Below are 57,671 nucleotides of genomic sequence, written 5' to 3' on the forward strand. Positions count from 1 at the left end.
GATTTCGAAAACCCGGTCGACGCCGTTGGCGTCGATGAACGGCGCACCTTCTCCGATGATTATGGCGTCATCCGTTATGTCCAAATCGCCGGTGGCCGCGGCGTCCTCCATCGTTCCGGGGATCGATAGATCGTACAACCCGGCCGGAAGACGAATTGTCTGCGTGCCAGAGCAGACGTTGGAACCGATGACGGCTTCCCGCAGCGAGCAGTCGCCGTCACAAGTTCCATCGTTGGTGTCGTTGAATTTCGTGACGATAAATTCCGAAGCGCAGTACGAGGGATCGCACCCTTGTAAGGCGAGTGCCAGGAAAATGACGGCGAAGATGAAGAAGATGGGTGTACGCTCCTTGATACTCATGATGTTCTCCTCCTGATACGTGCCAGACACCGCGCGATGAGATCGCGTATCGGGCGTAGACGATCGAGTGTTATTTCATATCTGAAACGCAGAGCGCATGATTTTTGTGACAGGACATCATCAGCTTATCACGAGTGCATCGACTTTAACAAACCATTCCTGGATAGTGAAAGTTCGTCCAGGAATGGTTAATCTCGCGTTTGTCCGCACTCCGAAACCGGTCTGGTTTCAGCGTTCGCAGCTCTTCACGATGACGGACGCCTTCGGCGACGCGCCGCCCTCGTTGAACGCCACCACTTCGTAGGTGTAAGGACCGCCGAAGGGCGGCTCATCCACGAAATTCGTCGAGTTCGCCGGCAGCGTCGCCAGGAGCACCCCATCCCGATAAACTTTGTAACCGCTTTCGTTGTTGGCCATATCGATCCATGCCAGGGTCACCTGATACAGCTTGGGATCGCAGATCCAGTCCGCGACGTGCAATTGTGCAGGTGCATCCGGGGGTTCTGGAAGGATCTCGACTTCGATGGTCACGTAGGCTTCTTCCTCCCCTCCAGGTGAAAGCACCAGCAGCACGTAGGTCGTAGTCTGTTCGGGGCAGATCTGTCGTGCGCCCAGCGCGTCGACCGGTTCGCCGTCCAGAAATACTTCGTCGGCGTTTTCCACCTGCCAGTGCAGCTTCGTGCATTCGCCTTCCTCGAGCAGATAGCGGTCGGCGTTGAAGTTGATCGAAGCCGGGATGGGCGCGGGGGTCGGCGTGGGCGTTGGTACTTCTGTCGGGACGGGCGTCGGTGTGATGCCCTCCATTTCGACCGCCCCGCGATCGCAGCCGGCGCCTTGTGGGCGTGAAACGCCGCGTTGATCCTGTGCGGTGCACTTATCGGGATCGCCCGAGTCGATCGCCGGACTGCCCGGACTGAGCAAATGGGTGAGGCTGTTGCCGCCATTGAGGCCCAGAGGCGCCAGCAGCGGATTGGTATCGACCAGATCGCTCGATTCGATGAAGCCGCAGCTGTTCTCGTTTTCGACGTTATAGCCATTCGAACTCGGCGCGATGGGGCCGGTGCAGTTCCCCTCCGCATGGTAGGCAAGGATGCTGCTGCGGATGGTGTATTCTCCGGCGCTGATGTTGTGAATGCCGTCGGCGTTGTTTTGCGCCACCGTAGCGAATTCCAGAACCAAATTGCCGGCGTTGTAAATTCCGGACCCTCCATCGGTATGCGGCGGGACGATCATGTTGGAGCTGATGGTCACATTGCGTAGGAACAAGAGCGCATCGACGTCGTTGTAGGCGCCGCCGCCAAGTCCACCGGTTCCACCGGCGCCCATGGCACTGTTATTGTTGATCCCCGTGCGGTAGAGATGAGTCATGCCCTGGTTGTAAACTGCTCCACCGTGGCGTCCGTTGTTATTTGTGAACCAGACATCATAGAGGATGGAAGTGCCGTTTGGCGTCGTGAACAATCCACCGCCGTCCATGACGCTTACATTTTCTTCGAAGGTGGCGAGGTTGATTTCCAGATCGCCGGAGTTGTAAATCCCCGCTCCGGTTTCGGTGGAGTCGTTGAGGCGGATAGTGGCGTCGTCCAACGCTGCCGTTGCGGCCATGTTGTTCCACAGCCCGCCGCCGTGGCCATTGGCGACGTTTCCTGCCAGCGTGAGATTGGTTGCCTCCAATGTGGCCGTGGCGAAGTTGTGAATTCCCGCGCCGTGGTCGGCGACATTCGAGAATACCTGTGTGTCGTACATGGTCAGGATGCCGGTCTCGTTGAAGATGCCGCCGCCGGCTGATGCGCCACCCCCTCCCGGAGGTACCACGGCCATGTTGTCGTGAATCGACAGGCCGTAGAGGGTTAACGTGCCGTGATTGAGGATGCCTGCTCCCAATTGTTCCTCCCCGTCGATGACCATGATGTGGTCCATCACCACGACTGCCGGACTGAAGATCTCAAAGACTCGATCCGAGTGAAAGCCATGTACGGATGGGGCGCCTGTGCCGATTATGGTCACGTCGTCGGTGATGTCCAGGTCACCGGTGGCGGCAAGATCCTCTCCGGATCCAACGAGCGTTAAGGTGTAGCCATCAGCGGGTAGATGAATGGTTTGGTGTCCCGGGCAGGCGTTGGCGTTGATAATTGCCTCCCGCAGGGAACAGTCGGCGTCGCAAACCCCGTCGTTGGTGTCGTCCGGTTTGGTGACGATGTAGTCCGTCACGCCGCAGAGCGGAGGCGGGGAGCAACCCTGAACGACGAAGGCGAGACATAGAATTCCAAAGAGAACAAAGAACGGTGAAAGTTGTCGTAATCTCATCGAATCCTTCCTTGATAGTTAGTAGGAATGCTGCGAAGCGATCTCGCACGTGTGACCATGGTGCTGCGCGAGATCGAAGCTTCTCGTGACTGTAACGCTGGCATCATTGGATTTGTGACAAGATACCATCAACCATCCCGGTGCGCTACACGGCACGTAGAATGATCACGCGGGTGAGAGATTTCCAATGGGGATCAAGACGTCGTTGATGTGGGTCGGTCCCGCGCGCACAAAAAGGCCGGTGCAACCTGCTGTTGCACCGGCCATCGCCCCCTCAGACCTGCTTATCTTTGAATTTGATTTTCGGCTTGCGCTTTCTCGGCGAAGGAAGCTTCGCCGAGGATGCTTGCGAGACCAGGCGTCCGATCACGGCCGGCACGAACAACAGCGCCAGCAGAACGGCAAGAGCGGTCAAGAACATGCTCCAACTGGCCGGATCGCCCACTTCCGGTACCAATCCGCCCGGATTGTAGGCCGCGGCTTCCGTTGTTGCGTTCGTCTCCGCCAGCGAAACGGTGAGTTGACGCGTCAACCCGTCACGCAGCTCGCCCGGTGAAGTGTAGGTGATGGCGTACTCACTCTGCATCACGCGCGCGTAGCGTTGGTATAGGCGGGTCAACCCGGCCGGGTCATTGGCGTAGGCGTATTCACCCCCGGCGCGATTCGCCAGCTCGATCAAAGCGGGTTCGTCTATGCCGGCCAATGTGGCACTCTGATCTTCCGGATTGCCCAGTCCAATCGTGGATATCGAGAGACCGGAAGGGCCGATGCGTGCGATCACGTTGCCCAGGTCGTTCTGGCTGACGTTGTCCATGCCGTCCGTCAAGACGATGATCGCTTTCCGTCCGGGGATCGGATCCAACACGTCGGTCGCCTCGACCAGGGCGTCGTACATCGCCGTATCTTTATCGGCGACCAGACTGTCGATCGCCGTTTTTAACTGGTCGACGTCCGCGGTGAGTGGCTGTGCGTAGGTGATTTCTGTGTTGAAACTCATCAACCCCGTCTGGTCGCCGGGGCGCATTTGGTCGACGTACGCCTTGGCGGCCTCTTTCGCCGTGTCCAACTTGTTCGCGCTGTACATGCTGCCGCTCACATCCATGACCAGCATCGTGGTGAGCGAATCGATCACCGCCGCGTTGCCCTGCATCTGATCCGGTTGGATCGTCACGCCGTTCTCCTGGATCAGCAGGCGGCTGGGGTCGATGCCCACCGGTTCACCTGCTTCGTCTGTTACGGAGATGTACACGGTGACGGAGGGAAATTGAGACGTGTCGATCTGCGTGATGATCACCAGCGGTTCCGCCTGGTCCTGTGCCCATGCCGGCGAAATCAGCGTTGCCGCCAGCAGGAGCGTCACGATCCCGATCGAAAGGCTTTTTCTTCCAGATGACATCTTCTCACCTCCGCTCGTGATACTTGAGTGACGTGTTGCCCATGCGGATCGTTTGCCCGTTCCCCAGCTGCGTGCGCTCGATCTTCCGGCTGTTGACGTACGTGCCGCTCAGGCTCATGTCTTTCAATGTGAAATGGGATCCTCCGCCGATCAACATCGCATGCTGCGGATCGACGTCCGGATCCGGTAAAGCGATTTCCGATTTGAGCGGGCTGCTGCCGATGATCGCCGTCGGTCCCCCATCGGGGAGGAACTTATCGAGGATGAACGTGTTTCCTTTGAGCTTTCCGCTGGTCACTTCCAACCAGGCTCGTGAAAGCAGAACGACGATCAGGGCGATCAGCGCACCGATGAATGCGCCCAGCAGCACGAGGCCGGTGGCCTTTCCGGAGGTGAGATCTTCTCCCCAGAAGTTGACCGTTTCGAGCAGCGTTCCGCCGATGAAGCCGCCCAGGGCTCCGCCGATTGCGCCTTTCCACATCTGCGAGCCGCCGGTGACTCCTTCCGCTAGGCCGATCAACATGCCGAAGAATCCCCAGCCGATGCCGCGGCCGATTCCGCCGGCGCCGACGATTTGAAAGATCGCTTCAGCGATGGGAAGCCCGATTCCCCCGGCGATCAAGCCAACGATGCCGCCGTACAACCCGGCGCGCAAGGCGCGCAGCGGACTCATCGTAACCAGCTCCTCGGCCGCTCCCAGCGGCACGCCGAGGCAAATCCCGAGGAGCCCCCCGACGACCACGTCGCTGAGATAAATGCTGCGGCTGAACGAGAGCCCCAGTATGTTACTCAGTTGCCAGCCAACGAGGCCGCCGATGGCGCCGAGGACGGCATAATAATATGCTCTCATCCTTCTACTCATTATCTTCATCTCCATCTTCGGCCGGCTGATCTTCCGCCCGACTCATATTGCGCCAATCCACGACGCTTTCTTTGCCGTCGTCGAGGATTTCGCAAAACCCAAAATAGCGATTGGGATCGAGGTGGCCATCCTCCTGGCGAATGAAAAACCCACCGATCGTTGTATGGGGTTCGAGCACCAGGGCGACCTGCCAGGGTTCACTGAAAAAGTGATCGTGGATGAAAAGGTCGTAGTGCGAGAGAAAGATCCCCATTTTCGGGTGGGTGTGGTACCAGCCGACGAGTTGTTTTCCGGGAAAGCGCTCCTCGAGGTCTTCGTTCATGGCCACCAGGGTGTCCTGTGTGAACGTCAGAAAAGCGCTTCCTTGCCGCGTGAAGCGAGCCGGGATTACCCCCTCAATCAGAACGAATTGTTCTTCCGTCCGGGCGTCTACGTGCCAACTGCCCACCAAACCGCCGCCGACTTCGTTCTCGAGGTCGATCCTGCTGTGTTCTGTGAACTGGATGAAAGCCGCCGAGGTGACAAAAACACCAACCAGTGGCTTCGTGCCGTCCTCGAAGTGAGGATGCCAACAGCGCATCACGATCGTCCTCCGGGACACCCGCAGCCTCTAAAGTTTCCTCCTCCTGCAACTCGCGGCCCAGCGCTTTGCTGTCGAGGCGATAGCCCATCGGCCGGCCATCCGGGCCAACCGTGGGCAACTCCAACGATGTCGTCAGTTCGGGGAGTAATTCCTTCACGATGACGTCGTCGGGAACCTCGGCGGTTCGTGTGCCACCAGCCGGTAAGACGAGGGTTACGGGAATGTCTGCCATTTCACTTCCTCCTTGCCAAATTTTTGGTTTCGTTTCTTGCATGCGATCGCAGTGCACACACAAATCGAATCGGTGTCTCTTTACTTCAATTTCACGCGTTTCTCTTTTTTGATCTTCGGCTTCTTCTTGATTTTCGGTTTCTTGTGGATCTTCGCTTTCTTGCCCTGCTTGTCATCGCCCAGTTTCACCCGCTCCGGCCGCAGCAGCTCGCGATTGTCGACGGGGAATGCATTGGGGTGTTTTGCACGGTAGGCCCGGCACCAGCGAGCGGCTTCCGGGTCCCAGGGAAATGGCGGTTTGGTGGGATCGTCGTGGAAATTCTTGTACTGCAGCATTTCGCCCAGCATGATGATCAAACGATCCAGAGAGCGCGCCGCCGTCCACCAGGCCGCATCGATGCACACGCTTCCGTTGATGTGATTGATGTTGGGATGCCATATCGGCGTGAGCCATTTAAGGCCCGGCCAGCGTTGGGGATATTGATTGTGGAGATACACTTCCACCTGGTGATGTTCGCCGAATTTCGGCTCGCCGCGCTTATTAACCGCAACGATACTCTTGCAGCGAAAAGTAACGATGTATCGCTCTGGGGGTACGCCCTTGTGAACGGACTGCGCCTCGAAGCTGATCAGCGACGTGCGTCCCTGCAGTTCGCGCATCCGCTCGTAATCGCCGCGCAAGCGGCGCATGCGGGGACTTTGGTCGAGCGAGACTTTACCCGCGGTGATGTCCGTCGTGACGATCAAACGATCCTCTTCCGGAACTTTCGCATCAGAAAGGGTCTCGTCTTCTTGCAGTTCGCGCCCCAATGCTTTGCTGTCCAGGCGATAGCCCATGGGGCGGCCGTCCGGCCCGACCGTCGGCAGTTCGAGAAGCGCGACCAACTCGGCCAACAAATCTCTTACTGCGACGTCATCCGGAACTTCCGCCGTTCGTGCGCCGCCGCTGGGCAAAACGATCGTTACTGTGATATCTGGCATCGGGTATCCTTTCTGGTATCACCGCGAGAGATCAACTGTTGTGATGGGGCACCTGGCACGTCCCCGTGACGCCCCAGCAATCTGCATGATGCAGCGTGTGGCAAGTTGTGCATTCCACGACCCCACGGGGGTCGTTGGGATCGACATGTTCGAGACAATACGGGCAGCGGTGATCCACTTTCGTAGCCAAGTGGATCGAGGCGCTGATGCTTCTATTCCGCCCGCGACTTTTAACGCCGGCAGATCGAGGCGGCGATTTTCGAACCTTTGCACGCCCACCCATGTGTGTCCGCGCGGATGTCGCCGGCATACTCATCGCCATTGCACGCTTCGAGGCGACTCTGGCGTTTCCGCGTTGATTCCCTCGACGATGCACGGTTCGTCCCATCGTTGGCGCGTAGCTGCTGGCCTGCGACGAGGTCCTGCGGTCTCTGCGCCTCTGGTTCCATGCGCTGACCGCCGGCCAGGCCGCCAATGCCCCAAATGCAAAGCGCTGCAGTCCGTCCCAATCCGGCTCCAGCGAGGTGCGATCGATGAGATTCATGCCCAAAAGACCGCGGCTGAGCCATCCCATGAAGATCAATCCCGTGCACAGCCCGAACAACGCCACCAACCAGCGCAGTGCTGCGCTGCGACGAGGCAGTGAAAAACGAGCGGCCAAGCCGGCTGCCAATCCCATCCCCACGTCACTCGCGATCGTGAGCACGACGGGCTCGATCGCCTTGTTGAGTATGTATACGACGGAGAATCCCAGGCCGGCCGCGATCGATGCGCTGCCGGTCACGGCCACACCGCTGTACAAGGGAGTGCGGGAGGATGAACGAATACCTGACATCATGGCGTGGGTTTGTGCACTCACGGGATCCTCATTCATGCAAACGCACTCGGCCGCGAGCTGCGTTTTCCGCTACAGAATCTGTTGTACGCTCGTCCGTCGAGGGAATGTCCCCGCCGAGTTTGATGGCGGATCGCTCGAAGTGCCGGAAGTGGAGCGTTTCCGGCAGGTCTCCAGTCAACTCATAGAAACGGTATTCCTGCCCGTTGTGGGAGCGGATCACGTGCAGCGGCGGAACGCCCAGCGTAACCAGGGTGCGGTGCAGGAATGGCTCGTCTCCTGTAATCACGTGGGTCATCTCGACGCGCCGGACCAGGCCGCAGCCGGGGCAATGCGCCGCATCGAAGCTGACCTCCGAGATCGGCCGCATCACCTCCTCGATCGTCTCACATTTGCGGCACTCGAGTGCGAGCACCAATTCCTGATCGAGTTCGATGATCGCATCGGGTCCGAGATCGCCGCGTGCGATCTGCAGCAATTCCATGAGAGTCGTGTCTTCGGCGCGCTTGTTCAGCTCCACGATCTCCCCGTATGTCCAATGACTTTCGCAGTCCTCGCGCCGAACGTAGCTGGTGGTGTGCATCGTGTTGGTCATGCCGTTGAAATGCACCACTTTTCCGGGTTCGACGGGAATGTCGTGAATGAGTTTCAAGGCTTCCTGCGCCTGCATGCCACCGATGATCGAGGCGATCGTCGGCGTCGTGGGCACCTTGCCCAGAAGGATGTTGGCGCGAGCCAGGAGCGGGCAGGAATAACGCATGGATATCTCCCTGCGCGCTTGCTCCGTCAGGGTGCATTCAAAACATGCCCCCTCCTCTGGCACAAACACGCGCACCAATCCGAGCAATTCCTGGATCGCGCCGTCCACCCAGGGCTTCCCCAGCCAGTGACAGAAACGATTCACGGCCAGCCGAGCCTCGCGGTTATCGAGGCAGCCGATAATGGCGTCCATGCGGCGGAACACACCCAGGCCGACCTGCGTGCGAACGTCGCCGTTCAAATACTGTATCTGAATGTCGGGATTGAGTTCCCGCAAGCGGGCGGCCGCAATCTCCGCCTTCGGACGGTCGTTGTCGCGCTCGCGGAAAAGCACGGAGCGGGAGAGATTCGCCGCCTCGATGACGTCGAAGTCGAGGATGAACAGATGCCCGACTCCCATCAGGGCGAGATTCTTGGCGACCTCGTTCCCCAGGGCGCCCGCGCCGACGATCATCACTTTCGCTTCTTTGACTTTGTCGCGCTCCCACCAGGAGATGAAGTCAAAGGTGCCCAGTCGATCCTGGCGCAGATTGGGAATCCGCAGCGGTGCGTCCGTGCTGGCGCTGACGCGAATCGGCCGCGGGCTGTCCGTCGAGTCTTCGGAGGAATTGCGTTTATCCGGATCGGGATCCGGGTCCGCGACAGCCTCACTGAGGCGCACGCCGCGCACGCGATGAACGAGGGCCAATTCCGTCGCCTGGGCATAATTGCTGCGGTCGAGCGGCCGCACGAACGAGCCGACTCCTTGCTTGACCTCGATCAAACGCGTTTCAGAAAGCGATTTCAGCGCCTCGCGCAGCGTCGCCCGGCTGACGTTAAGTTGTTTGATCAGGTTGCGCTCCGAAGGGAGCTTGTCCCCGGGTTTCAACTCCCCATCCAATATGGAGGCCGCCAATCGACCGGCCACAACTTGAGCCAAGGTTGGGTGTGTAACGGGGTGGATTTTCATAGTTCCGCCCTTCCAGGATATGACTGGTTATCTGGTCTGACCACCATACCAGAGGAGCATAGTGGAGTCAACCCCCCGCAGAGTACTATTTCATCAAGTGCCGGTTTTCGGGTCAGACTTGCATCTGTTCGATTGGCCGTCAGTCGTGCTACACTGTAGCAGCCTCTTGAATGTGCCTACGGAGGAATTGACCGCCGTCGAACCTGAATACAAGGAATTTCAAAAACAGAGAAGTCGCGGGTTGTGGAGAGAAAACTGCGACATCGCCCGTGGGCGAAGCGACCGAACCTGTAGAACTCGTGGACGATGGTCGCCCGCTGGCGCCCAGTGTGATCGGGCAGGATCCTCCTTTGGGAGAGGAAACCCAGCTCGATGCCGATCTCGAAATATTCTTCGATCAAGCGATGGACGCCGAGGCAACGACGTCCGCCTTTAAATTGATCGGCCCGGGCGGCGAGGCCGTCGTCGGGCAGGTTAGCTGGCCGGACGAGAGTACCTTGCGTTTCGATCCCCGGGATGAACTGCTTCCCGATACGACCTACGAGGCGGTTGTGGGAATCGGCGCGACCAGCGCCGAAGGTGTTCCCCTCGCGGCGGAACGCAGCGTTCTCTTCAGCACCATCACCAGCCTTCAGGTCACGCAGGTATTTCCTGCAGACGGCACGGCCGACGTCGAATCGAGCAGCCTGATCACGGCGATGTTCAACCGCCCCGTGGTTCCGCTGGTGACGTCCGAAGACCAGGCGACGCTGGTGCAGCCGCTGTCGATTTCTCCCCCGGTGGAGGGAGAGGGTGAATGGTTGAACACCTCGATCTACGTCTTCCGCCCGGACGAACCGCTCGTCGGGAACACCACCTATACCGTGTCCGTCGCCGCCGGATTGCGCGACGTCACTGGTTCAGCTGCCAGCCAATTGGCGCAAGCCGTCTCGTGGCAGTTCACCACGCAAGCGCCGACCATCGAGCGCATCGCCATTCCCGATCTGATCACGCGGCCACCGGAATATTACGTCGATGTTCCCCTGAACGCCACGTTTTCCATCCGCTTCCGACAGCCGATGGAACAGGAAAGCACAAATGCTGCCTTCGCCTTGCGATCCAACGACGGCCGTCAGGTGGCTGGCCGTCTCGAATGGGACGAAAAAAGCCTGGAGATGATTTTCACGCCCAATCACTTGCTGGAATTCGGCAAGGAATACAGCCTCAACCTGAGCAGCAGCGCGAAAGCGCTGGAAGGAGGTACATTAAAGGACGGCCTCATCTGGCACTTCTACACCGTATTTTCGCCGGCGATCGTGAGCGTTACACCCGCCAATGGGCAGGTTCAGAACTATTATTCCGACCAATTAACGATCGAATTTGCTTCCCCAATGGATAAGAAGAGTCTGGCGAATCGAGTGCAGGTGACCCCGCGCATTGAAGGTGAGCTCGATTGGAGCTACTTCAATCGCAGGATGACGATTTTCGGGTTTGCGCCTTCCACCTCCTACCAGGTGCGGATTCTCCCCGGCATGGCCGACCCATATGGCAATGTCATCTCTGAGGGCATGACGGTCAATTTCATCACCGCCGCCCGGACGCCTTCCGCTTACCTGCAGACACCGGGCGAGTACACACTTCTTCGGGCGCAGGGCGATCACGAGATCTATCTGCGCTACGTAAATGTCAACACGGTTCAATTCTCCCTGTATCCGCTGGACATTAAAAATCTCCTTGGTTTCAGGGCGGAGAATACCGCGACGATCGATTACCGCCCGTTCCCTGGCAGCCTAGAGAATTCCTGGTCGGCAACGCTGACTGGCCCGCGCGACGAATTCAATCTCGAGAAGATCGAGCTGCGGGACGCCGAAGGTCAGCCGTTGTCCCCTGGGATGTATTTCCTGGGGATGACCACTGCAGATGTTACGTACACATCGCAATGGCTCGACGCCCGCATCCTGATCGTCGCCACCGAGAACATGACCGTAAAAACCACCCTGTCCGATGCGCTGCTCTGGCTTACGGATCTCGAGAGCGGGGAACCGGTCGAAAATGTTCAGGTTACAGCGTATGAGTATGAGGAAACCTATGGGCCCATCGGTGGTGCGAAAACCGATGAAGACGGCCTGGCTACGATCGAACTCCCGGTTCCTGAGGAACGCTACGTCGAACGTTTCTATGTCGCACAGGGACAGGGGCACTTCGCCTTCGGGCAAAACTACATGGGTATCGATGTCTACCCAGGCGATTACGGCATCTACACCAATTATTATCTAAAACCCGACCAACCATCCGTCTACATCTATACCGATCGTCCGCTCTACCGCCCGGGACATACCGTTTACTTCAAGGGCATCGTGCGCATGAACGACGACCTCGACTACAGTCTTCCCTCGGAAAAGCAAGTTGAGGTCACGATCAGCAACTACGACGAGACGATCTACGAGGCCACTCTCCCCATTTCGTCTTTTGGCAGCTTCAACGGTGACTTGACCCTGGACAGCGAAGCCGCATTGGGCTACTACACGATTCGCGCTAGTTTCGTTGGAGAAGAGGACACGATCGGGTCCCGGTCGTTCAGCGTCGCTGAGTACCACAAACCGGAATTCGAGGTTGCGGTCACGACGACTGCGAGCGACATCCTCGATGGCGATACCATCGAGGCTACGGTCCAGGCCGATTTCTATTCCGGTGGTGCGGTTGCGAATTCGCAGGTCGATTGGGTTTTGTATGCCGAAGACTACATCTTTCGAGCATCCGGAGAGTACAGCCGCTATCAATTCTACACTTACGAAAACGATGTGTATTATCTGTACTACGAGCCGTACAGTTCGGGTGAAATCATCGCCCAGGGCGAGGCCGTCACTGATGAAAATGGAGGACTGCAGGTTACGATTCCGGTCGATCTGAGCGAGATGGGCTCCAGCCAGCGCCTGACGCTCGAGGCTACGGTGACGGACTTGACCGGCAACGCCGTCAGCAGCCGCACGCAGCTCCTCGCGCACTGGACCGAATTCTACGTCGGCGCCAAAGCGCAGCAGTACGTTGGACTGGCGGATGAAGAGCAGACGTTCGATCTCGTCGTCCTGGATTGGTACGAAGAACCCGTCGCCAATCAAACGCTGACGGCGGAAATCGTCGAACGCCACTGGAACAGCGTCCAGGAGATCGACGAATTTGGCCGCTCCGTCTGGACGTCATCGGTGGAAGAGGTTCCCGTGACGGGATCGATCGAGACGAGTACGGATGAAGAAGGACGCGCCACAGTGAGCTTCGTGCCGCCCAAGGGAGGCGTGTACCGCTTGAAAGTCAGCGGCAAAGACAGCCGGGGCACGCCGGCGACCACCTCCGCATATTTGTGGGTCTCGGGCAGCGACTACGTCCCCTGGCGCCGCACGAACGACCACGGCTTGCGGCTGGTCAGCGACCGCGACAGCTACGAACCGGGTGACACGGCCGAAATCCTGATCACCTCTCCTTTCCAGGGTACGGTTTATGCCCTGGTCAGCGTCGAGCGCGGGCACGTGCGCAGCGCAGAGGTCGTCGAGCTGAAGAATAACAGCAGCATCTATTCCTTCCCCGTCACCGCCGACATGGCCCCGAACGTATATCTGTCCGTCGTGCTGATCAAGGGTGTGGATGACACGACCCCGGCTCCGGACTACCGCATGGGACTCATCGAGATCAACGTCGATACCCGCGAACAGGCGCTGAACATCGAAGTCACACCGGACACCACAGAAGCCGGACCCGGCGACAGCGTGACCTACACGGTATCGGCGACCGATTATGCCGGACGGCCCGTACAAGCGGAGCTGTCTTTCTCGCTCGTGGATCTGGCATTGCTGGCGCTCACTGATCCCAATGCGCCTCCGATGATCGACTATTTCTACGATACGCGCGCCCTGACCGTGCTCACTGCCATGCCGCTTACGATGAGCATCGAATCGTTCAACGCAGAGATCGTCGAACACGCCAAGGGCGGCGGTGGCGGTGGGGGCGACCTGGGGGTCATCGAGGTGCGGGAAGATTTTCCGGACACGGCTTTCTGGGATGCGCAGGTCGTCACCGACGCCAACGGCGATGCCAGCGTCACGGTCACGCTGCCCGACACCCTCACCACGTGGCGCATGGACGCACGTGCGGTCACGAAAGACACCCTCGTGGGGGAAAACACGAACGACATCGTCAGCACGAAGCCGCTGCTCGTGCGCCCTCAAACCCCTCGCTTTTTTGTCGCGGGCGACGAAGTGGTGCTCGGCACGGCGGTGCACAACAACACCGGACGGCCCATCGCCGCAGCAGTGTCTCTCGAAGCCGAGGGACTGCAAATCGAGTCGAATCCCGAGCTCAGTTTCTACATCCGCGGCGGTGAACAGGTATACGCGCAATGGCAGGTGCGTATCGATGATGAAGCGGATCGAGTGGACATGGTCTTTTCCGCCAGCAGTGTGAATTACGCTGACGCGAGCCGGCCTCCGTTGGGAACTCTGGACGGAAAGGGAATCCCCGTGTATCGATACGAAGTCCCCGAGACCGTGGGGACCGGAGGCCAATTGACGGAAGCCGACTCTCGCACGGAGGCCATCAGCTTACCCATCTTCCCGGGCTACGACATCACGGAAGGCAGCCTGACCGTCCGTCTGACGCCGTCGCTCGCTGCCAGTTTCACGGACGGGTTGACCTACCTGGAACACTTCCCCTACGAGTGTACGGAGCAAACCGTCTCACGATTTTTGCCCAACGTGATCACCATGCGGACTCTCAAGGAGTTCGGCATTCGCGATGCGGAACTCGAGGCCAACCTGGACGAGCAAGTCAACACCGCCCTGCAGCGGCTGTACAATCAGCAGCGCGCCGACGGTGGTTGGGGATGGTGGCCCTTGAGTGACAGCAACCCGCTGTCCACGGCTTACGTCGTCCAGGGACTGATCGAAGCCGAGGCCAGTGGATACGAAATCAGCACGCAGGTGCTTGAAGACGCAATCCTGTACCTTCAAGAACAACTCCAACCGGTCGAGAGCTTCGAGGCGACGTATCAACTCAACCGCCAGGCGTACCTGCTGTACGTCCTGGCGAGCGCCGATCGCGCCGCAGTGAGCCAGACGGTTAAATTGTACGAAGCGCGGCAGTCGATGGATATTTACGCGCGTGCCTACCTGGCGCAGACGTTGTACATGATCGACGCTGAAGATCCACGTCTGGATACCATGATCTCGGATTTCGTGAATCTTGCAGCGCTGTCGGCGACCGGATCCCATTGGAATGAAGCGCAAAAGGATTACTGGAACTGGAATACCGACACGCGCACGACGGCCATCGTTCTCGACACCTTGCTGCGTCTCGACCCGGACAATGCCCTGAATTCAGGGACGGTACGCTGGCTGATGGCCTCCCGCACCCAGGGCCGCTGGCGTGGGACGCAGGAAACGGTTTGGGCGCTGCTGGCCCTCAACCGTTGGGCCAAAATCAGCGGAGATCTCGAGCCCGATTATCTCTTCGAGGCGGCGTTGAACGGGGAAAGCCTCGGCGGAGGAGCGGCCAACGTGGAGACCATGCGAACGACGACGGAATTTCAGGTTCCGGTCGCCGACTTGTTCACCGATAAGGTCAACCGCTTGACGATCGCTCGCAACGACGGACCGGGCAATCTGTATTACACGTCCCACTTGATGTTGTCCATGCCCGTCGAGGAGGTCCAATCGTTCAGCCAGGGCGTAACGGTTACTCGCAGGTACTATCACCCCGACGATCGCAACACGCCGATCACGTCCATCCCGCAGGGCGAGAATTTTCTGGTTCGCCTGACGATCATCGTTCCGGACAGCCTGCACTACGCCATCGTCGAAGATCCCTTGCCGGCAGGGCTGGAGGCGATCTCGCAATCACTCAATACCAGCCCGCAGCAAAGCGCGCCGGCGCGTTACGATTTCGAAGATCTGCTGAATTCAGGATGGGGTTGGTGGTACTTCGATCACGTCGAACTGCGGGATGAAAAAGTCGTGATCTCTGCGGATTATCTACCGGCCGGCGTGTATGAGTATGTCTATCTCGTGCGAGCCTCCATGCCGGGGATCTATCACGTCATCCCGCCGACCGCACAGGAATTCTACTTCCCGGAGGTCTACGGGCGCGGCGAAGGCACGCTGTTCGAAGTGACTCAATAGGCAGCCGTTGACACAGGGAGACGTCCAAAATGGACGTCTCCCTTTTTTATCTGGAAAGATTGAATACCCGGCAGGCCGGCGGAGGACCATCCGGGAATCGGTTCATCCCTCCGCAGGTTGCACTTCGAAGTGGATCGTTTCGGAGAAGATCGATTCGCCCTCCGGTGTGATCCCCTCTGTCCGAAGTTCGTGCGTGCCAACTACGAGCGGCCACCAGACTTGATACGGCGGTCCGTCGAAGGATTTCAGTGAAATGCCATCAAGCCGGATCGTGACTCGATCCAGCGTTCGATCGCTGCCGACTGCGATGAGAATGCGTTGCGATTCCGCGGGCTGGCTCGGGGAAAGGCGGTAGATCGTATTCGCATCCGGAGATCGAAAATATATCTGCCCGCTTTCGTGCTCTTCTCCGGAGTTCACGACTTCAATACCGCAGATCAAGTCGTCCAGCAGCCATAAATTCTGGGATCTCGCCCAGGAATGGGCTTCCTCGGGCAAATCCAGCACGATCCGCACCACTTTACGATCCACAGGTGTCGTCTCGTCGGCCAGGCACATCGACTGGCGGTCGAGTGTGACCCTTTGATACAGATCGTCCTCCGTCGAGGGTTCCGTTCCGCGAATGAACCATTCGAATCGCCGGTAGGGGCAGGCTTCGCTGGGCAGCAGGCCGGAGAGTGCGCAGACTTCTTCGCGCAGTACGCCCTCCGGCCGGACGAACGCTTCCTCAGGCACGCCGCTGGTGACCGTGCGCATGAATTGATGCCAGATCGGTGCTGCGCCGCTCAACCCGGTGACGTTGAACATGGGCTTGCTGTCGGCGTTTCCCACCCATACGCCGACCGCGAGGTCCGGCAGATAACCGATGGTCCAATTGTCGCGGAAATCCGTGGTCGTTCCCGTCTTTACGGCCGCGGGCCTTCCGATCTGCAGCAGGCTGTTGTGCCCAAAGCCGATGGATCGCGCATCGTCGTCGCTGAGGATGTCCGTGATCAACCAGGCGACCCGCGGATCGAGGACCTGGCGTGCCTCGGCCGGATCCGGTGTGTAGTGGCTGTGTCCTTGCGCGTCCTCGATCCCGAGGATGGCAACCGGGGCGACGAATTGGCCGGCGTTGGCAAAAGCGGCGTAGGCTGCAGTGAGTTCCAGCAGCCGCACCTCGCCTCCGCCCAGCGCCAGGGAGAGATCGTATCCATCCGGATCGCCAAAAGTCGTGATGCCGAGATTCTTGGCCAGATCGAGCGCGCGATCTACGCCCACTTCATCCAAAACGCGGACCGCAGGAATGTTCAACGACGACGCCAACGCCTGGCGCAGGGAAACCGGACCATGTTCCAGATGGTCGAAATTGACCGGTGCGTATGCGTAGCCGTCATGGGTGACGAATGCCGTATACACGTCCAAGATCATCGATGCCGCGGTCAGCGGGTCCTGCCGGGTCGGGTTCAGGGCCGCGGCGTAAACCAGTGGCTTAAAGGCCGAACCCGGCTGGCGAGGCGAAACGGCCATGTTGATGGCGCCGAAAGTTGCAGGATCGAAATAGTCCGGGCTGCCGACCATGGCCAGTATCTCGCCAGTCTGTGGGTCCAGGGCGACGAGTGCCGCGTTGCCGATTCCCGCGCCGGGCGAGGCGATGTCTGCCTGGTTTAACCCGGCCAATTGGTTTGCGATGATACGTTCGGCGTGGTGCTGCCAATCGAGATCGAGACTCGTACGAACCGTGAGCCCACCCGCGCTGTACAGCGTGTCCTCCGCCACTAGATCTCCAAGTCTGTCGCGGATCATGAGCACGAAATGAGGCGCTTCGATCGGGTAGGGGCTGGACACAAATACGAGTTGCTCGCGGGCGGCTGAAGTGCGCAAATCCGTGGAGATGTATTCCTGCTTCTCCATCAACTCGAGCACCACCTGTTGGCGCTCCTTCGCTTTGTCCAGGTCCGTCAGCGGGTTGTAGAGTGAGGGCGCCTGCGGCAATCCTGCCAGGAGTGCGCTCTCGGCCAGGTCCAATTCGCGCACGGGTTTTCCAAAGTAGGTTTGGGCAGCCGCTTCGACGCCGTACGACATGGCGCCGTAGTACATGTGATTGAGATACAAGGCAAGGATTTCATCCTTATCCAGATCGTGCGCCAGCTGCCAGGCCAGGATGCTCTCGCGCAGTTTACGCCGCAGCGTGCGTTGTTGCCGTTCCCCCTTTTCGAGCAGCAGATTGCGCGCAACCTGTTGGGTGATCGTGCTTCCACCGGAGAGAGTCTCGCCCCCGCGCAGGTTGATCCACAAGGCGCGCAGGATGCCGCGCAGATCGACGCCGGGATTCTCGTAAAAGGTGCTGTCTTCCGTGGCGATCGTTGCGTTGATGAGATCGTCTGGGATGTCTTCAATGGCGACGACGGTGTGCCGGCCGCCTTCGTCTGCCAGCAGATCGTAGAGCAGGCGTCCGTAGCGATCGGTGATCCGAATGCTGGGAAGCTGTGGCGCCTGCGGAATTCGATCCACCGACGGAAGATCGAGGAACAACCATATCGCAACCAGCACGGCACAGACCAGAGCGAACGCGAAGAAATATCGAAAACGCAGGATGCGTTTAATCGTTTTCATGTGACATAGCTCAACGGCAATCGCTTTCCATCCATCCCCTCGATCTCAGCGGATCCGGCAGGTTCGATTATTCCCGCTTTTCATAGGATGATGCATCTTGGGATTCGAGAGTGGCTGCGATCATGCGATCGACCTTTCCCATGGGATAATCCTGCAAACGATGAATCGGCGCCCACACGATCTCCGTATGCTCGAGAGCTTGCGGTTCTCCGCTGCGCAATCGGCAGATGTAGGCCGAGACAGTGAGGCGAAAATGGGTGTATGCATGTTCGAAGCTTCCCAGGAATCGGCCGGCTTCCACGGTGACACCGAGCTCCTCCTGCCACTCGCGCCGCAGGCACTGCGCCAGCGTCTCACCGGGCTCCTTCGTGCCGCCGGGAAATTCCCACAGCCCTGCAAGTAGCCCGTCCCGGGGTCTGCGCCCGATCAATACGCTGTCTTCACGCAGCAGCACTCCCGCAGCCACTTCGCGATGGGGAAGCGGCGACCTGGCTGAACGGACAGGACGGACGGCCTGCGTTCCGTTGGCATAACTCCCGCATCGGGTCCGGATGGGACAATCGGGGCAGGAAGGTGACTTCGGCGTGCAGATCGATGCGCCCAAATCCATCAACGCCTGATTGAACTCCGAGGCCCGCCCTTCGGGAAAACGTTCCAATGCCCACCCGCGAATTCGGCGTTCGCCCTGCGGTGTGCGCGGATCGAGTTCGAGATCCATCAATCGGGAGAACACCCTGCGCAGGTTGCCGTCCAGGGCGAGGACATCCCGGTTGAAAGCCAGTGCGGCAATCGCCGCAGCAATGTAAGGTCCGATTCCCGGTAATCGTCTCAGCTCGTCGACGTTTTCCGGCAGCTTCCCGTTGAAATTCGCCACCACGTATTGTGCGGCCTGATGCAGATTGTGTACTCTGCGATAATACCCCAGACCTTCCCAGAGAGACAGGAGCTTATCGAGATCGGCTTTTGCAAGAGAATCGATCGTGGGAAGTTGTTCCATCCAGCGCCGGTAGTAGGACAGCACGGTTTGGACCCGCGTTTGCTGCAGCATGACTTCCGAGACCCAAACCGCATACGGATCGTTGGTTTGCCGCCAGGGCAGATCACGAGCGTTCTTCGCATACCATGCGAGCAGGGCTTTTGCGATGGGTGATACCATGTCGAAATTCTAATGGAGTGCGAAGGTATAATTCAAGGTTGGAAGGGATTGCCGGCGGTTGTGATACCGTGGGTAGAACATCGTGAATTGTGGGAGTGGATGATGCCGACATACAACACTGCGCTCGAGACGTACGTCCGGAAGACGTTCGCTGTCGAAGACGAAATTCTGAAATACATCCGCGAGCAGACCCCATTAAAAGGACTGCCGGCGATTTCTGTTAAACCTGAGGAGGGCCGCTTTCTTCAATTTCTCGTCGCAGCCAGCGGCGCTCGTGCTGCACTGGAGGTGGGTACTTTGGGCGGCTACAGCGGCACGTGGATCGCGAGAGGGCTGCCGCCAGATGGACACCTGATTACGTTGGAGCGTGAGGCCCATCATGCCGCAGTGGCCGAGGAACATTTTCGGCTCGCCGGTTTGGCACAGCGGACGAAAGTGCTTGTAGGTGACGCTCATGAGTCGCTGCGCTCGCTCGATGCGGAAGGGCCATTCGACTTCGTGTTCATCGATGCTGAAAAGGATGGATATCCAGCGTACTTGGAATGGGCGCTCGCGCATACGAAACCCGGGAGCGTGATCGCGGCGCATAATGTCTTTCGTCACGGCGCGATCGTCGACGCAAATGATCAATCCCCCACGACGAAAATAATGCGTGAGTTTAACCGACGCCTTGCGGAGAATCCGCAGCTCATTTCACATGTGTTTCCTGCCGGGGATGGTTTGGCGGTTGCAGTGGTTCGAGCTTGATCCGTTGATTAATGCTTGCCGTTGTTAATGGCGTCGTAGATGACGTTCGCCAATGTCTCCGAGCGGACGGGCTTCTGCATCCAGGTTACTTTATTGTAGTCGAGTAATTCTTTGGTGCCGGTTCCGAGGGGGTATCCGGTCATAAAGATTATCTTGGTATCGATGCTTCGATTTTCCAATTCTCGATACAAGGCTACGCCACCCATTTCGGGCAGCACCAGATCGCTCAATATCAGGTCGATGTTTCCGTTTTCACGTTCGATGATTTCCAACGCCTGGCGGCCGTCGCGCGCCGTATAAACACGGTAATTTAAGGTCTCCAGGATTTCGAAGACGGCGTTCAGGGTTGCTTCGTCGTCTTCCACAACCAATATCTGTTCTTGATCCCCGCTTGCTGAAAACGTTCCGGGCATCGTCGCAGTTTCCTCAACGGGGACTTCCAGCGCCGGGAAGTAAATGACGAACGTCGTGCCGAGACCGACGCGGCTTTCGACGTCGATGTAGCCGCCGTGCTGTTTGACGATCCCGTAAACCTGAGCCAAGCCCAGACCGCTGCCGGCTCCCGGCTCTTTGGTGGTAAAAAAGGGCTCGAATATGTGCTGCGTGATTTCCGGCGGCATTCCCACGCCGCTGTCGGCGACCTTCAACTGGATCCAGATTCCCGGCGCCATGTCACGATACGGCCCAGACTTTCCATCTTCGACGCGGATGTGGGAAAGTTCGAAACACAACTCCCCGCCGTGCGGCATTGCATCTTGTGCATTGAAGGCCAGGTTCATGATGATTTGTTGGATGCGGGTTGGATCGGCGTTGATCACGCAGTTATTGTCCTGACAGTCCAGTCTGAGCTGTATGTTCTCTCGCAGGGTTCTCGAAAGTAGTTTTTCGGTTTCTTTGAGGAAAGAGATCAGATCCATCGGTGCTTGATCCATTACGGTTCGACGGCTGAAATCCAGAATCTGGCGAGTGAGCGTGGCTGCTCGCCCGGCTTGCTGGAAAATCGTCGTCATGCGCTCGCGGTTTTTTTCCTCGAGATCGGGCGTTTGAAGCACCATCTCGCTGTAGAGGATGATGGCGCCGATGATGTTGTTGAAATCGTGGGCGATCCCTGCCGCAAGCTGCCCGACCGCAGCCAGGCGTTCTTGAAGCTGGACACGGCGTTGGGTTTCGCGTTCGTCGGTGATGTCCCGCGTGACCAGCACCCAGCCGCTCGATTTGGTTTCGCCTCCCATTGGTTGGGCAACCACTTCGAAAAACCTGGGAGCGGGCTCGGTCAGCTTGATTTCGTGGCAGGCTTTGCCGCGCGGAGGGGGCAGTAAAAATGACTCGAGCGATCGATTCCCCAGAAGTGTGAGTTCGTCGCCTACGCCTACGCCGGACAATGCTGCCAGATGTTCCTCGGCCTTGGCGTTGGCGAGCACGACGCGGCCTTGTGCGTTTAACGCCAGGACACCGTCGCCGATGCTTTGCAGCGTTACCAGCAATCTCTCACGCTCGGACAGCAGTGCATCCTCCGCAGTCTTGCGTTCGGTGATGTCCCGCGAGACCGAGACGATTTCGTTCGGCCCACCGCCATCTCGGCCTGCGGCGTAAATCGTGCGGCTGGAGGTTTCCACCCACACATAGTCGCCATCTTTTCGGCGCAGGCGGTAGGTAGTGGTGTGCGTCCTGGGTTCACACAATATGCGCACGTGCGCTCTCAGTACGACTTCGCGATCGTCGGGGTGAATGTAATCAAAAATCGATTGATGCAGCAATTCATCCGGTTCGTATCCCAACGTCGCAAAGCTTGCGGGCGATACGTAAAGGAAGATGCCGTGGGGATCGTGACGCGTGATGACGTCCGTGGAGTTTTTTGCCAGCAGCCGATAACGTTCCTCGCTCTCGATGAGTTTGGCCTCGGCCAACTTTCGTTCGCTGATGTCGCGGATCGTCATCAAGCGGCCTTCGATTTGATCCGTATTGTTGGTTAATGCGGAAATGCGCACGTCGTACGTCCGTTCGTCGTTGCCATGGAAGAGAATGACTTCGTTGTTGATTTCCGCCTTCAAGGGCAGGCTGACCAGGGTTTCACGCAGTCCGGGCCAAAGACGATCGAGGCTGACGTCGATCTTCGTTTTCGGATCGTGATCCAACAATCTTTTAGAGGCCTCGTTTGAATAAACGATGTTACCCTGGCAATCAAAAACGATGATTCCTTCCGGCAGGACTTCGATAATCGCGTCTTGCGCCATGGGAAGGATTGAACTTGAATGCAGGTACCGCAGCGCGAAGGCGGCCGTAGGAAGCATGACGCTGATGACGAACGCCGTTGGATCGTAATCGGGCAGTTGGAGAACACCCATGAGCTTGAGTATGATCGCACCGCCGACGGCGAGCATGGCCAGAAGCAGGAGAAAAATCTGCCCTCGTTGTGAGTACTCGGCAAGGGGAAGCATGCGCACCAGAAGGATCATGCTGGTCAGGAGCAGCACGAAGGAATAGACGATGTGCGCCCAGTATCCCCAACCTCCGGTCATCGCCAGCACGGGAGTTGCAGCGCTTTCGTCGATGGCAACTTTGGACCAAAAGAAGTGAAAGGCCGGATTGGTGAGAAGCAGCAGCAGGAAGAAGGCGGGAGGAACGGCCAGCGCCATCAGCAGCTTTCGAGAAAGCCAGCGGTCGTTGTTGGAGTAATTCACGATGACCAAAAAATAAGCCGTCGGGAGGGCAATACAGCCGATCATACGGATGTTTTCCCAAAACAGCTTCGTCGACACAGTGACGCTTGTGGGCTGCATTGCGGCGCCGATCAGCCAGAGCGCACAGGAAATGAACAGTGCGGCGATGAAGTACTTGGCTCTCGCAAGAAAGGTGTTCCGCAAAACGAAGAAGGACATGGCTGCAGAAGACGCCGCCGCGAAGAGCAATAATAGTGTCAATGCTGGTATCTGCAAGTTCAAACCCACCATGTTGGAGCTCTTGAGCCGCAGTCAACCACGGCTCGGGAGAGCATCCGCTAGAGTTCTTACCCCTTGGTGTCTGAGACGGCAAGAGACTGCAAGTTGTTTCAAAATGTGTGCCCTACCGGGAGGGCACACGCAATACAGTACATCAATATTATTGCATTCCGAGATTCTTATACCTTACGGCTGACCTACAACTTGGGTGGAATTTTTCGAGTGGCTTCTTATATGTTTCTTATGCTATCATCCCCACGCGGTAGATATAATGAGGTTATGACGTGCGCCGTCAATGGCGTACGAATAAGGAAGGTTCACATGATGCGTTTTGATCGCTTTACCGAGCGCGCTCAAGATGCCGCTCAACGCGCTGCAGAAATCATCCAGCGCTATGGTCACAACCAGATCGATACGGAGCACATTCTCCTGGCGCTCATCGAGCAGCCACAGGGTGTGATTACGCAGATTTTGGAAAAGCTCAACGTCGATATCGGCTCTCTGAGCGACCGTATCGACAATCAACTGCGCAGCACGCCGAAGGCAAACATATACGGCGGTGGTGCGGGCCAGATTTTTATTACACCGCGCGTCAAGCGTGTGGTCGATATGGCCAATCAGGAGGCAAGCCGCCTGGAGGACGAATACATTTCCACCGAGCACCTGTTCCTGGCCATCCTCTCCGAACGCAATACGACGATCTCCCGCCTGCTTGCTGAGGAGGGGATCACCAAAGATCGCGTTTACAACGCAATCAAGGAAATCCGCGGCGGACAACGAGTCACCGATCGCAAAGCGGAATCGCGCTACCGCACGCTCGAAAAATACTCTCGCGACTTGACCCAGTTGGCCAAGGAGGGAAAGCTCGATCCGGTCATCGGACGGGATCAAGAAATCCTGCGGGTGATCCAGATCCTTTCCCGGCGCACCAAAAACAACCCGGTTCTCATCGGTGAAGCGGGCGTCGGCAAAACGGCCATCGTCGAGGGGCTGGCACAAAAAATCGCCGACAACGACGTCCCCGAAATCCTCGGCGGCCGGCAGGTGGTGTCTTTGGACCTGGGCGCGATGATCGCCGGATCACGCTTCCGTGGAGAATTTGAGGAGCGTCTTAAGGCGGCTATCGAAGAGATCCAGCGCGCGGAAGGCGACATCATTCTCATGATCGACGAGCTGCACACCGTCGTTGGCGCGGGGGCCGCACAGGGTGCGATGGATGCCTCCAACATGTTGAAACCCGCTTTGGCTCGCGGTGAACTGCAGTGCATCGGCGCGACGACGCTCGATGAATACCACAAACATATCGAAAAGGATGCTGCGTTGGAAAGACGCTTCGCACCCGTGTACGTCGAGGAGCCGTCGGTCGAAGAGACGATCGAAATGCTGCAGGGACTGCGCGACCGCTACGAAGCGCACCACAAAGTACATTTCTCCAATGAGGCCCTCATTGCTGCCGCCCGGCTATCGCAGCGCTACGTCACAGACCGCCATCTCCCGGACAAGGCGATCGACCTGATCGATGAGGCCGCTGCGAAACTGCGCGTGGCGCTGTACTCGCTTCCCGACGATTTGAAAGAAATGAAAGCCGAGATCGATCGACTCCTCGCCGAAGAAGAACATGCGGGCGTCGAGCGGGATTACGAGCGTGCGGCGGAGAAAAAGGCGGAACGCATCCGTGTGGAGACTGATTTTCACGAGAAGCGTGACAATTGGGAAGCCGAACACCAGCTCGACGAAGTGGTCGACGCGAAGGACATCGCCGAAGTCGTGCATATGTGGACGGGAATTCCCGTGAGTCAGATGATGGAAACCGAGGCGGAGAAATTGCTGCACATGGAAGAACGTATCCACGAGAGAATCGTCGGTCAGGATGAGGCCATTCAAGCCTTGGCGGACGCCATTCGTCGTGCACGTGCAGGCTTGAAGGATCCAAGACGGCCGATCGGCTCGTTCATATTCCTCGGTTCCTCGGGCGTTGGAAAAACTGAAATGGCGAAGGCGTTGGCGGAATTCATGTTCGACAACGAGGATGCGCTGGTGCGGGTAGACATGAGTGAGTACCGCGAACAGCACACCGCTTCGCGTCTCTTCGGGGCTCCTCCGGGTTACATCGGTTACGAGGAAGGCGGCCAACTTACGGAGGCCGTACGTCACCGCCCGTACCGCGTCATCCTCTTCGACGAAATCGAGAAGGCGCATCCTGAGGTGTGGAATTCGTTGCTTCAAATCCTCGACGATGGGCGCTTGACGGATGGCCAGGGACGCACGGTCGATTTCCGCAACACGGTTCTGATCATGACCTCCAACCTCGGAACCGAATTCGTCACCCATGCGGGGACGCTGGGTTTCCACGGCCAAGGTGGCTTGGACGATCAGCGCAAGTCGGAGGAAAAGATCGAAAAGGCACTGAAGGACACGTTCCGGCCGGAGTTCCTCAACCGCATAGATGAAATCATCATCTTCTCTCCGCTGTCATCCGAGCAGATGTTGTCCATCGTCGATCTGCAAATGGAGCAAATTCAGGAACGACTGGCCGAATACGGCTTGAACGTTCAATTAAGCGACCAAGCCCGAACGTGGCTGTCCGAGGAAGGCTACGATCCCGCTTTCGGAGCCCGCCCGCTGCGTAGAGCGCTGCAGAAGCACATCGAAAGTCCGCTTTCGGTCAAGATTCTCCAGGGCGAGTTCGAGGAGGGCGATACGGTGATCGTCGATCACGACGATAAAGAGGGCATCGTGTTTCAAAGGTTCGACAAGGGTTCGCCAATCGAAATCAAGGACGAGGTATCGGCCTGAGTCTGTTTTACTGAATCGAAGCGCGGCCAGTCATGGCTTGGCAACGCCGATCCCAGGATCTACGTGACCTGTGGAGGATGCTTTTCCCCCGGGTATCAGACGCCTGAAACCCGCCGGATAACGTTCAGCCGGTCCCTGTTGCCTGACGCAGCAGATCGGCCGCGCTCTCCAGATTCGATTCCGTAACTCCCCCCAGCATCAACGCCAGTTCGGGAATGTTCTCGGGTTCTTTTAGCGCGCGCGCCATCGTAATCGTCCTTCCTCCCTCGACGCGCTTCTCCACTTTGTAATGCTGGTTTCCGTAGGCGGCCAATTGGGGGAGATGGGTGACGCAGAGAACTTGATGCTCCAGCGCTAATCCACGTAGTTTCTGGCCGACGATGGCGCCCACTCGCCCGCCGATGCCTTGATCGATCTCGTCGAAGATCAAGGTGGGTGTGCGATCCGCATTGGCCAACACGCTTTTCAATCCCAGCATCAGGCGCGAGGTCTCGCCGCCCGACGCGATCTTCACCAGTGGTTTGAGTCCTTCGCCGGGATTTGGGGCGATGAGAAATTCCACCTGATCGAGGCCGGTGGCGTCGAATGCGACGTTTCGATCGCCGACAGGTGCACCCTGGGGATCGTCTTGCCACGTCTGATCGACGGCGAATTGTGCGCCCTGCATGCGCAGATCGGTCAATTCGGCTTCGATAGCCTGCGATAGTTCATCCGCTGCCTGACGGCGGGTGCGCGAGAGGTCTTCTCCGATCTCGGCGATGCGCTTGAGCCATTTTTCATTTTCGATAGCGAGTTCGTGGATGCGTTCTTCGGCATGGGTTATCGTTTCGAGTTCCTGGCGAGCTTCTTCGGCGCGATCGAGAATCTCTTCTATCGTCCCGCCATATTTCCGCTGCAGCGAGTGGATCAGTCCCAGACGTTCCTCGACTTCATCCAGGCGTGTCGGGTTGAATTCGATCCCCTCCTGGTAGCGCCGTAATCGACGTGCGAGATCGCTGCATTGTTCGATCAGTGTCTGCGCGTCGACCTGCGCAGCCTGCATGCTTTCGTCAACCTTCGCCAAACCTTCGATCGCATGCGCCGTTTTCCCCAACAGCTCGGATACCGTCTCGACGCCGACGGGTGCGTCATCCAGCAGCGCGAGCGCTTTCTCCACGAAAGAGGCAAGTTGTTCCGCATTTGCAAGGCGGATGCGTTCCGCGAGCAGCGTTTCGTCCTCTCCGATCTGCAATACGGCGGAATCGATTTCGTTGATCTGGAAGTTGAGTAGGTCCGCTCTCCGGGCAGCATCCTGCTCACGCCGCCGTAAATCGGAGAACTCCTTTTGAACGCTTTGAAACTGCCGATACGCCTCGTGAAATGTTGCCTGCAGTCCTTCGACGTGTGCAAAACGATCGAGGAGATGAAGGTGCTCGCGTACGCGCAGCAGGCTGAGGTGCTCGGATTGTCCATGCACGTCGACCAACAATTCGCCCAATTCGCGCAGCAATCCCAAATTTACGGTGCGGCCGTTGATGCGGCAGATATTGCGGCCCTGGGCTCGGATTTCACGCCCGATCGTGACGTGATCGGGATCATCGAGCAGCTCTTCTCGTTCCAGAATTGCATGCACTTCCTGGCGAATTGCGGGTTCTAGGGAAAAATCCCCTTCCAGTAAGGCGTGCTCGGCGCCGCTGCGGACCATCGTGCTGTCCGCACGTCCTCCCAGCAGCATTTCTACGGCATCGATGATAATGGATTTGCCGGCGCCGGTCTCACCGGTGAATACGATGAATCCTGAAGCCAGCTTGAGCTTCAATTCATCGATAATTGCAAAATTCTGAATTCGAAGTTCAGTCAGCATGGGACGATTAAAGACGGATCCCTTTCAAACGATAGTAAGTTGCTGAGATCATAAGCACACCATGTACGACGGGCCAGATGAAAGATGGGATCATACCGCCGAGTAGGGCTGTGTTGATTCCGCTCGAAGCGAAGTTCAGACCCAGATTGGAGAGTGCGAAGTAGCCTAAATATGCGGCGACTCCGACGCCGCCGCCGATAGCGGCAGCGAGCGGCAAGCGCTGGCTTCGTCTGCGGCGGGTGAACCAACGCACAACTTCCGCGATTCCACCGCCCACGACCGGCGCTACAAATATGCCCCAAAAACTCAAGTAGTTTAAGATGGCGGCTGCGATCGATACGGCAACGGCGGCCACCCCGAACGCGACGGGCAGATCGTGCCGTCGTGCTGTTTCAAAAATCTTCTGCTGTCCTTGAATGCACGATCGGCAGCGGTAACCGACAGGTGTCTGCACGGCACAAGATGCGCAAATCGGTTGATTGCAGCGATTGCAGCGCAGCCTGGTTTCCCGGTTCGGATGGTTGACGCATACCATTACCTGGCCACTCATTATGCGGCTCCTGCGGATGGGTTCCTGTTCATGTGCATCGTCAGATTGCGGTAGAAATAATCCGCGTCTTCGAAACGCACGAAGTAGATTGAGTGTTCGCTTGCGCACACCTCGACTTGATCGCCGTCCTGCAGCGGAATCGGCGCTTGACCGTCGATACTGAGTGCACCTTGATGATCCATGTGGATCTCGACGCGCACCCAGGAACCTTCCGACAAAACGACGGCTCGGTCGACGGACAGATGTGGCGCTACAGGAACGATCAGTACGTTGCGAAGCTCCGGGGGCAAGATGGGCCCGCCTGCCGCAAGTGCATAGGCCGTGGAACCGGTTGGGGTAGCGATGATCACACCGTCGGCGACGTAGGTCGTAAGATGATGGCCGTCGATTTCGGTGTTAAGAATCACCGGTCGGGTCATTTCACCTCTACCGATGAAGGCCTCGTTGAGCAATTCCCAGGAACCCTGCGTCTCGCCTGCGCGCACGTGGCTGGCACGCAGCATCATGCGCTCTTCCAGGCGATACTCTCCCGCCAGAACCCGGTCCACAGCCGGCTTCCAATTATCGTGAGGGGCTTCCGTGAGGAAACCCAGGTGTCCAAGTTTGATTCCCAAAATGGGCACGTGAGGAGCCGCACAGAGGTGACTGGCGCGCAGCATCGTCCCATCACCGCCGACGGCAACAAGTAGGTCGACGCCGCCTTTCAAGACAACGTTGCGCATTTCTTCATCGTAGAGACCGGCGGAGGTCGTCGTTACGTCGCGGGCTGCGAGGTATGCGGAGATTTCGTCCGCCAGTTCTCCCGCCGCTTCAACGGTCGGATGCGAGGCGATGGCAACGCGTTGCGGAATAAATGCATCTAGAGTCATCGTTTGTATTATAGCTGAGGGTTCTTGGTTTCGTTTTAGTCCAAACCCTGGTCGCAGATTTCCCGGTGGCCGCAGGCGCGGCATCGTCTGGGCGAATCGTGTGAACGATCCGGAATACGTTGTTCGCAGCGCCGGATTTCAGCGAGGATGTCGAGCAGCTTGTTTTCCATTTCTTCATTGAAGTCGATGGCGAATGATTTGTCTGCATACTTTACGATTCCATATTGCGGGCGCCGGCCGTAGATTGCATCGACCAGATGGCAGTACGCTGCCAATTGGTAGGCGTGTCCTGGGTAGGGTTGCAGGGGCGCTCTTCCGGACTTCAATTCGACGGGAATGATTCCCTCATGCTCCCGGATGAGATAGTCGGGTTTACCGGAAAGCCCGGTTACAGGATCGTAGAGCGCGTTTGGCGTAGGATCGAGCTTCGTTGTATCCAGGTAGATGACTTTGCCGTGCGGAAGACCGACGAGGGCATACTGCCGGCTTGCGATGCGCAGGATGAACAGACCCATCACGAACAATATCAAAATAACGATCGGCATCTTTCACTCAAGTGCCAACGAGGCGAGATAGGCAACCCCGCTGACGAACGCCGCAGTTAGAAAGACATAGCCCAGCGTGCGCAGGCATCCCGTCAGAATGACCGCGCGACCATGGCGGCCATGGATTTGATTCCCCATGGCCTGGCGCCTTTGGGTTTCCTCCGACTGAATTCCCTGCTGGGTGTACCACCAAGCCCGTTGGCAGTATACGAATTCCACGATTTCCGAGGCGCGTATGTTTCGTTCGGCCACGCCCTATTCAGCCCCGAGCTTCTTTTCTACGGATTCGAGTGCCATCTTCAGTTCATATTGTCGAAAACTCGTAGTCAGGTCGCCTCGCGTGCGTTCGGTTACGCCTCGCACCATGTCCGTTGTCCGGCGTAAATTGTCCGTGATGGCGTCGGGGAAGTCGATCGTTACGAGCAGGCTGTAAATTTCGTCCATGTAATCAAGCAGTCGTTCCGCTTCGGCGAATTTGTCGTGGCGAAGAATGTCGAGAATGCGGCGGCGTAGTTCTCCCGCTGCTTCACCCAGCCCGCTTAGATAGGCTGCATAATCCACATCCAATTTCTTCGGAGAGGGCAAGGGATCGTCAGCGAGCAGCGCCTGGACGATGCTGGCTTCCACAAATTCCCGCAGCGCGCTGCGCGTGTATCCTGCGTGGAAAAGATCGGGGTATTCTGCCAGAGTCTCTTTCAACATCGCGATGAGATCGGTCGCTCCTTGCAGTTGTTCCTGGCAAACGTCGAGTTCATCACGGTGCGCAGCGCGGATGGCTCGCGAACAATGGCGTATGATTTTACGCGTTTGTTGCAGGGCACGATCTCGCGCCGCATTCTTAATTTCGAGGTACTCGCGAATCTCTTCGCCGATGGCTTCGAGTTTATCCATAAGAATCACTCTTCGTCCGTAGGGTTTGAGTCGGGCGAATCCGGGGGTACGCCCTTAAATAGCTGGTCTGCCAGGGAAGTGCCTTCTGGGAGCTCGATTTCGCCATGCTCCGCTTCGAAGCGGGCCATGTGTTCCGTTAACGCGCGTAGGAGCAGTTTGGTGTTGAAGGCCGTCATCACGACGCGGGCGAGAACGTTGGCCTGCGCGACCTGGGGCAGGATTTGCGCGTAATCGATGATGAATTCGGAACGTGAATGGCTGATCAGGGCGAAATTGGAATACGTGGCCTGAAGCTGTTGGGGTAGATTGACTCGGATGCGGCCGGGTACTTTGGGTTTTCCTGCGCTCTTGGACATAGACAAACTCCAGAGGGAAAGGTTGCCCTCAGCAGTATAGGATTGGGCTGAGGGCATCTCGTGGATTTAACCTTAGAAGGGGATCTCGTCTTCGGATTGTGGCGCCATGCCTTGATCCGCATCAAAACCACCTTCGTCCCCGCGCCCTCCCAGGAAGCGGATGGTTTGAGCCGTGACTTCGAAGGATGCGCGTGGCTGGCCGTCGTTGCCGGTCCAAATACGCGGGTTGCCATTTTCGTCGGGGTTGAGGCGGCCTTCGACCAGGACGCTGCGGCCTTTGCGCAGATATTGGTTTACCGTCTCTGCCTGCCGTCCCCAGACCGTCACGCGGAACCAGGCGGTTTCTTTCTGCTGCTCGCCGTCGCGTGACCAGGTGCGGTTGGTGGCTACGCTGAGATTGCACACCGCCTGACCGCTGGGTGTGTAGCGCATCTCAGGATCGCGGCCAAGATTGCCGACAAGAATGATGGTGTGGAACATGGGATTTCTCCTCTCCGATGGGGGTTTAGGTATCGTTCCGGCCCGGGTGGCCGTGCGCATCTTTCAGTTACCCACCGGCTATAGAACAATTGTACTATGAAAGAAATGCTTGTCAACATCGAAACACCTTCGAGCTCTTTCGCATCTGACCCACAAACGCGAATTAAAAGAGAGTGACGTGCGCATCTCGTCCGGCTCGTCCCATCTCCCGGGTTTAAAGATCGCTAAACGGCCCGGACCAAATTGGCACCGGATCCTTCCCTTGACACATTCTTAAGTTACGTTTATATTTCAAACTCCTTAACTATTAAGGGAGGTTAAGCATAATGGATGATGATGCGCTCATGAATCAATTGCGTGATTGGATGGAAATCTTCATGCGCAACTCGATGCGCAATTTCATCCGTTATGCAAAGGAAAACGGGCTTTCAATGTCCCAATGTGGCGCATTGATCCATCTCCATCACATGGGCAGCGCCGGGGTCACCGATCTGGGCGATCACATCGGTGTGAGCAGCGCTGCGGCGAGCCAGATGCTGGATCGGCTGGTGCAGCAGGATTTGATCCAGCGCACCGAGGATCCGGCTGATCGTCGTGTCAAGCAAATTGTGCTGACGGATAAAGGTCAGCGGATAATGGAAGAGGCCATCTGTGCCCGCGTGAGTTGGTTGGATGATATATTCGATCTGCTTTCACCCGGTGAAAGAAAACAGATCACGACGGCGTTGGATACCTTGATCGAAAAGGCCACCCAACTGCGCTCTCCCAACGAATCCGAACACTGAAGGTTATATCGAGGAGCAAGCTTACATGCTGCGATTGCGGAAATACCTGAAACCCTACGCCTTTTTCATCGTCTTATCCATCTTGCTGTTGTTCGTTCAGGCAAATGCGAATCTTGCGCTGCCTGATTATCTCTCGAAGATCGTTAACAACGGAATCCAGCAGAACGGCGTCGAAAACGCCGTGCCGATCGCCGTTCGTCAGAGCGAAATGGAACGGCTTCAAATCTTCATGAGCGATGATGAATCCTCACGCGTGTTGGACGATTATCTTCTCGTGAAGCCTGGCACGCCGCAAGCGGAGCAGTACATTCAAGATTATCCCATTCTGGCGACGGAGCCGGTTTACGTGCGCAAAGATATCGCTCGGCAGGAGATCGATGCTCTGAATCCCATCATGGGAAAGTCCTGGTTGGCCGTTTCCGGCATCGAACGAATGATCGCCAACCCGTCCCAGGCACCGTCGATGAATCTGGGATTCAATTTCGATCTCTCCAAGATACCGGCAGGGATGGATGTTTTCGACTTTCTGAAAAGCTTGCCGGCCGCTCAACTGACCACGGTAAGAGACAGAATAGACGAAATTGCCACGAACCTCGGGGCCAGCATGACCACCCAGATGGCCGTCGAGGCCGTTCGCACGGAATACGAGGCACTCGGTGTGGACACCGGCCAACTGCAGACCAATTACATCCTGCGCACGGGCGGCCTGATGCTCTTGGTATCGATCGTCGGCGGCTTGTGTACCATCGCCGTCGGCTACATGGCCGCCAAAACGGCTGCAGGAGCGGCACGCGACGTTCGTAAAGATGTGTTCAAAAAAGTGGAGAATTTCACCAGCGCGGAATTCGACAAGTTTTCAACAGCTTCGTTGATTACTCGTTCGACCAACGACGTGACCCAGATACAGAGGGTTATTTTCATGATCATGCGCCTGGTCATTTATGCCCCGATTCTCGGCGTCGGCGCCATCATCCGTGCCGTCGACAAGAGTGCGCAGATGTGGTGGATCATCGCTGTGATCGTCGGCGCATTGCTCAGCGTCATCCTGGTGGCTTTCACCATGGCGCTGCCGAAGTTCAAGATTATGCAGAGTCTGATCGACCGCCTCAACCTGGTGATGCGCGAGCATTTATCGGGAATGATGGTCATTCGCGCCTTCAACAAGCAGGATGACGAAGCGGCACGTTTTGACGACGCCAACCGTAAATTGACCGATACCAGTCTGTTCATCGCTCGCGTGATGGTCACGATGATGCCCGTGATGATGCTGCTGATGAACGGCTTATCGTTGGGCATCATCTGGGTCGGGGCGCATCAGGTCGCGGAGGCAAACATGCAGGTTGGTGACATGATGGCCTTCCTGCAGTACGCCATGCAGATTGTCTTCTCCTTCATGATGATGTCGATGATGTTCATCTTCTTGCCCAGGGCGGCGGTCTCCGGCGATCGCATCGCCGACGTGCTAGAAACCGAGATCGCCATCAAGGATCCGGAGCAGCCGAAGCAATTCCGGCCTGATTTCCATGGCGAGATCGAATTCCGCAACGTCTATTTCCGCTACCCGGGCGCGATGGACGACGTGCTGCACGATATCAGCTTCACCGCCTACCCCGGCGAGACCACGGCTTTCATCGGTTCGACGGGCTGCGGCAAATCGACGGTGATCAACCTCATCCCGCGTTTCTACGACGTGACCGGAGGAAGCATCTCCCTGGACGGGATCGATGTTCGCGATGTGCGGCAGCATGACCTGCGCGACAAGATTGGCTACGTTCCACAAAAAGGCATGCTGTTCTCGGGGACCATCGAAAGCAATTTGCGGTACGCCGATCAAGATGCCAGCGATGAAACCCTGCAGAAAGCCGTCGACATCGCCCAGGCCAGCGATTTTATCTTTGCCGACGATGATGGCTTCGAGGCACAGGTTGCCCAGGGAGGCACCAACGTTTCCGGCGGGCAGCGTCAGCGCCTGGCGATCGCCCGCGCACTGGTGAAGATGCCTCCGATCTATATCTTCGACGATAGTTTCTCGGCGCTGGATTTTAAAACCGATTCAAAGCTGCGCATGGCGCTCGAGGAAAACACCGGCGATTCAACGATTCTGATCGTCACGCAGCGTGTGGCGACGGTGAAGAGCGCCGACCAAATCGTCGTGCTCGAGGAAGGCAAGGTGGTGGGAAAAGGCAGGCATCAGGAATTGATGCAGACCTGCGAAACGTATCAGGAAATCGCCCGCTCGCAGTTGAGCGAGGAGGAGTTGGCATGAATTCTCGTGACGGTAATTCATCATCGCAGCCTAGACCTCGCGGGCTGATGCGCGGTCGCGGACCAATGGGCCACGGCGGGCCGATGGCCATGCTGAAAGGGGACCGAGCGCGGGATTTCAAGGGCACGATGCGCAAGTTGATCGCATACCTTGGTTCCTACAAGACCGCCATCGTGATCGTGATGCTCTTCGCGGTGGCTTCAACGATTTTCGCCATCGTCGGACCCAAGATTTTGGGTCAGGCAACGACGAAGTTGTTCGAGGGCGTCATCGGGATCGTTACGGGGACGGGCAGCGGAGTCGATTTCGGTTACATCGGCCGGATCATCTTGATCACGCTGGCGCTGTATCTGGCTTCTACGTTGTTCTCGTTCATCCAGGGTTGGATCATGGCCTCGATTTCTACGGACATCACCTACCGCTTCCGTAGGGATATTGCAGACAAGATCAACCGTATGCCTTTTGAATACTTCGACAGAACCAGCCAGGGTGAAGTGCTTTCACGCATTACCAACGACGTGGATACGGTCAATCAGACGTTGAGTCAAAGCCTTTCGCAGATCGTCACATCGGTCGTCACGGTGATCGGCGTTTTGGTCATGATGATCTCGATCAGTTGGAAGATGACGCTTATCGCCTTGCTGATCATCCCACTCTCGGCGGGAATCGTCGTCCTGGTGGTCAGTCAATCCCAAAAATACTTCATGCAGCAGCAGGACTATCTCGGCCACGTCAACGGCCACGTCGAAGAAATGTTTGGCGGACACCTGGTGATGAAGGCCTTCAACGGGGAAGCCGAAAGCATCGAACGTTTTGATGGATTGAACGACACGCTGTACAGCTCGGCATGGAAATCCCAGTTCTTCACCGGCCTGATCATGCCGATCATGAACGTCGTCAGCAACCTCGCATACGTAGGTATCGCCATTCTTGGAGGTTACCTGGCGATCCAGCAAACGATCACCGTGGGCGACATCCAGGCTTTCATCCAATACGTGCGCTCCTTCACGCAACCCATTCAGCAGATCGCCAACATTTCCAACATCCTCCAGCAAACCGCTGCGGCGGCGGAGCGTGTCTTTGAATTCCTCGATGAGGAAGAGGAAATTCCGGACGTCGAAAACCCCGTGCAGCCCGATGAGATCGAGGGCCACGTCGAATTTCAGCACGTTCGCTTCGGCTACACGGCGGACGAAGTCGTGATCAAGGATTTTTCCGCCGACGTCCAACCCGGGCAGAAGATCGCCATCGTAGGACCGACGGGCGCCGGAAAGACGACCATGGTCAAATTGCTGATGCGATTTTACGACGTTGATGAGGGCGCCATTCTGATCGATGAGCACAACATCAAGGATTTCCGGCGCGCGGATTTGCGCTGCTTGTTCGGTATGGTGCTGCAGGATACCTGGTTGTACAACAACACCGTCATGGAGAACATCCGCTATGGAAAGCCGAGCGCCAGCGACGAGGAAGTGATCGCCGCGGCGAAAGCCGCACACGTCGATCACTTCGTGCGCACGCTGCCTGAAGGTTACAATCTTGTGCTCAACGAAGAAGTTTCCAACATTTCTCAGGGGCAGAAACAGCTGCTCACGATTGCGCGTGCGATAACGCTCGATCCGCGCATGTTGATTTTGGATGAGGCGACCAGTTCGGTCGACACCCGCACGGAGGTGTTGATCCAGAAAGCGATGGACAACCTGATGCGCAACCGCACCAGCTTCATCATCGCCCATCGTCTTTCCACGATTCGCAACGCTGATCTGATCCTGGTGATGAACGAGGGAGACATCGTCGAACAGGGCAAACATGAAGAACTGCTGGCGCGAAACGGTTTCTACGCCGAGTTGTATAACAGTCAATTCGAATATGCCGAAGTCGCTTGACCGCGCCGGGTAATCCTCAGGCGCTGTCACGTCCGATGTGCTCAGGCTCCGAGGTGGAGCGGCGTGAAACCTGTGTCCGCGCCGCCTCCCGAAACAGGCTCGATGCCAACAAGTCGTTGCTCGCCTATCTCCTTGCTATTCTGCCTGTGTTAAAGTAGACTTATTACATCCGTAAACTCCTTTTAGGGGAGGATATTGCCATGATTACTGTCCGTCAATTGCTCGAATCCAAGGGGTTTGACGTCTGGTCCGTGCCGCCTGAGGCGTCGATTTTCACGGCGCTTAAGTTGATGGCCGAAAAAGACGTCGGCGCACTCCTGGTGATGGAAAACCGGAAACTCGTCGGCATTTTCTCCGAGCGCGATTACGCCCGTGAAGTGGCCGCCGGCGGGAGTGCTTCGATGGAGAAGCTCGTCCGTGACATCATGACCCGGAACGTTTATTCCCTCTCACCCGCCGACAACATCCAGGCCGCAATGTCTCTCATGACCGAAGAGCGAATCCGCCATTTGCCCGTCGTCGAAACGGGCGAGGTGGTCGGCGTGATCTCGATCGGCGACGTGGTCAAGAGCACGATCGAGCAGCAAGAGTTCATGATCGCTCAATTGGAAAATTACATAACTGGCACACGTTGAACTCTGAACTGAGCGAGGTTCAATCCTAAAGAGCGTGGGTGGAACATTCCATCCGATTCAGAATCGGTCGGGGCCGAAGACGCCGCTCTTTCCGGCAATGCGCATCACGCGGCGCCAGCTTTCACCTTCGCGCGGATTAATTTCATGTTGGTGCAGGTAATTGCTCTTGGCGATGAACGAATCGAGGTCTCTTTTTAGCTCCGTCCATATCGATTTCTGCAGCGCAACCAGAAGATCTCTCGCGGGGTCTTCGTTGATCTCCCGAAGTGCGATGCGAAAATGCGGCAGACAAAGACCTTCGGACGCTTCGAACGCCTTCTCCAGCTTTCGATCGCTGATGTACTTGCCCAGCGTTTCGATATAGCGCTGCTCGCATTCCACCATATAACTGCAGACCGCACACGCTCCGCTGGGGGCCAGATGATTTTCCAGGGCCGACTGGCTGCGAGCGGTGAAATTCTGCAGCCAACCCCCATTTCCATTTGGCGAGTCTGCCATAAAAGCGTTGACCACTTCCTCGAGACCGACGGTGTACAGCATGGCGATCTCCAGCGATCCACCGATGTATTCGGTCGCCCTGGCGCTGTGCAGCGCGCATAACCCTCTCCGCTCCCGGAATGCCTGTTGGGTTTCGGGGTTGAGGAGCATCTCGGAGAAGATGGAATCGAGATACCGATCCGATTTCTGCACCAGCAGATTGCACACGGGGCAGCCCGGGTGCTCGAGCACGTCGATCAGATCGTAGTAACTGAAAGGTTTCGAGTCTTTTCGATCGCTTCGACCGATTTTCAGGTCAATCTTCGGCAGCACTTGTTTGATTTTCGAATCCACGGTTCAACCTCACCCATATGTTTTGCTTGCAGATCACAGCACACGAGACACGAGCAAAGAACCGCTTCCGCTCGTAGTCCTTCAACTAGATCAATCATATGGCACAGTTCTTTACCGCGACCTTGCAGTTTCTCTACTGTTCTGCGAAGTGATTTTATGGTCCCTTTTGGAAATCTCCCCTTGGCGATGCGGTTGGCTGTGGACATCAATTTAAGTCAAGCGCGAGTTCCGTCCCGGGTTGGACCCGAAACAAGCTGCAACTTATTCCGTCAATCAGCGTATCTACAGAAGAAGGAGGTGCCCTGAATGGACACGACGCTCCTGCGTCCGATATGGGCGCGCATCTTTCGGCGCGCCTGGTTTTTGAATCTCGTCTTGTTCTTGATCCTGGCCGGCATCCGCTGTTGGGGCTTGTTCGGGCCAACTGAGACACGCATGCTCGTCATGCTGAATTTCCTGTTGATGTGGTGCTTTCCGTTCGTCTTCTACTCCAGATCCGGACGCAGGGCTGTGGGTTTGAATCGCATACAAGATTTCCGCTGGCTTTATCGGGGGATGTTTTTTGCCGCGCTGGCGTCGCTGATTATCTTTTTCATCGGCTATGAATTGTATGGCCTTGGAGCCGATAATTGGTATATCAGCCTTCGAGATTCGTTTGACATCGATGCTGCGTCAAAGCAACTTCCACGTGTACAGCTATTTCTGCTGTACACGGTCCCCGCAATCGTTTTTAGCCCCGTCGGGGAGGAGTTCTTTTTCCGCGGAATGATCCATGCCGCCGTTGAGAAGCGGCTGGGAGGAAGAGCGGCGACAGTGGTTAATGCGGCTGCTTTCAGCAGCGTACATCTTTTGCATCATGGTATCCGCCAGGCGTCTACAGGCTTGCCGTTCACCTGGGTCTCGGGGGCGTTGTGGTTTATGATGATGATGGGATTGAGCTGGTTTCTGACGCAATGCCGTACGCAGGGTGGTTCGATATGGCCTGCCGTTGCGGCCCACGCCGCGTTCAATCTGGTCACGAACGTGACGATTTTCTGGGTGCTGCTCTAGACCGGCTTCCACAGAGGGGAACAAAATAATAGCGATAGGCGTTTGAAGATAGAGAGGAGTAAACGGATATGTCTCGGACTGCAGCGATGAAATTTGCTCTCGTATTCCTCGTCCTGTCAGCAGGATGTAGTGTGATATCTCCTGACACAGCCTCGGATACCGCGGTGTCCTTCACGATCACCGTCGATGCAGGCATGTTTTCTGTGCAGCGTCCAGTGCGCTTTGTTTTCTGGAACGCAGCGCAATTGGAAATCGCGCAGCGAAATGCCAGTTGTTCGATCTCCTACAATGCTGAGACGGAAACGGAAGAGGTTCACTGTCCTACGGGTGTGGTCTATGAACCGGTCACACCGATCGAGTTTGCGCTATCGCGGGATGAAATTGGCGATCGTGTAGAGCTTACTCCGGGTAATATTTTGGTGGGGGAACGCTACCGGCTTCAAATCGCCGGACTGAGCAGCGATAACTGCAATACGACCGCTGCCAGCATCGATGACGTTGCCCGGAAGGCGACGGTCGTCGTTGAGGACCTCATGTGGATGACGACCGAGATGGCTTGCCAGGAGCCGCCCGGACAGTGAAAGGCGCGGGCAGCACAACATTGGAACGGATCGAAACGACGGCGGCCAGGTTCCCGGCTGCCGTCCTGTAATTTTCTGAGTGTCGGATCAATTCATTCCGCGAGCGTCTCTCATTAAGGCCGTCTCTCGATACTCACGGGGTGTGCTTCCCGACCATTTCTTGAAGGCCTTTCTGAACACACTGGGTTCGGAGAAACCGAGCAGATAGGTGATATCTTCGACCGTGTAATTCTCACACAAGTACTTTTTCGCCAACCGCACGCGCGTGTCTTCGAGAAGTTCTCGAAAGACAACCCCTTCGCTTTTCAAGTGATTCTGCAGCGTGCGTACGCTCATCGACATTTCGTCGGCGATGCTGCCCAACTTGAGATCCTTGCTGTCCAACCGGGCGAGGATGTGTTTGGTCACGGCTCGGGTCGTTTTATCGATCCCTTCGATTTCCGCGAGATATTCCCGCGCGTAGTTTTCGAACTGCTCCAGCAGGTTTCGATTGGGCTGCAGCAGGGGTGTGTTTCCTACACGGGTATCGAATGTGATGGAAGTCTGCCTCTGACCAAACAGAACCGGGGAGCGGAAAATCCTTTCGTATTCGCTGATCGATGCGGGTTGTGAGTAGTCGAAGCAAACCTCCAGGGGATCGATCTGCTTGCCCGTAAGGCTCCTGCCCATGCGCACAGTACTTGAGAGTGTGGATTCGTAACAGTGCCGCGAGAGAGCGGGTGCGTATTTCGGTGTCGAAAGGATCACCTTTACCTTTCCCCAGCCGAGCTGTGCCTTCATTTGGATCAGATTTCCCACGATCTTCGAGTACCGCGCCGATTTTTCTGCGGCTTCGCTGAGTGTTTGGCAGTTCATCATCATGTACCCGAGAATCGACCAACTGCCGGGTTCGGCAAACTCCCCCATGTGCAATCCAAAACAGGGATCCTGGGTGGTGCTTGCGGCCTCTTCCTGGATGGCGATATAGGTTTCAACCGGGATGTGGCTATCCGGATCATGTAGAAAGCTGGGATCTACTCCTGCGGACTGAAAGATCCCGTCGATGTCCGCGTCGAGATGTTTTAAATAGCGGAGCAGCTGCGAGAGCACCGATACAGAAACGGCAATCGGGGGTCTGTTCTTTCTCTTCATCTCGTTCCTACGATACCATGAATGAAAACGCTGTCAATTTGCACGAAACGGGTCTTGCCTTGCGCAAGAGGCCACGAATCGTGCAGGAATGGTCATTGTTGGGCGCTTCTCCAGGTACTACAATTCCTACAGTGGCCGCATGACGAACAGACGGGCTTGCTCTTTCTAGGTTGGTTCATATACAGGAGAATCTCATGGGCAATGAAAATATCGATTCGCTGGGGGCATCGGATTCCGCCTCCCTCTCGCACAAAAGGTTGTACATCCTGGGGGGCGCCGCCTGCCTCGCCATTGCCCTGATGTACCTGGCCGCGGCCGCCGTTTACGTACCTGCCATGCGCCAGGAACCGGCGCCGAGCACCGTTCTGGAGTGGTTCGATTTGCTGCAAACCTATCGTCTCGTTGGGCTGTTCTACCTGGGTCTCGCCGACGTTCCCATCGTGATCCTTTTCGGATTGGTGTCCTTCGCGCTGCATGCCGCGTTGAAGGATGTGGACGACGTGTGGTCGACGATCGCCGTCCCATTTGCTTTTGTTGGCATGGCTGTGTATCTGGCCACGAACGTGTCCTTCTCGATGCTTTCACTCAGCGGCGAGTATGCTGCTGCGGCGAGCGAGGCGCAGCGAACTGCGGCTCTCGGAGCCGGCCAGGCGCTGCTCAGCGTCACCCATGGAACGGGCGGGGTCGCCGGGTTGGCCCTGATTTGGTCGGCCGGTTTGATATTCTCGATTCTCATGCTTCGCGGTCGAAAGCTGAACGTACCGGCGGCATGGATCGGAATCATCGCCTTTGCGCTGCTCGTGCCGAGTTTCTTGTTCTCGGGATACACGTATGGCGCCTCGTCCGGGATCGGCGAAGCCCTGGCGTTGATCACCAGCATCGGCGGTGGAATGCTTTCGCTGGTGTGGTACGTCCTCACCGGCCTGGGACTGATACGGCTGGGCCGCGTACAAAGGTAGAGAGGGAGCGCAGGATGACGAATTCAAAGGATGTCGATCGTTCCAGCGCCTTAGAAACCGTCGCCTCCGTGACGGGCGTTCTCGCGGGTTTGACGGGTTTCGAACACGGTTTGCTGGAGACGCTGCAGGGCAACTTTTCGATGAGCCGTGGCGTGATCGAAGCCATCGGCCCGGCGCAGCGCTTTTGGGCGTACGGTACGGAGCCCGCGTACACACTCGTTCCCAATTTTCTGCTCACTGGGGTACTGGCGATGAGCCTGGGGTTGATCATCATGATCTGGTCGGCCGGATTTATCGAGCGGAAAAGAGGCGCATGGATCCTGGCGCTGCTCAGCGTCGGGCTGTTTCTGGTCGGAGGTGGGTTTGCCCCGCTCGTGCTGGCAGTGATCCCGGTTATCGCAGCAACCCAAATCGGCAGACCGTTATCGTGGTGGCGGTCTCATCCGTCTTCACGGGCGTTGGACGCCCTGGCGCGGTTGTGGAAATGGGTGTTCATACTGTTTGTGTTCCTGTGTCTCCTGGCGATGATCGTCGCCATTTTTGGGATCCCATTGGTATGGATTTTCGATGCAGACGCCACGCTCGAGATTCTGAGTACGAAGGGAAACGTCACCTTTTTCGGACTCGGCCCGCTGTGCTTGATCGGCGCATTTGCCCACGACAGTAGAACTCGTTGATGTTTGGTAGACTGGGGTCGCAGTTTTTATCGAAAACCCGTAAAGTGGGGTAGCTATGAAATACAGACACATCAGCGTACCGAAACGAGGCGGACCCGAGGTCCTGCAGGTCGTCGAGAACGATCTGCGCTCGCCGGCGGCCGGTGAGGTGCGCGTCAAGGTGCTCGCTGCGCCCGTGAGTTTGCCGGACGTCGAAGCGCGCTATGGACGTACGCCGTTTCCTCCGAAGCTGCCCTTCGTACCCGGCTATGCCATCGTCGGTGACGTGGACGCGACGGGTGAAGGGGTCACCGCTGCCGGAATCGGGGAGCGTGTTGCGGCCTTGACGGCATACGGCGGCTACAGCGAGTACGTGTATCTCTCTGAAGCTGTTTTGATTCCCGTACCGGCCGCGATCGATCCGGTGAAAGCCGCTCCGCTCATCTTGAACTACATCGTCGCCTACCAGACCATGCACCGCAGCGCGAACATAAGTGCCGGCGACAAGGCGCTCATCATCGGTGCCAGCGGCGGGATCGGGACGGCGTTCTTGCAACTTGGTGAACTCGCCGGGCTCGAGATGTACGGCCTTGCTTCGAAAGGCAAGCATCAAATTCTCGTTGAATACGGCGCGGTTCCGATCGATTACCGTACGCAGGATTTCGTCGAGGTGATCCGCAAGGAGGTGCCCGAAGGTCTCGATGCGGTTTTCGATGGCATCGGCGGCGACTACATCCGGCGAGGGTTTTCACTGTTGCGGCGCGGCGGCGTTTTCGTCGGCTTTGCCAACCCGATCAGTCTTTCGCGCACGTTCCGCTATCTGGCCTGGGCCGCTCTTTACACGCTGCTGCCGAATGGAAAGCGTGTCAAGTACTATGGAACAGGCAGCTCTCGTCTCAACAGGCGCCCATTCCTGGAAGATTGGGCAGTGCTCTTTAAGCTGTTGGAAGAAGGCAAGATCGATCCGATCATCATGAAGACGTATCCGCTGCTGGAAGCAGCGCAGGCGAATGCGCTGTTGGAAAGCGGACAGGTCGTGGGGAACATCGTTCTCGTGGCGCCGGAATTGCTATTGAAAACATGATTTCATTAAGTGTCTAATTCACTGGTATCATAAGATAGCCATTCACATGATTCGGATATGAGATTCTTTATTAGATAGCAACTGATTTCCATGTCCAGATTTTATGATTGAGGGAGTAAAGCAATGGTAACCCGAGTGGTTGTTAAATCTTTCCTTTGTATCCTTATGGGGACTCTTGCGTTAGTTGCCTGCAATTCCCCACAATCAGATCTCGGCAGTAAGGAAGACAGTCTACTCGAATTGGCTACACCGACTACCTTTTCTTACAACACGCAGGGCGATGATGAGGCGGGAGATGAGCAATCCGACGATGAGGATGAGTCCTGCCCTGCGGTGGGATTCCGCATTTCTGCAGACCACGTATTTACTTTCAGTCCCGAAGGAGCGGAGGATCAGATTCAAGTGGATGGCAACACATTGCCGGGGGTGAGTTGTTATTTTGGATTGAGAGAATCGGAAGATCAGCCGGGAAAATGCAGGATTGTATATACCAACGATGGGTATTACCAAACGGATGCTGACAAATGTAATCTCACCGGACAAAGCCAGGCGCTGATCGAATTGGCGGCGGGATGCGAGGGGGAAAACTACGTGCTCGAAATCTCGGATATCCCCGATCCGGATGCCGGTATCGGGGGAGTGCTCGATTGTCCGACGGTCCAGAAAACCTTCCCTAACGTCACTTTCTACCCGCCCACACTTACGGACGTGACGTTTCCAACGTCGGATACATCATATCTCGCATCGGAAAATGGACCCAGCCCATTGGGTTTCGAGTATGTGAAGAAATGGGATATCGAGGTTGTCACCAAGGCGCCGTGCGAGGAGATAAAATTACTGCAAAAGTATGCCGAAGCTACCAAAAAACGTATGGAACTCTATGAAGAGCTTGCAGGTGAAGCAACGAGTGCAAAGGATCTCGATCAGCGTGTTCAAGATGCGATGGACGAATACTTTCAGAACGAGGTCGACGCCGGAACCATCGAGAGTGTTGAGGCTCCGGAATCCGCTGGGCATTATGACCCTTGTGTAGAGAAAAAAGTCCACGTCAATTATTTCTGTAATGGCACAAAGATAAAGCCCCCGTTATGTGGGTGGTTGGACGAAGGCTTCAACACCCACGAGCAGACACATCAAGACGACTCTGCCGCACAGGATATGGATACCTTCACGTATTGTAACGAGGAAAGCCCAGCAGAAGCTAAAATTGCCTCCCGGTGGGAGGTGAACGCCTACGGGAAGCAGCTCGAGGTGTATAACCAACTACTCGAAATATTCAGGGATCTTTTCCCCGAGTGTTTTGAATAACGCTGATAACAACCGTGTACGAATAGTATGCCAGAAGGTCGATACGGCATTCTCTCAACCGCAACTGAATATCACTTCAGTTGCGGTTTGATTTCCATTCATCTGCGCCTGAGTGCCGCAGCGATCGTCTGAAAAATCTCGACCTTCGAGACCATGTGTGAGAACAGTCTGCGGAGAATCTATATCAAGTGGCCGACAACCTCGCAGCCAGTTGCCGGTGTGCCACTTCGACGCATGTCACGGTAACGAGGATGGCCGCACCAAAGAAGAAATTCAAGTTGCGACCGCCGGCGCATTTTCGTTGGCGTAGGACACTCCTGCCACCCACATCGTGGGAAAGGTAATCCCATTCAGAAGCTGGACAATCAAGGTGAAAGATGGAGATGTGGATACCGCGAAGAGGAACATGCGCAAGGAGGTCAGTACCATCGACAAAATCAACAGCCGATACGATCCGAGTCGATTGACGAGTCGATTGCTGAAGAACACGATCGGAATTTCCGAGATCGTGCCCACCGTCAGGGCAAGTCCCATGGTAGATTCAGACGCACCCAGTTCACTCATGTAGGGAAAGAAGAAGTTATTCAGCGCGGCGAGCGACAATCCTCCTGCAAAGGCCACAATCAAAAACAGAACCCAGTGTGGATTGGTAAGCAGCACACGGTCTCTTTCCCCAACGGGAACGTTGTCCTCTATTGGTCCATACATTAATTTCCGGCTGATGAAAAAATTCAAGAAGAACAAGCCGGCGAAGCCCCAGAAGGCGAACTTCAATCCATAACTTTCGACGACTGTTCCTGACAGAGCTGCGGCCAATCCATAGCCAATCGAACCGCCGACACGAACTCGACCGTAGAGTTCTTTTTGGTCGCCCAGCATGTAGATCGTAGCACTGTCCACGAAAGGCGAGATCGGGGCGAAGAACGTGTTGAGCAGAATGGCGATAATCAGAATCGGCGCGAATGTCGTTGCCAGTGGATATACGACCAGCATCGCGATCCCCAGCAGGATTGCCAGACTCATGATCAAGTGGTGCCGGCGCGTCGCATCGGCGAGTGCGGACCACAGTGGAGCGACAAAAAACGTAACCAGTGGCGTGATGCCCGTCAGTATGCCGATTTGTGCACCGCTGAATCCCAGTCTCTGGTAATAAAGTACGATGAACGGCGATACAAACGCCGTGGACGCAAAGAGTATGAAATTAAAGCCAAACGGCCAGATTTTCTTCATCTTCTTTCAGACGTTCGAGTGGAGTTCGAATAACTCACGAGTTATTCAAAATACGGAGGTGCGGCTTTGGATTGGCCGCACCTCGATTGATCCGGGGCCAACATCATACATCAACGCGTGGGATATAGACGTATGATGCGTTTATGTCGGTCTGCACGAGTGTCACAATCAAACCGTCTGTCTGATCGTGCTACGTGCGCTTTAACGCGAGGAGTTTATTCGCGTCTGCGGGAAGATACCCTGCCAGCCCCACGGCTGCCGCCGCCCGTGATGATCATCGCACCGATGGCAAAGCCCAAGTTGTACCAACCGCCATTGTTGTACACTTCGTACATGTTCACTTTTTCGTTGAAGAGTGAAATCACGAAGGTCACCGGGGCGATGATACCCTGCCACAAGCCCTGCCAAAATCCGGCCACCTCTCCCTCCGGATTTGGTTCGTCTTCCATCACGTTCGGCCCGGGCGCGCAAGCGGCAAGCGCCAGCAGGATCACGACCGCCAGTATTACCAAGAGATGTTTATTCATCTTTCCCTCCTCCTTGATGATAGGATCTTTTCAAGAGTGCGCAGGCTGACCTTTTCCTTACATCATTGTAAATGTGAATCCACCTTTCAGTACACCGATTCGGACATTTGTTTATCCATCAGTCGTTCTGCAGCAGAAGCGGAGCGCCGCGTCCGAGTCGGAAAAACGTACGCCCGAGTTGAACGTACCAGATTACATACCCGGGGAGACATAGGAACAAGAAGTACGTCCCGACGATGGGCACGAAGAAGAGGCATACGGCCAGATTGGTGAGGATGCCGACGTAGGCCGTCGCTTTGCTGAATATCTTGCCGTGCAGCATCAACAGCGAACTGATGAGCAGCGACGCTCCGCCCAGGAAGGTGTTGGCGAGATAGGCCGTGCCGTCGAACTGCGCCAGCAAGGCCTCCCCGGCGGCCAGGTACTGGCTTTTCGCTGCTTCGGTCGCCGCTGCTGCATAACCGTCACTCAGCGTGATGAGCTCCGCCATGGGTCTGGCGGGAACGATGAATACGGCCGCCAGCAGCCCCATAACCAAAGCGATCAAGGCGTAGGATTCGTTGACTTGTTTCAACGAAGCGTACAGGGCCAGAAAGAGCAGGACGCCGATGATGTTGCTGAGGAAGAGCAAGAAATCGAGCGACATCAATCCTCCCAGGCGGTCATTTTGGAGCGTCGTATAGATTTCGCGCACCGGAGTTGATCCGGGAGTGTAGGGCCAGGTGACGAAGGCGATGCCTCCCAGGACGATCAGGAGTTCCAGGATGATGGTGGTGGCTCCGCCGACTTTATAAAGATCCTTCCAGTGGGAATCTGTGGAACCGGCACTTGTGGTTTTCATGGGTGATTATCCTTTTCTATTTTCAGGTGATCGCGAATCGATTTATTTCATGCGGGCAGTGACGGTCCTGCCGGTGTGCTTTTCCCCAGTTGGAAGATCCTGCGTGCGATCATGATGTTCCACACGAACAGCAGCACGGCCGAGAAGGCCGAAACGTACATGCCCACGACGGGCAGAAACAAGCCGAGGTCGAAGACGCTGGAGACGATGCGCACGTACGCCGTTGCCCGGCTGAAGATCTGGCTGCGCAGCATGACGATGGAGAGGATCAGGCCCGTGATCGACCCCAGCAGGTAACTGACCATGTAACTGGTTCCGTGAAATATCGCCAGGAGCCCTTCTCCTGCCGATAGATACATGACGCGCTGCGCTTCAGTGGTGGCCGCCGCGAATTGATGGCTAAGGTGCAGCATTTCGAGGGCGGGCCTGGCCGAGAAAAGCGCCGCAGACCCCGCAATGGTCAGCGCGAGATACAAGGCCATCAAAGCAGGATCGGTGCGCCGCAGGGCGGCGTACAGGGCGAGCGAGAGAGGTATGGCGAGAGCGCCGTAGACGATAAAAAGCACTTCGAAGGACAACAGACCCAGCAGCGCATTGTCTTGAAACAACTCGAACCAACCCAGCGCTGTGCTCGGTGGTGGGACTATGCTGAAGATTGCGATCTGTATCGGGACGATCGAGATCATCAGCAGAACGGAAATCCCCGCGATCTTGTAGAGTGATTTCCATTGTGAGATACGGTTTTCTTGATTTGTTTTGGTCATGATTTCTCCTTATCGTGTTTGTGGTTCAAGGACAGGATCACGAATCCGCGCCCGTGCAGGAAACGCAGCAATCCGATGACGCCGGATTGATCGGTGCGAACTTCGAATTTTGTGTTAGGCCCTTCCAGGCATCCGGTTTTCATCTGCAGCGGACTCGCGGGGCCGATCTCTTCCGGATCGATCCGGCCGCGAAGCAGGATGGTATACGTCTGCATGTCTTTCATGAGCGATCCTCCTGCGAGACCAGACACCTTGTCTTCGTCCACCTCATCGATCCTGCGTCTTCATTCTAGAGGCGCGCATTCATAAAGTCAGCGGATGAAAGTTGTATTTATTTTTCAATGCATGGGGAAAGCGGGTTACTCGAAAGTGTAATCGGTGGGCCAGGGATTGCGAAATATGGAGCGTTTTATCAGAACAGACCCAACTGGCGCGCCCGGGCGAGCGCCTGCGTGCGGCTGTTTACCCCCAGTTTTCCGTAGATGTTGCTGGTATGTTTTTTCACCGTGTGCAACGTGATCGCCAGGCGTTCGGCGATTTCCTGGTTGGATAGACCTTCGCCGATCAACGCCAGAACTTCCATTTCACGCTCGCTCAGCGGGTCGACCAACACGGATTGTGCGGCTGTGGGTTTGTCCGCAGCTTCAACGCCTCGACTCTCCGGGAAGGCGGCCACGATACGTTCGACGTACGCCGCGCTGGCGTTTCCTGTTTCGCCCCGTGCCAGCAGGGTCCTCAACATCTCCATGAGCGGCGTTCCCTCATCGATGAAGATGCTGATAAAATCTTCCGGCTCGGCTAACTCCAGGGCCCGACTCGTATCGGCGGTGCTTTTTTCAATATCGCCGGCAGCTGCGTGCATCTGGCTGCGCAGCAGAAGCAGCTCCAATCCGAGAAGCAAGTATCGACGCCGCATCGATTCTTCGACGATGCGGTCCGCCAACGCGATTCCGGTCTTCAAGTTTGCCATTTCCTGCTTGGTCCTCGCCCGGTAGAGCAGGATACGAAATGCACTGGTGTAAAGCGCCCCTGTGGGCGGCGTGACGATCCGGGCGGGTTCCTGCTCGGGATAGCTGAATCCGTCCTGAAAAGAAAAGCCCAGGGGCGCCAGGATGGCTTCCGCATTGGCGAGGCGATTGCGGGCCAGGTGGATGCGAATCTCCTGAGCCAACGCTTCCTCCCGCACCACCGTCGGCGCTTCCGCGCGCATCAACCCCGAGACGCTTTGGATCTGTTGATCGGCGGCTTCCAGGTCGCCTTCAAGTTGATGCAGGCGGGACAGCACGACACCGTAATAGACCTTGGCATCGCTGTAGCCGCTCAGCTCGCTCACGCGGATGGCGCGTTGGAAATATTCGAACGCTTTTTCCAATTGGTGCCATTGGTAATGCACCACACCGAGTTCACCGTACACGGCGGTGCTGATGGGGGGCAGTGACCCCGAACGATCCATGCGTTCGATTCCACGAGAGACGATCTCGAAGGTGAAATGCAGTTGGCCGTGCTGGATGGCCATCAGGGCTAGCCCGGAAATGCCCAGAAGTTCGTAAACCGAATTGCCCACCGTTTCGCCGTATTGGATGATTCGCTGGAAGGCTTTCAGGGCATTGTCGTAATCGTCGAGCTGTTGGTAGGCACCGGCCAGTCCCAAATCGATCATACTGCGCACGCGTCCGTCGTCCTGGAGCACGAGCGCCAGCGCCCGGTTTGCCAATTGCAGACTCTCAGCCGGCTTTCCCTGTGCATTGAGCAGCATGATCTGCAGCGCGAGCCACTTTGCCTGGAGAATGGGATCATCGTCCCCAAAATTACCTTCGGACTGCAGTTCGTTTAATCGACTCAGGTACGGCGCTGCCAGGGAATACGCACCGCGTTGAATGTACATCCAGGCGAAAGCCAGGTTGGCTTCCGCGCTTTGTGCGCACCAGGCTTGGGGAATCGCCTGCAGCCAGCCGTCCACCGTTTTGATGTGCCATTTCATGAGCATGTCCATGGCGTGATTTTCGATCAGGCGTACCGCAACAGCATAATCGCTGGCAGCCAGTGCGTGTTCGATGGCCTCGCTCGGCATGTCCATCCGGGCGTACCATCGACTGGCGCGTTGATGAAGCCCGGCTACGGATTCCTGATCGAAGTCCTGCAGACGATCGTGCAGCAGATCGGCAAACAGGGCGTGGTAGCGGTACCAGTGCCGCCGGTCATCCAGCGGGATCAGGAACAGATTGGCGCTGAACAGGTCTTCCAGTAACGCGCGGCTGTCCTTGCGTCCTGTGACCGCATCACACAAATCCCCGGTCAGACGTTCCAGAACCGACGTCTCTACCAAAAAGCGCTGGATTTCTGGTGGTTGCCGGCTGAGCACTTCCTCGGTCAGGTAACTCAAGATAAAGCGCTGACTTCCGCTAAGATTAGCGATGAATTCAGATGGGTTCTCTCTGTCACGGATCGACAAACCGGCGAGATGCAAGCCGGCAATCCATCCTTCGGTACGATCGACCAGCTTGCGGATGTCGCTTGTTGAGAGGGAAAGTTCCATTGATTGGTTGAGGAACTGATCCGCTTCCTTCTCCGAAAAGCGCAGATCGCCGGCGCGAATCTCGCTAAGTTTGTCGTTTGCGCGCAGCCGGGCCAGCGGCAAGGATGGATCTTCCCGGGTGATCAAAACCAAGTGAAACGCCGGAGGAAGGTTCGAAATCAAATCTTCCAAAACATGCAGGATGTATGCATCCTGGATCACCTGGAAATCGTCCAGCACCAGCAGAAACCGATTCTCGACGCGGAGGATGTCACCGATCAGGGTCGTGCTGAAGATTTCGACGGGCGGCAGCTGACCTGCACGCAGCACGCCCTCGATCTCGCCCCCGATGTCGGCGTCGATTTCTTGCAGCGCAGCGATCAGGTACGTGAAGAAGCGGCCGGGATCGTCGTCCGCCGCATCGAGGGAAAGCCAGGCCGTAGGCCAACGATCCAGTGAATCGACCCACTCACTGACACAGACTGTCTTACCAAATCCTGCCGGTGCGGAAACGAGAATAACCTGATGGCCGGACTCCAGCCCGTTATCCAGGTGAGCCATCAAGGATGCGCGTTGAACCCGTTTCTTGGGCAGTGCGGGGCGCTTCAATTTCGTCGTCAACAGATCAGACATAACACGCGCTTTGTTTTCATTTTCCTGGGCCTTTGATTCCTGTCTCAAGGCGCTTGCGTTTAGCGACTCTCCCGTGCCAGCCGGAAAAGACCGCGGCTGACCAAGACCCACCAGATCAACCAGATCAGTCCACCGACAGGCAGGAGCATCTCCGGCAGCGATGTCTCAAAGACGAGGCTGAGACGGGAAACGAGGGTGATCACAAATCCGAGTATGCCCACATAAGCTGTTGCCTTATTGAAAATCCCGCTGCGCAGGATGACGACTGATATGAGCATGCTGGCGGCGGCGATAAAGAAGTACCCCATCGTGTCGATCGTGGCCCGTACGGGAGCCGCCAGCGCCTGTCCTACTGCCAGTAACTGGTCCTTTTGTATTTGTGACGTTGCTGCCGCGTATTCCTCGCTGAGTTTGAGCATCGTGGATCCCATATCGGCGCGCGAGGCGACGAATACGGTGATGCCCAGTAGGGCGAAGAACGCGGCAATCAACCCGATCGACTCGTTCCCTCGCCTCAGCGCCATGTAGAGCGCCAGGAACATGACACCGAGCAGGGCGATGGAAACCACGTCGAACACGTTCAGCGCCAGCAAACCGATCAGCTTATTGTCCGCGAACAAAGTGAACCATTGCAGCGAACTTGTCGGGTAAGGATCACCGGCCAGAATTACGCCGATGATCTCGATCACGTATGTGGCCAGCGCAATCAGCGGGGCAATCGCACCGGCCCGGTAGAGTGGTTTCCATTGTTTTTCTGTGAAAATGTTGTTTTCAGGGTTTTTTTGTGGCACGTTTTGATTCTCCATTTTGGTTTGATTGAACTACAGTACTGATAAGTAATGTACGTATAAGTATGGTGTAGAAGTTTGAACTTATCAAGAGCAGCCAGGGGTGTTTACGCTGATAATTTGAGCATTGGGGAATGTAGGAATCGAATCAGTAGCCTATAGAGTTACAGAGATCACGATTACCATCGGCTTAGCGGGAGGCATCTCTATCGACACGCGTACGCAGCCCGATCCACACGCATACCACGATACCGGCGGCGACCGCAATCATCCCGGAGGGTCCGATCGTGACTTCCATGGGTCCCGAGACGCAGGGTGACACGAGCCCAAAGTTATGGGCGATGATCCCTCCTCCGAACATACCCAGGATAAAGTAGGCTGCGTCTCCATTTCCTTCCCCCGTGAGGATGAGCTGCCGTGTCGGGCAGCCTCCCGCCAGCGCAGACGCAATTCCAACCAGGACCATGCCTAAGAAGTTCCAGAGATGTTGGTTTTGAACAACGGGTTGATTGGAGAAACCAACGTGAATCTGGCCCAGGAAAATATTCGTCACCGTGGCCGCGACGAGTAGACTGAGTGCCCCGCTGAGGAGATGTGTGTTTCGCATGAGTGCAACGTCCCGAAGCGATCCCATGATGCAAAAACGTGTGCGTTGGCCTAAAAAACCGATCAACAATCCCACGCCCAGGGAGAACCAGATGGCGGCGTGCATCGAGCCTGTACCCACGTAACTGGAGAAAATAGGACCATCCTCGGCGAAGCGCGGCCGGAAGATCAACAATAGCAGCATGCCGACCATGGTGATTGGAACGAGCCAGCTGAAATAGGCAGGCAGTTGCCTGGTGCGGCCCGGTGTGTATCCAGCCTTGAGCAGCTGCACGCCAATTATGACTCCAAGACCGAAACCGGCTATTCCCACGAGCGCATTCAAATCCCCGCCCGCCAAACGGAGCAGGGTTCTCAACGGACAGCCTTGAAAGACCAATGCGCCGATGGCCGCGAATGTGCCCAGAATCAATGGTATGAGCGAAAGTGTGGTTGCCCGGTTGCGATGCTCAGAAAAGAGTCTGGCGGTAAGAAAAGCACCCAACACGATACCCATGATCTCGGGACGGATGTACTGTACTGCCCCTTCGCGGTGAAAACCCAGCGCACCGCCGATGTCGCGTAAAAAACCTGCGATGCAAATCCCCATGTTGGGAGGATTGCCGGCGTAGACTAAAAGCGCGGCCAAACCACCGATAGTAGCCCCGGCAAAGACGATTCCGGGTCGAGAGGCAAAGAAAGTGGATATTTTATTTCGCATCGATCGGGCCTTTTTTATTAGGCATCGTTATATATCGTAAAAACCCTCGGTTTCGATTTGGGCGGATTGAACTAAGGCCTCAGATCGTTTTCGATCGGGTCGTGAGATGCGTACGCAGACTCCGCAATCTGAACTCAGGCGGCGAGGCACGGGAATTAATTGGGAGCTGATCCCGGCTCTTTGCAGAATTTTCTCGATCTTTATTGCGTAACTGGTCGAATAGACCAATATTACTGTGTGAGTCTTGCTCACAGTTGTTCCTTTGTAGCGTTGTGTTTTCTACTGAAATGGAGCATTTTATTTTTATGACTCAGCTGTCGGACGGCTGAAATCGCGGCACGGACATCTTCGCGGGTGTTCATAGCTCCCAGGCTGAAACGAACGGTGCCGGTCGGGAAGGTGCCCAGCGTTTTATGTGCTGCAGGCGCGCAGTGTAAACCCACGCGGCAGAGGATGCCGAACTCTTCGTCCAGACGCAATCCAATTTCAGAAGGCGCTTGATCGTCAATATTGAAGGAGATTGTTGGCGTTTGGAATGCCGCATTCAAGCTCCCGTAAACCGTAACGCCGGGGATATCGAGCAGGCCGTCCAGTAATCGCTGGGTTAACTTCGTCTCGTGCGAACGGATCGAATCCAGACCTTTTTGCAAAATCCAGTGAATGCCGGCATTCAATCCCGCTATGCCTACGCCGTTGGGTGTACCACTTTCACCTAGATCGGGCAAAAAGTCAGGATGTTCTTCCAATTCGGAGCGGCTGCCGGTTCCCCCTCGTTTGAGCGGCACGAAGCGCTTTAGGTCCACGCGCGGGCCAACGATTAAGCCACCCGTTCCCATAGGCCCGTAGAGTGATTTATGCCCCGTAAACGCCAGCAGGTCGATTTGATCTGCCTGCATGTCGATGGGAAATGCGCCTGCGGATTGAGCGGTATCCACCAGCAAGAGCAGGCCGTATTGGCGAGCGATTTCGCCAATTTCCGCAACGGGCAATATCGTGCCGACGACATTGGAGGCATGATTAACCGCCAACATGATGGTGTTGGGTCGTATCGCTGCGGCAACATCTACAAGGGGAAGATAACCTTCCGCAGAACACTTAACGACGGTCAACTCGAGTCCGTTTTGTTCCATCGCCCGCAAAGGACGCATCATAGAATTGTGTTCCATACTGGTCGTAACTACGTGATCGCCCGGTCGCAGGTATCCGTAGATTGCCAAATTGAGAGCTTCAGTGACGTTGGATCCGAAAATGACACCCAGTGGATCGGGAGCGTTGAATAATCTTGCGACACTCTCACGTGTTTCATATACAATGCGAGCCGCATCCACAGCCATGCGATGCCCGGAACGGCCGGGGTTTGCTCCCGTCTCCGTCAAGAAATGCGCCATGGCAGCGCCCACTGAGATTGGCTTGGGCCATGACGTTGCCGCATTGTCCAGATAGATGAGCTGCTCATTGATATGCATATGCTTCCGCCTACTTGAACCCGTCTTTCCGTTTCAATAACACAATCTCGGGTTTCATCATGTTGGTAATGGTCAGATAAGATGCATCATGCGAGAGATATAACGATACGAACATGGGCGTCTCGGCTACGTCTACCAAAACCCAATTCATGCCACCGTCGGTAGTTTGAAACTCGACGACTTTGCTTTGTGAATTTCCAGTAACATGCAGCAGTACCAGGCCATGCTGGTTGTCCAGAAAACGCAGCCCTGCCGATGCGGTTTCGACCTCGGATATCTGTGCATCTCCGATTGGCAAAATTCGTTCTTGCCAGGTTTCACCACCATCCACAGTGACGAACAATCGTCCAGTGGTATCGAGAACAGCGCCTTCATTCGGTGCTTGCAGCGAAATTGCCATTATCTCGGACATATCTTCCGGCAAGCTCACCGATTGCCAGTTGCCACCGCCATCGATTGTAATTCCCAGGTTGTCCGTCGACGCTATCCAACCTGTGCTGGCATCGAGGAAACTTAGGAACTTGCAATAGTTGCCGAAATCGTTGACGGATTCCCAGGTCTGTCCGCCATCGACGCTTCGGGCTACGGGGCCCAGACTGCACTGCCAATCCACAAGAGGACTTACTACATCGAGTCCGAAGAGACATTCAACACTGCTGTCGGACATGATCCAGGATTGGCCGCCGTCCAATGTGACGTGTGCTTTTCCTTCATCCGATGGACCACCAGTTATGCCAATATCGGAATTCAAGTACGCCGCGACTCGTATCGCGTGGTCGATGGCGTCTTTACGCAGAAACTCCCAGGAATCCGATAGAAGTACGTATTCCTGATCCATCGTTGGGTCGGTAATGTCTGATGGGCCATCGAACGTGGAACAACTGTTCATCGCAACGATCGAAAAGCCGATCAGGAAGGCGCGACACAGGATATGCTTCATCATGGCTTTTACGTGCTCACCTTCTTTCCGACGTCATTCGGTATTGTGGCGAAGCACAGCGATCTTCCCCGAGACTGACAGGATCGTCAGATATTTCCCGTCTCTCGTCAGATACGTGGAGCCGAGAGTGGCAGGCACGATTTCTTCCTGCCAGGCCTGACCACCATCTGAAGTCGTCAGCGCTATGACTTTGCTGTCTCCGCCTCCGAAGATGTTGACGATCACGATTCCGTTGTCGGCGTCCATGAAACGAATGGCGCCAAAAGTTGTGGAATCATTCGCCTCAAGTTTCATTTCACCGTATTTACCAAGAGGCAATGAGATCTTGTTCCAACTCTGCCCACCATTGGCGGTGAGGTACAAATCTCCGCCCTTGTACAAGAGATATCCATCCGTGCTCGTTCTGAGTGAGATGGTGACGATATTGTAGACATACATATCCTCTGGTAGTGGGAATTCCGTCCAGGTTTCACCCGCGTCGGTACTCAGTTGTGAGTTCGGTGTTTGCTTTGGCGAGAGATACCAGACTGTATTCGCGTCGACCGCACTCACTCGACAGAATGGTATTCCGGCGCCGTCAGCATCGCCTTCCCAGGTAAGGCCACTGTCTTCAGTCAGGCGAATCACCGAGGCGTTGCATTGCCAGATCGTGTTGACATCAACGATGTCCAGACCGAACAGTCAACCCGAACTCGTGTCGGAGGCCACCCAGGTCTGACCACCATCATTGGTGATGTGAAGTTTACCTGTTGAATCGGCACCACCGGTAAATCCCAGTTTGTCATCATAGAACGCCGCCATTCTTACGTTTTGTTCAACGCGATCCAACTCAAGCACGATCTCCCACGGTTCGACTGGTTCTGGCGTTGAAGTTTTCGTTGGAACGGCCGCTGGAACTTCGGTGGTCGGCGATCCGCTTTTCAACGCGCAAGCTGATAGAAATGAGGAAGCTATAAAAAGTAGTGTGTAAAATTTCTTCATCCTTTGTTCTCCTTTTTTTGTCATTCCGTAAGCGGGGCTACGTCCTTGCGTCTCACCAGAAGTAAATTCAAACCCAGATCCCGGATGCGGGATAAAATTCCGTGAAGCGCAGCTTGATCGGGGATGTCGCCGTATAAAGTGGTCACGATCTTCCCCTCACGTTCCTCGACGCTGATCTGCATGTCCTCAAACCAGGAAGACCATTTATGATCCAGCCGTCCCTGGACTTCAATTTCATACGTCGTCAGAGAATCCGTGCATTTTTTCGGTTTGTTTTGCATCCTCGGCCTCTTGGGAGTACAAAAACCGGTTGCTTGAATGGACTTACTCTATCAAGCAACCGGGATGGTTGTCGTCACCCAAGTGGGTGATTGCAGGTACCAAATTCGTCGACTATTCGAGAATTCCCAACTCGCGTGCGCGAGCGACGGCTTGTGTGCGTCGTGAGACGTCAAGCTTGCGAAAAATGTGGGTGATGTGCGTTTTAACGGTGTTCACAGAGATATAGAGTTTTTCCGAGATTTCCGGGTTTGAGATTCCCGTTGCGATCAATTTCAGAATTTCCAGTTCCCGCGGTCTCAAAGGTTCGATCAGTTGATCCTGGGCCGATTTCTGTTTCTGCTGCGCATTCTCGCCCAATCTCCACTTTTCGGAGATCGAACACAACCGATCGATAAACTCGGGGTAATTGCTACTCGGTTTGGCTTGACGCAGCAGCTCAAGCACCGGCTCACCTTCACCGATGAAAATAAATGAAAACTTTTGTGGCGCGGCCATCACCAGAGCTTGTTCCAGCACCTCGATAGCTCGTTGTTGGTTTCCCCGTGCTTGTTGGGTGAGTGCCTGGATGATCTGGATTTCGATTTGCGAAGGAAGATCGTTGTGTTGCTCAGCGATTGCATCGTGACTCATCAATATGGCTTGCAATTGTTTCAGGCTGGCGAAGGGCTGCGACAGATTCCGTTGGTGCTGGGCGAGAATGACCCTGGCCAGCGTAAGGGTTTCGAGGTCAATCTCCTCACAATCCGCGTCCAGGAGTTCGCGGTGATCTTCTGCCCAATGTAGTGCCAGATCGAAATAGTGCGGTTCGGTTGGTGCCTGCCGCAACCATAATTTTACACGTTGCGTGCTGGCGTGCACTTTATCTTGAGGCCGAAGTTGCTCAGCCTTTGCCAATGATTCTAGAGCTTCTTCGATTTGCCCCCGAATTTGTTGGATGGATGCAAGTACGATCAACCCCCGACTCTGATGGCTGGGTGCGGATGTCAATTCGAGTTTGGCCAGCCCATTCTGGATATTTCGGACTGCATCTTCGAGTTGTCCTTGCTCGAG

The 57,671-nt window shown here is 56.3% G+C and carries 48 protein-coding genes (1 of these 48 running past the window's edge); 13 read left to right on the forward strand and 35 right to left on the reverse strand.

Going from position 1 to position 57,671, the window contains the following annotated elements; genetic code table 11:
* The 8 genes from P8Z34_00005 to P8Z34_00040 form a co-directional block, all read right to left on the reverse strand.
* Positions 1 to 360: CSLREA domain-containing protein (locus P8Z34_00005; protein MEJ2549046.1), on the reverse strand; the 360-nt coding region annotated here is incomplete at its 3' end.
* Positions 361 to 588: 228 nt separating this feature from the next.
* Positions 589 to 2,667, reverse strand: a complete 2,079-nt coding sequence (locus tag P8Z34_00010; protein MEJ2549047.1) for a choice-of-anchor Q domain-containing protein — start codon at positions 2,665 to 2,667, stop codon at positions 589 to 591.
* Positions 2,668 to 2,941: 274 nt separating this feature from the next.
* Positions 2,942 to 4,063, reverse strand: a complete 1,122-nt coding sequence (locus P8Z34_00015) for a VWA domain-containing protein (protein ID MEJ2549048.1) — start codon at positions 4,061 to 4,063, stop codon at positions 2,942 to 2,944.
* 4 nt (positions 4,064 to 4,067) lie between these two features.
* Positions 4,068 to 4,925 carry an FHA domain-containing protein gene (locus tag P8Z34_00020; GenBank protein ID MEJ2549049.1) on the reverse strand — a complete coding sequence of 286 codons (858 nt, stop codon included), beginning with the start codon at positions 4,923 to 4,925 and terminating at the stop codon, positions 4,068 to 4,070.
* Complete coding sequence (locus P8Z34_00025) at positions 4,918 to 5,505, reverse strand: hypothetical protein (protein MEJ2549050.1); 588 nt, start codon at positions 5,503 to 5,505, stop codon at positions 4,918 to 4,920. Before P8Z34_00025 ends, P8Z34_00020 begins: the two co-directional genes overlap by 8 nt.
* A gap of 315 nt (positions 5,506 to 5,820) precedes the next feature.
* Complete coding sequence (locus P8Z34_00030) at positions 5,821 to 6,720, reverse strand: ubiquitin-conjugating enzyme E2 (protein ID MEJ2549051.1); 900 nt, start codon at positions 6,718 to 6,720, stop codon at positions 5,821 to 5,823.
* A gap of 31 nt (positions 6,721 to 6,751) precedes the next feature.
* Complete coding sequence (locus P8Z34_00035) at positions 6,752 to 7,594, reverse strand: hypothetical protein (protein ID MEJ2549052.1); 843 nt, start codon at positions 7,592 to 7,594, stop codon at positions 6,752 to 6,754.
* Positions 7,587 to 9,263 carry a ThiF family adenylyltransferase gene (locus tag P8Z34_00040; protein ID MEJ2549053.1) on the reverse strand — a complete coding sequence of 559 codons (1,677 nt, stop codon included), beginning with the start codon at positions 9,261 to 9,263 and terminating at the stop codon, positions 7,587 to 7,589. The genes P8Z34_00035 and P8Z34_00040 overlap by 8 nt, the downstream gene beginning before the upstream one ends.
* Before the next feature lie 269 nt (positions 9,264 to 9,532).
* Here P8Z34_00040 and P8Z34_00045 point away from each other — a divergent pair, with 269 nt between their 5' ends.
* A complete protein-coding gene (locus P8Z34_00045; protein MEJ2549054.1) occupies positions 9,533 to 15,409 on the forward strand; it encodes an Ig-like domain-containing protein in 5,877 nt (1,958 codons plus the stop codon).
* A 102-nt stretch (positions 15,410 to 15,511) separates the two neighbouring features.
* Here the strand turns inward: P8Z34_00045 and P8Z34_00050 are convergent, their stop codons facing one another.
* Complete coding sequence (locus tag P8Z34_00050) at positions 15,512 to 18,004, reverse strand: PBP1A family penicillin-binding protein (GenBank protein MEJ2549055.1); 2,493 nt, start codon at positions 18,002 to 18,004, stop codon at positions 15,512 to 15,514.
* 67 nt (positions 18,005 to 18,071) lie between these two features.
* Positions 18,072 to 19,160 carry an A/G-specific adenine glycosylase gene (gene mutY, locus P8Z34_00055; protein ID MEJ2549056.1) on the reverse strand — a complete coding sequence of 363 codons (1,089 nt, stop codon included), beginning with the start codon at positions 19,158 to 19,160 and terminating at the stop codon, positions 18,072 to 18,074.
* Positions 19,161 to 19,262: 102 nt separating this feature from the next.
* Between mutY and P8Z34_00060 the strand changes: the two genes are divergently transcribed.
* Positions 19,263 to 19,907 carry an O-methyltransferase gene (locus P8Z34_00060; GenBank protein ID MEJ2549057.1) on the forward strand — a complete coding sequence of 215 codons (645 nt, stop codon included), beginning with the start codon at positions 19,263 to 19,265 and terminating at the stop codon, positions 19,905 to 19,907.
* 8 nt (positions 19,908 to 19,915) lie between these two features.
* Here the strand turns inward: P8Z34_00060 and P8Z34_00065 are convergent, their stop codons facing one another.
* Positions 19,916 to 22,828: a PAS domain S-box protein gene (locus tag P8Z34_00065; protein ID MEJ2549058.1), complete on the reverse strand. Its 2,913-nt coding sequence runs from the start codon at positions 22,826 to 22,828 to the stop codon at positions 19,916 to 19,918.
* 339 nt (positions 22,829 to 23,167) lie between these two features.
* On the opposite strand from P8Z34_00065, the gene P8Z34_00070 reads away from it, so the two are divergent.
* Positions 23,168 to 25,642: an AAA family ATPase gene (locus tag P8Z34_00070; protein ID MEJ2549059.1), complete on the forward strand. Its 2,475-nt coding sequence runs from the start codon at positions 23,168 to 23,170 to the stop codon at positions 25,640 to 25,642.
* Positions 25,643 to 25,766: 124 nt separating this feature from the next.
* Here P8Z34_00070 and recN read toward each other — a convergent pair whose 3' ends face one another.
* The 8 genes from recN to ssb all read right to left on the reverse strand — a co-directional run bounded on the left by recN (position 25,767) and on the right by ssb (position 31,176).
* Positions 25,767 to 27,485, reverse strand: a complete 1,719-nt coding sequence (gene recN, locus P8Z34_00075) for a DNA repair protein RecN (GenBank protein ID MEJ2549060.1) — start codon at positions 27,483 to 27,485, stop codon at positions 25,767 to 25,769.
* 7 nt (positions 27,486 to 27,492) lie between these two features.
* A complete protein-coding gene (locus tag P8Z34_00080; GenBank protein ID MEJ2549061.1) occupies positions 27,493 to 28,035 on the reverse strand; it encodes a B-box zinc finger protein in 543 nt (180 codons plus the stop codon).
* A complete protein-coding gene (locus tag P8Z34_00085; protein ID MEJ2549062.1) occupies positions 28,035 to 28,904 on the reverse strand; it encodes an NAD(+)/NADH kinase in 870 nt (289 codons plus the stop codon). The genes P8Z34_00080 and P8Z34_00085 overlap by 1 nt, the downstream gene beginning before the upstream one ends.
* A gap of 35 nt (positions 28,905 to 28,939) precedes the next feature.
* Positions 28,940 to 29,449, reverse strand: a complete 510-nt coding sequence (locus P8Z34_00090; protein MEJ2549063.1) for a Dna2/Cas4 domain-containing protein — start codon at positions 29,447 to 29,449, stop codon at positions 28,940 to 28,942.
* 3 nt (positions 29,450 to 29,452) lie between these two features.
* The gene (locus P8Z34_00095) at positions 29,453 to 29,701 is read right to left on the reverse strand and encodes a Dna2/Cas4 domain-containing protein (protein MEJ2549064.1); all 249 of its coding nucleotides are present in this window, start codon (positions 29,699 to 29,701) and stop codon (positions 29,453 to 29,455) included.
* A 3-nt stretch (positions 29,702 to 29,704) separates the two neighbouring features.
* A complete protein-coding gene (locus tag P8Z34_00100; protein ID MEJ2549065.1) occupies positions 29,705 to 30,340 on the reverse strand; it encodes a haloacid dehalogenase in 636 nt (211 codons plus the stop codon).
* 5 nt (positions 30,341 to 30,345) lie between these two features.
* Complete coding sequence (locus P8Z34_00105; protein MEJ2549066.1) at positions 30,346 to 30,696, reverse strand: DUF3467 domain-containing protein; 351 nt, start codon at positions 30,694 to 30,696, stop codon at positions 30,346 to 30,348.
* 72 nt (positions 30,697 to 30,768) lie between these two features.
* On the reverse strand, positions 30,769 to 31,176 hold the full coding sequence (gene ssb, locus P8Z34_00110) for a single-stranded DNA-binding protein (protein ID MEJ2549067.1): 408 nt from the start codon (positions 31,174 to 31,176) through the stop codon (positions 30,769 to 30,771).
* A 326-nt stretch (positions 31,177 to 31,502) separates the two neighbouring features.
* On the opposite strand from ssb, the gene P8Z34_00115 reads away from it, so the two are divergent.
* The 4 genes from P8Z34_00115 (at position 31,503) to P8Z34_00130 (ending at position 36,748) form a co-directional block, all read left to right on the forward strand.
* Positions 31,503 to 31,961 carry a MarR family winged helix-turn-helix transcriptional regulator gene (locus P8Z34_00115; protein MEJ2549068.1) on the forward strand — a complete coding sequence of 153 codons (459 nt, stop codon included), beginning with the start codon at positions 31,503 to 31,505 and terminating at the stop codon, positions 31,959 to 31,961.
* Positions 31,962 to 31,986: 25 nt separating this feature from the next.
* Positions 31,987 to 34,227, forward strand: coding sequence for an ABC transporter ATP-binding protein (locus P8Z34_00120; protein MEJ2549069.1), 2,241 nt, complete (start codon positions 31,987 to 31,989; stop codon positions 34,225 to 34,227).
* Complete coding sequence (locus P8Z34_00125) at positions 34,224 to 36,113, forward strand: ABC transporter ATP-binding protein (protein ID MEJ2549070.1); 1,890 nt, start codon at positions 34,224 to 34,226, stop codon at positions 36,111 to 36,113. Before P8Z34_00120 ends, P8Z34_00125 begins: the two co-directional genes overlap by 4 nt.
* 200 nt (positions 36,114 to 36,313) lie before the next feature.
* Positions 36,314 to 36,748, forward strand: coding sequence for a CBS domain-containing protein (locus P8Z34_00130; GenBank protein ID MEJ2549071.1), 435 nt, complete (start codon positions 36,314 to 36,316; stop codon positions 36,746 to 36,748).
* A gap of 57 nt (positions 36,749 to 36,805) precedes the next feature.
* On the opposite strand, the gene P8Z34_00135 is transcribed toward P8Z34_00130, so the two are convergent.
* Positions 36,806 to 37,579: a DUF6062 family protein gene (locus P8Z34_00135; protein MEJ2549072.1), complete on the reverse strand. Its 774-nt coding sequence runs from the start codon at positions 37,577 to 37,579 to the stop codon at positions 36,806 to 36,808.
* A 306-nt stretch (positions 37,580 to 37,885) separates the two neighbouring features.
* On the opposite strand from P8Z34_00135, the gene P8Z34_00140 reads away from it, so the two are divergent.
* Together P8Z34_00140 and P8Z34_00145 are read left to right on the forward strand one after the other, a co-directional pair.
* Positions 37,886 to 38,629 carry a type II CAAX endopeptidase family protein gene (locus tag P8Z34_00140; GenBank protein ID MEJ2549073.1) on the forward strand — a complete coding sequence of 248 codons (744 nt, stop codon included), beginning with the start codon at positions 37,886 to 37,888 and terminating at the stop codon, positions 38,627 to 38,629.
* 131 nt (positions 38,630 to 38,760) lie between these two features.
* Complete coding sequence (locus P8Z34_00145; GenBank protein ID MEJ2549074.1) at positions 38,761 to 39,210, forward strand: hypothetical protein; 450 nt, start codon at positions 38,761 to 38,763, stop codon at positions 39,208 to 39,210.
* A gap of 87 nt (positions 39,211 to 39,297) precedes the next feature.
* Here the strand turns inward: P8Z34_00145 and P8Z34_00150 are convergent, their stop codons facing one another.
* The gene (locus tag P8Z34_00150; GenBank protein ID MEJ2549075.1) at positions 39,298 to 40,341 is read right to left on the reverse strand and encodes an AraC family transcriptional regulator; all 1,044 of its coding nucleotides are present in this window, start codon (positions 40,339 to 40,341) and stop codon (positions 39,298 to 39,300) included.
* 194 nt (positions 40,342 to 40,535) lie between these two features.
* On the opposite strand from P8Z34_00150, the gene P8Z34_00155 reads away from it, so the two are divergent.
* The 4 genes from P8Z34_00155 to P8Z34_00170 all read left to right on the forward strand — a co-directional run bounded on the left by P8Z34_00155 (position 40,536) and on the right by P8Z34_00170 (position 44,348).
* On the forward strand, positions 40,536 to 41,300 hold the full coding sequence (locus tag P8Z34_00155) for a hypothetical protein (GenBank protein MEJ2549076.1): 765 nt from the start codon (positions 40,536 to 40,538) through the stop codon (positions 41,298 to 41,300).
* 14 nt (positions 41,301 to 41,314) lie between these two features.
* The gene (locus tag P8Z34_00160; protein MEJ2549077.1) at positions 41,315 to 41,977 is read left to right on the forward strand and encodes a hypothetical protein; all 663 of its coding nucleotides are present in this window, start codon (positions 41,315 to 41,317) and stop codon (positions 41,975 to 41,977) included.
* A 55-nt stretch (positions 41,978 to 42,032) separates the two neighbouring features.
* Positions 42,033 to 43,040, forward strand: a complete 1,008-nt coding sequence (locus tag P8Z34_00165) for a medium chain dehydrogenase/reductase family protein (protein MEJ2549078.1) — start codon at positions 42,033 to 42,035, stop codon at positions 43,038 to 43,040.
* A gap of 591 nt (positions 43,041 to 43,631) precedes the next feature.
* A complete protein-coding gene (locus P8Z34_00170; protein MEJ2549079.1) occupies positions 43,632 to 44,348 on the forward strand; it encodes a hypothetical protein in 717 nt (238 codons plus the stop codon).
* 273 nt (positions 44,349 to 44,621) lie between these two features.
* Here P8Z34_00170 and P8Z34_00175 read toward each other — a convergent pair whose 3' ends face one another.
* The 14 genes from P8Z34_00175 to P8Z34_00240 all read right to left on the reverse strand — a co-directional run.
* Positions 44,622 to 45,578 carry a major facilitator superfamily domain-containing protein 6 gene (locus P8Z34_00175; protein MEJ2549080.1) on the reverse strand — a complete coding sequence of 319 codons (957 nt, stop codon included), beginning with the start codon at positions 45,576 to 45,578 and terminating at the stop codon, positions 44,622 to 44,624.
* 215 nt (positions 45,579 to 45,793) lie between these two features.
* The gene (locus P8Z34_00180; GenBank protein MEJ2549081.1) at positions 45,794 to 46,105 is read right to left on the reverse strand and encodes a hypothetical protein; all 312 of its coding nucleotides are present in this window, start codon (positions 46,103 to 46,105) and stop codon (positions 45,794 to 45,796) included.
* Between the two features lie 118 nt (positions 46,106 to 46,223).
* Entirely contained in the window at positions 46,224 to 46,946 is a 723-nt protein-coding gene (locus P8Z34_00185; GenBank protein ID MEJ2549082.1) for a DUF4386 family protein, read from the reverse strand.
* Positions 46,947 to 46,993: 47 nt separating this feature from the next.
* Positions 46,994 to 47,710, reverse strand: a complete 717-nt coding sequence (locus tag P8Z34_00190) for a DUF4386 family protein (protein MEJ2549083.1) — start codon at positions 47,708 to 47,710, stop codon at positions 46,994 to 46,996.
* On the reverse strand, positions 47,707 to 47,934 hold the full coding sequence (locus P8Z34_00195; protein MEJ2549084.1) for a hypothetical protein: 228 nt from the start codon (positions 47,932 to 47,934) through the stop codon (positions 47,707 to 47,709). Before P8Z34_00195 ends, P8Z34_00190 begins: the two co-directional genes overlap by 4 nt.
* A 188-nt stretch (positions 47,935 to 48,122) precedes the next feature.
* Positions 48,123 to 50,858 (reverse strand): LuxR C-terminal-related transcriptional regulator, encoded by a 2,736-nt coding sequence (locus tag P8Z34_00200; protein MEJ2549085.1) that lies wholly within the window; start codon positions 50,856 to 50,858, stop codon positions 48,123 to 48,125.
* 59 nt (positions 50,859 to 50,917) lie between these two features.
* A complete protein-coding gene (locus P8Z34_00205; GenBank protein ID MEJ2549086.1) occupies positions 50,918 to 51,649 on the reverse strand; it encodes a DUF4386 family protein in 732 nt (243 codons plus the stop codon).
* 187 nt (positions 51,650 to 51,836) lie between these two features.
* Complete coding sequence (gene yedE / locus P8Z34_00210) at positions 51,837 to 52,952, reverse strand: YedE family putative selenium transporter (protein MEJ2549087.1); 1,116 nt, start codon at positions 52,950 to 52,952, stop codon at positions 51,837 to 51,839.
* A gap of 248 nt (positions 52,953 to 53,200) precedes the next feature.
* The gene (locus tag P8Z34_00215) at positions 53,201 to 54,418 is read right to left on the reverse strand and encodes an aminotransferase class V-fold PLP-dependent enzyme (GenBank protein MEJ2549088.1); all 1,218 of its coding nucleotides are present in this window, start codon (positions 54,416 to 54,418) and stop codon (positions 53,201 to 53,203) included.
* Between the two features lie 10 nt (positions 54,419 to 54,428).
* The gene (locus P8Z34_00220) at positions 54,429 to 55,361 is read right to left on the reverse strand and encodes a hypothetical protein (protein MEJ2549089.1); all 933 of its coding nucleotides are present in this window, start codon (positions 55,359 to 55,361) and stop codon (positions 54,429 to 54,431) included.
* A 30-nt stretch (positions 55,362 to 55,391) separates the two neighbouring features.
* The gene (locus P8Z34_00225) at positions 55,392 to 55,910 is read right to left on the reverse strand and encodes a hypothetical protein (GenBank protein MEJ2549090.1); all 519 of its coding nucleotides are present in this window, start codon (positions 55,908 to 55,910) and stop codon (positions 55,392 to 55,394) included.
* Positions 55,911 to 56,039: 129 nt separating this feature from the next.
* Positions 56,040 to 56,339, reverse strand: coding sequence for a hypothetical protein (locus P8Z34_00230; GenBank protein MEJ2549091.1), 300 nt, complete (start codon positions 56,337 to 56,339; stop codon positions 56,040 to 56,042).
* 20 nt (positions 56,340 to 56,359) lie between these two features.
* Entirely contained in the window at positions 56,360 to 56,620 is a 261-nt protein-coding gene (locus P8Z34_00235; GenBank protein MEJ2549092.1) for a hypothetical protein, read from the reverse strand.
* 112 nt (positions 56,621 to 56,732) lie between these two features.
* Positions 56,733 to 57,671, reverse strand: partial view of a LuxR C-terminal-related transcriptional regulator gene (locus tag P8Z34_00240; GenBank protein ID MEJ2549093.1) — the 3' portion only. Its footprint extends 1,812 nt past the window's final position; 939 of the gene's 2,751 nt are visible here — the last part of the coding sequence; the start codon falls outside the window, past its right edge; it ends in the stop codon at positions 56,733 to 56,735.

It is taken from the genome of Anaerolineales bacterium (genome assembly GCA_037382465.1).
Taxonomy (GTDB): Bacteria; Chloroflexota; Anaerolineae; order Anaerolineales; family E44-bin32; genus WVZH01.

Coding starts and splice junctions, on each gene's coding strand:
- P8Z34_00010 (MEJ2549047.1), bottom strand. CDS start 2,667: ATGAGATTACGACAACTTTCACCGTTCTTTGTTCTCTTTGGAATTCTA.
- P8Z34_00015 (MEJ2549048.1), bottom strand. CDS start 4,063: ATGTCATCTGGAAGAAAAAGCCTTTCGATCGGGATCGTGACGCTCCTG.
- P8Z34_00020 (MEJ2549049.1), bottom strand. CDS start 4,925: ATGAGTAGAAGGATGAGAGCATATTATTATGCCGTCCTCGGCGCCATC.
- P8Z34_00025 (MEJ2549050.1), bottom strand. CDS start 5,505: ATGCGCTGTTGGCATCCTCACTTCGAGGACGGCACGAAGCCACTGGTT.
- P8Z34_00030 (MEJ2549051.1), bottom strand. CDS start 6,720: ATGCCAGATATCACAGTAACGATCGTTTTGCCCAGCGGCGGCGCACGA.
- P8Z34_00035 (MEJ2549052.1), bottom strand. CDS start 7,594: ATGAATGAGGATCCCGTGAGTGCACAAACCCACGCCATGATGTCAGGT.
- P8Z34_00040 (MEJ2549053.1), bottom strand. CDS start 9,263: ATGAAAATCCACCCCGTTACACACCCAACCTTGGCTCAAGTTGTGGCC.
- P8Z34_00050 (MEJ2549055.1), bottom strand. CDS start 18,004: ATGAAAACGATTAAACGCATCCTGCGTTTTCGATATTTCTTCGCGTTC.
- mutY (MEJ2549056.1), bottom strand. CDS start 19,160: ATGGTATCACCCATCGCAAAAGCCCTGCTCGCATGGTATGCGAAGAAC.
- P8Z34_00060 (MEJ2549057.1), top strand. CDS start 19,263: ATGCCGACATACAACACTGCGCTCGAGACGTACGTCCGGAAGACGTTC.
- P8Z34_00070 (MEJ2549059.1), top strand. CDS start 23,168: ATGATGCGTTTTGATCGCTTTACCGAGCGCGCTCAAGATGCCGCTCAA.
- recN (MEJ2549060.1), bottom strand. CDS start 27,485: ATGCTGACTGAACTTCGAATTCAGAATTTTGCAATTATCGATGAATTG.
- P8Z34_00080 (MEJ2549061.1), bottom strand. CDS start 28,035: ATGAGTGGCCAGGTAATGGTATGCGTCAACCATCCGAACCGGGAAACC.
- P8Z34_00085 (MEJ2549062.1), bottom strand. CDS start 28,904: ATGACTCTAGATGCATTTATTCCGCAACGCGTTGCCATCGCCTCGCAT.
- P8Z34_00090 (MEJ2549063.1), bottom strand. CDS start 29,449: ATGCCGATCGTTATTTTGATATTGTTCGTGATGGGTCTGTTCATCCTG.
- P8Z34_00100 (MEJ2549065.1), bottom strand. CDS start 30,340: ATGGATAAACTCGAAGCCATCGGCGAAGAGATTCGCGAGTACCTCGAA.
- P8Z34_00105 (MEJ2549066.1), bottom strand. CDS start 30,696: ATGTCCAAGAGCGCAGGAAAACCCAAAGTACCCGGCCGCATCCGAGTC.
- ssb (MEJ2549067.1), bottom strand. CDS start 31,176: ATGTTCCACACCATCATTCTTGTCGGCAATCTTGGCCGCGATCCTGAG.
- P8Z34_00115 (MEJ2549068.1), top strand. CDS start 31,503: ATGGATGATGATGCGCTCATGAATCAATTGCGTGATTGGATGGAAATC.
- P8Z34_00120 (MEJ2549069.1), top strand. CDS start 31,987: ATGCTGCGATTGCGGAAATACCTGAAACCCTACGCCTTTTTCATCGTC.
- P8Z34_00125 (MEJ2549070.1), top strand. CDS start 34,224: ATGAATTCTCGTGACGGTAATTCATCATCGCAGCCTAGACCTCGCGGG.
- P8Z34_00130 (MEJ2549071.1), top strand. CDS start 36,314: ATGATTACTGTCCGTCAATTGCTCGAATCCAAGGGGTTTGACGTCTGG.
- P8Z34_00140 (MEJ2549073.1), top strand. CDS start 37,886: ATGGACACGACGCTCCTGCGTCCGATATGGGCGCGCATCTTTCGGCGC.
- P8Z34_00150 (MEJ2549075.1), bottom strand. CDS start 40,341: ATGAAGAGAAAGAACAGACCCCCGATTGCCGTTTCTGTATCGGTGCTC.
- P8Z34_00155 (MEJ2549076.1), top strand. CDS start 40,536: ATGGGCAATGAAAATATCGATTCGCTGGGGGCATCGGATTCCGCCTCC.
- P8Z34_00160 (MEJ2549077.1), top strand. CDS start 41,315: ATGACGAATTCAAAGGATGTCGATCGTTCCAGCGCCTTAGAAACCGTC.
- P8Z34_00165 (MEJ2549078.1), top strand. CDS start 42,033: ATGAAATACAGACACATCAGCGTACCGAAACGAGGCGGACCCGAGGTC.
- P8Z34_00175 (MEJ2549080.1), bottom strand. CDS start 45,578: ATGAAGAAAATCTGGCCGTTTGGCTTTAATTTCATACTCTTTGCGTCC.
- P8Z34_00180 (MEJ2549081.1), bottom strand. CDS start 46,105: ATGAATAAACATCTCTTGGTAATACTGGCGGTCGTGATCCTGCTGGCG.
- P8Z34_00185 (MEJ2549082.1), bottom strand. CDS start 46,946: ATGAAAACCACAAGTGCCGGTTCCACAGATTCCCACTGGAAGGATCTT.
- P8Z34_00190 (MEJ2549083.1), bottom strand. CDS start 47,710: ATGACCAAAACAAATCAAGAAAACCGTATCTCACAATGGAAATCACTC.
- P8Z34_00195 (MEJ2549084.1), bottom strand. CDS start 47,934: ATGAAAGACATGCAGACGTATACCATCCTGCTTCGCGGCCGGATCGAT.
- P8Z34_00200 (MEJ2549085.1), bottom strand. CDS start 50,858: ATGTCTGATCTGTTGACGACGAAATTGAAGCGCCCCGCACTGCCCAAG.
- yedE (MEJ2549087.1), bottom strand. CDS start 52,952: ATGCGAAATAAAATATCCACTTTCTTTGCCTCTCGACCCGGAATCGTC.
- P8Z34_00215 (MEJ2549088.1), bottom strand. CDS start 54,418: ATGCATATCAATGAGCAGCTCATCTATCTGGACAATGCGGCAACGTCA.
- P8Z34_00220 (MEJ2549089.1), bottom strand. CDS start 55,361: ATGATGAAGCATATCCTGTGTCGCGCCTTCCTGATCGGCTTTTCGATC.
- P8Z34_00230 (MEJ2549091.1), bottom strand. CDS start 56,339: ATGAAGAAATTTTACACACTACTTTTTATAGCTTCCTCATTTCTATCA.
- P8Z34_00235 (MEJ2549092.1), bottom strand. CDS start 56,620: ATGCAAAACAAACCGAAAAAATGCACGGATTCTCTGACGACGTATGAA.